The following is a 57,671-nucleotide window of genomic DNA, read 5'->3' as shown; positions in this document are numbered from 1 at the left end:
GCTCGTGGGCGAAATGGGATTGGGTGGCCTTGCTGGCGGCTTTGCAACTGCTGCTGGTGCTGGCCTGGTGGGGATTGCTGCCGCTGCGTATGTGGCAGCTGTAGGCCGTCAGGTCCAGCCAGCAATCAGCCGGCGCCACCAGCGTTGCGCCGGTGCGGCCCGGGTACCGTGTGCGGTGCGCTTGGCGCGATAGCTGGCCGCCGCCATTTGCAGGCCGATGCGGTCCATCGCGGCCATCGCTTCCGCTTCCTCTGGCGACAAGTCATGCAGCAAGGCTTGCGCCTGGGGATCGAGCAGGAAGGCGGCACGCAGGGCGTCGTCCGTGTACAGCCTTGCCAGATAGGTTTCCAGTGCGGGTGAACTCATGCGGCTCGCCCCGCGCGCAAGGCCGCGCGCGCCAGTTCCAGCTGGCCCAGCACATGCTCGAACGACGGGTAATTGCCGTCGCGTTCGACGATCACCTTCAACGGTTGCGGCGCATGGCGCGCCAGCACGGTCAATAAAGCAAAGACTTCGGGCGGCACGTCGTGCAGGTGGTCGTCCAGCAGCCGCTGGCCGCCGTCCGGCGCAGCGATCCAGTGGCCGCCGCTCAGGTGCACGGCGCCGACCCTGTCCAGCGGCAGGCGCAGCAGCAGTTCCTGCGGCGACTCGCCGGCATTGACGGCATTCGCATACAGGTTGTGCAGGTCGAGCAGCAGCGGCACTTGCGCGCCGTGGATAATCTGCGCCACCCACTCGGCTTCGTCCATGGTGCTGGCCGGCGGCTGGACCAGGGTGGCGATGTTTTCCATCAGCGGCGCGCTGCCGACGATGCGCGTGGCCAGCGCGATATTGGCGATGGCGCCGGCGGCGCTGTGCGGCGTGCGCGGCGGCGCCGCCAGGTGGCCGATCTCGATGCCGCCGGCGCGCACGAAACTCAGGTGCTCGGACCACGATTCCGCCTGCACCGCTTGCATCAGGCGCGCCATCGCATGCAGCCGGCGCGGCTCGGCGGGAATCGTCGACGCCAGTCCCATGCCGACGCCATGCAGGCTGACCGGTATTTGCCGCGCCAGGCTGCGCAAGGCGGCGATGCCGGCGCGCGAGGCGCCGTAATAATCGTCGGCGATCACTTCCAGCACGTCGATCCGCGCCAGGTTGGACAGGATGCCGGCAGCCAGTTCGGCGCGCCAGCCCAGGCCGACACGGTCGCGCGCGGTCTCCTGGCTAACTGCCACAGCCGCCGCCACCGCCGCATCCCCCACAGCCGCTGCCGCCGCCGTCACCACCGCCCGATGACGAGTCGCCCGAGTCGCCCGTGCTGCCGGACGAGGAGTCGCCACCGCCATTTTGCCGGGGCACCGGATACAGCTCGGCGACATACGCGTACACGGACAAGGGCAGGGCGCCGATGCCGAAGATGGCGGCCAGCAGGGCCATGTCGGCGCTGCTGTTGCCCGCCTGCAGGCGCGATGAGCGCATGTTCAGCCGGCCAAACAGCATGCGCAGGTCGGTCAGCAGCCGCTGCGCGCTCCAGCTGGTCGCCTGGGTGCGCAAGCCGCGCAGCATGAGGAGAAAAATCGCCAGCAGGACCGCCAGGAACAGCAGATTGTAGTGCTGGCGGCTGATGGCGATGACGGCCTTGACGCCGGCCACCGTCAACAGCAGCCAGTGCGCGGCCCGGGTGATGCGTGCGCGCCGGCGCAGCAGCGGCGGGCCGACCAGCAATTCCTGCTGCGTCAACGTCTCCTGGTAGGCGCGGCACGACGGCAGCATCTCGGCTTGCACGGCCAGTTCCTTGCTGTGTCCCTGGCGCCCCAGGTACAGCCGCAGCACGTCGCGTTCGATATCGTGGCTGGCAAAGCGCAGGCTGTCGGCGCTGGCCGTTTCCAGCAGCGGGCCGTCGGCGCGCAGCAAGCCCCGATCGACCAGCACGATGGCGGCGATTTTCACGGCTTCGAGGGCGCCACCGCGCAGGAACGCGATGCGGTAGGGATCATCTGCCAGCGACAGCTGGGCGTGCGGATTGCGCAATTCCATGCGGATCAGCAGCTCGCGCGCCAGGTAGTACACGAGCGCGCCGAAGATCAGGTAGGCCAGCAGGAAGGATGGCCCGCTCCAGTCAAAGGGATTGAAGCCGTTCACCGCATCTGCTCCGCGTGTTCGCGCAGGCGTTCGGTAATCGCCATCAGGCTTGTGAAGGCGGGCAGGGCCTGCCCCGGCGCCAGGCGTGCCGTTTCGCGCGCGGCCGACATGGCTTGCAGGGCGGCGTGCAGGGCCGGGTCGCCCAGCTGGTCGACAAACGCTTCGAGCGCCTGCTTGCCCGATTGTGCAGACTTGCCATCGAGTTGCGCCAGCGAGGCCGCCGCCGAACGCAGGGGGCCGGCCGCATCCGCGATGGCGCTGGCCAGCTGTTCTTCTGTCAGGCTCAACAGCATATACCGTTCGCGCATGCGCAGCTGCTGGTTCAGCAGCACTTGCCGCAGCCGGCGCAGCACGGCGTCGCGGCTCGTGTGCAGGCTGGCGAAAGGGTCAGCGCCATGCAGCACCCGGTGGCGCGCGATGATGTCGGCAAACTTGACGGCGAAAGCGTCGGCGGCCTGCGCCAATTCGTTTTCCTGCAAGAACATCACCTGCAAATCGATGGCGGCGTGTGCCAGGCGCAAGGGGCCGCGCAGCGCATCGGCTGCCTGTGGCGTAAAGCGCTTGAGCAGCAACAGCAGGTTGACGTCGGAGGTGGCGCGCAGCTGGCCATCGGCGGCCGAGCCAAACAGCACGGCGGCGGCCAGGTCGGCGCCGAAGGCCGTTTGCGCGGCGGCGACGAATATATCGAGGTGGCGTTGTATCTCTTCTGGCAGCGGTGGCGGCATGCGGCGTTCTTTCACGATGGGCTGGCGGGATGATCACAAGTTTGCAATATAGCAAACTTATGCCATCGCGCGCGCACCGCCCGCCCGATAGCGCTAAGCTGGCGCCGGCTCAGCTCAAGACGTTGAGCAAGCCATCGAGCCCCACGAAGTTCAGCGCCACGTCGGCCTGCGAGCGCACCACGGGCTTGGCGCGGAAGGCGACGGACAGGCCGGCGATGCCCATCATTTTCAAGTCGTTGGCGCCGTCGCCCATGACGATGGCTTCGGACGGGGAAATGCCCAGTTCCGCGCACACGCGCTCCACCGTGCGCTGCTTTTCTTCCGCGTCGACGATGCCGCCCAGGACTTTGCCCGTCAGCTTGCCGTCGATGATTTCCAGTGCGTTCGCATGCGTGTAGTCGAGGCCCAGGCGTTCCTTCAGGCGTTCGGTGAAGAAGGTAAAACCGCCCGACACCAGCAGGGTTTTCAGGCCGGCCTTTTGCACGGCCGCCAGCATGGCTTCCGCGCCCGGCGACAGTTTCAGACGCTCGTCATAGACGCGCTGCAGGGCCGACGCGTCGAGCCCTTCGAGCAGGGCCACGCGCTGCTTCAGGCTGGCGGCAAAATCGAGTTCGCCGCGCATGGCCGCTTCCGTGATGGCCGCCACTTGCGGTTTCAAGCCCTGCATGTCGGCGATTTCATCGATGCACTCGATGGTGATCAGGGTCGAATCCATGTCCATCGCCACGAGCTTGAATTCGCGCAGTTCGCGCTGGCCCATCATGTAGGTGGCGTCCAGCTGCGCCGCCTGCGCCGCCACTTCGATCGTGGGGCGCAGCGCGGGCGAGTAGGCGATCTGTTCGCAGCGCACGGCGTTCGGACCGAGGCGCGTGACGGACGTCGGCGCGGCCAGCGCGGCGATGCGCTCGAGGCGGGCGCTATCGCCGTCAAGGCCCTGCAGGATCAGATTCATGGTGATGGTCTTGGTAGTGGTCATGTGGCAGTCCTGCATTAATTATCGAAATGGTCTATACCGTCAATTGCTTGATGGTGGTCTTGATCTGCGTCACGCGCGCGGCCAGGTCCGGCATGGCGGCCGTGATTTTCAGCTTGTCCTGGCCATGCAGCTTGATATGGCGGTTTTTCTGGATCAGGTCGATGATGCGCATCGGGTCGATCGGCGGCTTGGCCATGAATTGCAGGGTGGCCGCCTCGCCATGCACGTCGATCTTGACGATGCCCACGGTTTTCGCGCCGATGCGCAGGCGGTGCGTCTCGACCAGGGCCTTGACGGCGTCGGGCAGCTTGCCGAAGCGGTCGATCAGCTCTTCCTGGATATCGTCGATCTTCTCTTGCGTGGCGCAGTTGGCCAGGCGCTTGTAGATCGACAGGCGCTCGTGCACGTCGCCGCAGAAGTCGGCCGGCAGCAGCGCCGGCACGTGCAGGTTGATCTCGGTGGTCGACGCCAGCGGCGCGGCCAGGTCCGGCTCCTTGCCCGCTTTCAGCGAACGCACGGCTTCGTTGAGCATGTCCGAATACAGCTGGAAGCCGATTTCCGTCATCTCGCCCGACTGGCTCTCGCCCAGCACCTCGCCGGCGCCGCGGATTTCCAGGTCGTGCATGGCCAGGTAAAAGCCGCTGCCCAGTTCTTCCATCTGCTGGATGGCGTCCAGGCGGCGCTGCGCCAGCTTCGACAGGCCCTGCACGTCGTGCACCAGCAGGTAGGCGTAGGCCTGGTGATGCGAGCGACCCACACGGCCGCGCAGCTGGTGCAGCTGCGCCAGGCCGAACTTGTCGGCACGGTGCATGATGATGGTGTTCGCCGTCGGCACGTCGATGCCCGTTTCAATGATCGTCGTGCACAGCAGGATGTTGAAACGCTGGGCGACGAAGTCGCGCATGACCTTTTCCAGGTCGCGCTCGTGCATCTGGCCGTGCGCCACGGCGATGCGCGCCTCGGGCAGCAGTTCCGTCAGCATGGCCAGGCGGTTCTGAATGGTTTCCACCTCGTTGTGCAGGAAATAGATCTGGCCGCCGCGTTTGAGCTCGCGCAGGCACGCTTCGCGGATGATGGCTTCGCCTTCGCTGCGCACGAACGTCTTGATGGCCAGGCGCTTTTGCGGCGCCGTGGCGATGATGGAAAAGTCGCGCAAGCCTTCCAAGGCCATGCCCAGGGTGCGCGGGATCGGCGTGGCCGTCAGGGTCAGCACGTCCACTTCCGCGCGCAGCGCTTTCAGCGCTTCCTTCTGGCGCACGCCAAATCGGTGTTCCTCGTCGATGATGACGAGGCCCAGACGCGTGAATTTCACGTCGTCCGACAGCAGTTTATGGGTGCCGATGACGATGTCGATGGTGCCGTCGGCCATGCCCTTGAACGCCTGCGTGATCTCCTTGCCGCTGCGGAAGCGCGACAGCTCGGCGATGCGCACGGGCCAGTCGGCGAAGCGGTCGGCGAAGGTTTGCGCATGCTGCTCGGCCAGCAGGGTGGTGGGCGCCAGGATGGCCACCTGCTTGCCGCCCATGACGGCGATAAAGGCTGCGCGCAGCGCCACTTCCGTCTTGCCGAAGCCGACGTCGCCACAGACGAGGCGGTCCATCGGTTTACCGGAAGTCATGTCCTTGATGACGTTGTGGATGGCCTCGGCCTGGTCCGGCGTTTCGTCGAAGCCGAAGCTGTCGGCGAAGCGCTGGTAGTCGTGCGACGAGAATTCGAACGAGTGGCCCTGGCGCAGCGCGCGGCGCGCATACAGGTTGAGCAGCTCGGCGGCCGTGTCGCGCACCTGGTCGGCCGCGCGCTTCTTCGCCTTTTCCCACTGGCCCGAACCGAGCGAATGCAGCGGCGCGTCTTCCGGCGACGCGCCCGAATAGCGTGAGATCACATGCAGCTGCGACACGGGCACGTACAGCTTGGTGTCCTTCGCGTATTCCAGATGCAGGAACTCCGTCTCGCCTTCGCCCAGGTCCATGCTGGTCAGGCCCATGTAGCGCCCGATGCCGTGGTTGATGTGCACGACGGGGTCGCCGATTTTCAGCTCCGACAGGTCGCGCACCATCGACTCGACCTGCGTCACGCCTTCCTGCTTCTTGCTGCCGACCCGGCGGCCGGAACCGGCGTACAGCTCCGTTTCGGTGATGAAGGCCAGATTGCCCTCGGGCGTAAACAGCTCGAAGCCCGCATGCAGCGGCGCCACGCCCAGCATCAGCTTGGCGTCGGATTGCAGGAAGCCGTCGCTGCCCTCCACCGGCGTCAGGTGCAGATCGTATTCGCTGAAGTACTGCTGCAAGGTTTCGCGGCGGCCGTTCGATTCGGCGCAGATCATCACGCGGCGTCCCGATTGCAGCAAATAGCTGCGCAGGTTGGCCAGCGGATCGTCGGCGCGGCGGTTGACGGCGATGTTCGGCACGGGCGCGGACAGTTCGGACGCCAGCGCATCGTTCGATTTGCTGATCGCCAGGCGCGCATACGGCTTGGCCAGGCCGAAGAACTGCTCGTCGGACAGGAACAGTGATTCGGGCGGCAAAATCGGCCGCTCGCGGTCCGCCTTCAGGAAGCGGTAGCGCGACTGCGTGTCGGTCCAGAAGCGCCCGATGGCAGCGTCGATCTCGCCCACCAGGGCGAGCGAGGCGTCGGGCGGCAGGTAGTCGAACAGGGTGGCCGTGTGCTCGAAGAACAGGGGCAGATAATATTCGATGCCGGCCGAGGCGATGCCGCTGCTGATGTCCTTGTAGACGACCGAGCGCGATGGATCGCCTTCGAACTGTTCGCGCCAGCGGTTGCGGAAGGTGGTGCGGGCCGCTTCGTCCATGGGAAATTCGCGGCCCGGCAGCAGCCGCACTTCATGCACGGGATACAGCGAGCGCTGGGTGTCGGCGTCGAAGGTGCGGATGGTTTCGATGGTGTCGCCGAACAAATCGAGGCGGTAGGGCAGGGCCGACCCCATGGGGAACAGGTCGAGCAGGCCGCCGCGCACCGAGTATTCGCCCGGTGACATCACTTGCGAGACATGGCTGTAGCCGGCCAGGGTCAGCTGCGACTTCAGGCGCGCTTCGTCGAGCTTTTCGCCCTTCTTGAAGAAGAAGGTGTAGGCGGCCAAAAAGGATGGCGGGGCCAGGCGCACGAGCGCCGTGGTGGCCGGCACGATCAGCACGTCGCACTGGCGTGTCTGGATTTCGTGCAAGGTGGCCAGGCGCTCGGAGACCAGGTCCTGGTGCGGCGAGAACGCGTCGTAGGGCAGGGTTTCCCAGTCCGGCAGCAGGTGGCAGCGCAGGTCCTTGCCGCCAAACCAGGGGATTTCATCGAGCAGGCGCTGGCCGTCGCTGGCCTGCGCCACCACCACGGCCAGCATCTGGCCCCGCGCTTTCAAGGCCAAGGCGGCCAGCGCCAGGGCATAGGCGTCGGATGAACCATACAGGGCGGGCAGCGCATAGCGGTTGCCGGGCTTGGGGAGGGCTTTTGTTAAGTCTAAGGACATGCAGGCGATGACACTAGTGGCAGAGGCAGTTGAGTGGAACAGCTGTGGTGCGCGCCGCGCCGCCAGTGACGGCGCTGACAGGCGAGATTATAGACCATCGCCCTTATCTCCGCGCTTGAGAAAACCGTCGCGAGCGGCAGTGATTTGTGGCTAAGAAGCGCAACCGTACGCTGGTACGGTGAGCATCGCAGGCCGCAAAGCACGACGCGCAGCAGGTTTTATCCCGCGCGGGCATTGGCGATGCCGAAGGGGACATGCACCATCGGTATGGTGCCGCCCGCCGATTTCAGGTGGCTCAGCTGGTCGTCGAAGAAGATATGTGGCTTGAACACGGCCAGTACGCGCGACTTGTCCATGCCGCCGAGGAAAAACGTCTCGTCGGCCGCCACGCCCCAGCTTTTCAGGGTCGTCACGACTCTCTCGTGCGAGGGCGCGTTGCGCGCCGTGATGATGGCGATGCGCAGGATCTTTTTATAGCCGGGGTCGCGCCGCTGGGCCCTTTCTTCCAGGCGCTGCATGGTGGCCAGCTTCTGGAACAGGCCGGCCAGCGGGCCGGGGCGGTGCGGCGTGCCCACGTTCAGGGTTTCATGGGCGTGGAATTCATCGACGTCGTTGTTGCGCTTGAAGACGGTTTCCGCTTCGTCGTCGGCGATCACGCCGTCGAAATCGAAGGCCACGCGCAGTTCCTCGTCGTTTTCATCGTCTTCCGTGCGCGACGGCAGCACCAGGCCGGCCGGATAGTCGCAGGCCAGCGCGCTGCGCACGTCGCCTTCATTTGCGCTGAGGAACAGCGAGGCGTTGAAGGCGGGCAGGTAGGGGTAGGGCGACTTGCCCGTCATGAAGGCGGCGCGCGAAATGTCCAGGCCGTAGTGGGCGATCGAGTGCATCACGCGCAAGCCCGTTTCAGGCGAATTGCGCGAAAACAGCACCACTTCCACGGGCGACTGGCGCGGATAGTGCTTGTTGATGTTCAGGAAACGGCGGATGAAGGGGAAGGCCACGCCGCGCGGCAGCACCGTGTCGATATGCGTTTCCTGGTATTTGCGGTATTCCTCGGGGCCGTTGTCCAGATAGACCTGGTGCGATTCGGCCAGGTCGAACAGGGCGCTGGAAGCGACCCCGATCACCAGTTTGTGTTCGATAGGATAAGCCATGATCTGCCTGTTGTTTGCTTGTTGCTCATCTTATACGACTATCAACTGCGCAGCCAATAGGGAGGCACGGGGATTTTTTGCACCAAAGCGGGGCGCCCTGTCAATTTTTTTGACCGCTGTGCAACACGCGCCACAGGAAAGAAATAAATCTTGTTTTGTATCAAGTATGTATCAGCCAGAACCATATTTTTCCTCTATGCTTCCACTTATCAAATCTCGCCAATTGTAACGAAGCGTACGCCCCATCCCCGCCACCTTTATACAAGTGTCAGCTGTTTTACTCGAACATGCCAGCCTCAACTTTGCCAGCAGTCGTCGTGACTTTATAAAGGATCTAGCCATGTTTAAGAATTTACTGATCAAATGGAAACTGGCGACGCTCGTTGCCGTGATGATGGCGGCCTTGCTGGTGGTGGGCATCAGCGGCTACGCGGGCATCGCCACCGTGGGCAATGCCGTCAATGAAATCGGCGTGGTGCGCCTGCCGTCGATCCAGGGCCTGATGATGATGAGCGAAGGCCAGACGGCCGTCGCCGCCGCCACCCTGACGGCCGCCATCTCTGAAAACAATTACCAGGCACAGGACAAGTTTGCGGAAGCGCTGCAGCTGCGCACCAAGGCGTGGAACAATATCGAGGCGGGCCGCAAGCTGTACGAGCCGCTGCCGCAAACCCCCGAGGAAGCCGTGCTGTGGCAGCGCTTCCAGGGCGAGTGGGCGGCCTGGAAGGGCGACGACGACAAGGTGCGGGCCATCTTGCGCCAGCTGGCCGATAACCGCGACGAGCCGCGGCAGAAAGAGTTGTTCGTGGCGTTCTACAAGCAGTACCAGGATTCGCGCGCGTTGTTCGGCAAGGCCGAAGGCACGCTCAACGAGATCATCAAGCTCAATAACGGCGTGGCCGACGCCAGCGTCAAGGACGGCAGCGCGGCCGTGGTCCGCTCGGAAAGCCTGATGGTCATCCTCGGCTTGCTGGCCTCCGCGCTGGGCATCGGCTGCGCCGCCTACATCACGCGCGCCATTACCCAGCCGATCAATTCGGCCGTGAAAGTGGCGCAAACGGTGGCTTCGGGCGACCTGACGAGCCGGATCGAAGTGCACACGACGGAAGAAACGGGCCAGCTGCTGCAGGCGCTCAAGGACATGAATTCCAGCCTGGTCAGCATCGTGGGCCAGGTGCGCAGCGGCACGGAAACCATCGCCACGGCCTCGTCGGAAATTGCCAGCGGCAACCTGGACCTGTCCTCGCGCACGGAAGAGCAGGCCAGCTCGCTGGAAGAGACGGCGTCGTCGATGGAAGAACTGACGTCGACCGTGCGCCAGAACGCGGACAACGCCCAGCAGGCGAACCAGCTGGCGCTGAGCGCCTCAGGCGTGGCGGTCAAGGGCGGCGCCGTGGTGGGCAAGGTGGTCGAAACCATGGACGCCATCAACGATTCGTCGCGCAAGATCGTCGACATCATTTCCGTCATCGACGGCATCGCCTTCCAGACGAATATCCTGGCGCTCAACGCCGCCGTGGAAGCGGCGCGCGCGGGCGAGCAGGGACGCGGCTTTGCCGTGGTGGCCACCGAGGTGCGCAATCTGGCCCAAAGGTCCGCTGGCGCAGCGAAGGAAATCAAGACGCTGATCGGCGACTCCGTCGTGGCCGTCGATACGGGCAGCAAACTGGTGGCCGAGGCGGGCAGCACGATGGCCGAAATCGTCGCCAGCGTGCAGCGCGTGACGGACATCATGGCGGAAATCAGCCTGGCCACGCAGGAGCAAAGCTCGGGCATCGACCAGATCAACCAGGCCATCGGCCAGATGGACCAGGTGACGCAGCAGAATGCTGCCCTGGTGGAAGAGGCGGCCGCCGCGGCCGAATCGCTGCAGGAGCAATCGGGCCAGCTGGCCCAGGTGGTCAGCGTCTTCAAGCTCGATGGCGCGCAGGCGCCTGCCGCACGTGCAAACGCGCAGGCAAAGCCGGCCGCGCCGCGTGCCGTGGCGGCCAGCGTAGCGCCGCAGCGTCCCGCATCACGTCCCGCGGCGGGCCGCCCGGCCTTGCGCGCCGTGCCGTCCCAGCGCCAGAACGCGCCGCGCGACGACGAGTGGGAAGTGTTCTGATGGCGTGAAGGCGCCAGCATGCGCTACCGGATGGCCGCCTTGCGCGGCCGTTTTTACATGTATGCGCCGGCGCGCACTGCGGTTCGAACTGCGGCTACTACTTACTAAAAAAACAGCGTTATTAAAATAGCTGTTTTGCCATCTAAGCAAATCTTTGCAAAACTTAACGCGACATTGCCTGTGAGATAACTCACACTGCCTGCCGTACCGCCCTTGTTCCCGCCTCGGCCACATCCCGGCTGACCCTTCCGCCTGCTGCGTCCGGCCATACCTGGCAGGCGGCAGCCATTGCCGTCAGCCTTGCATGCGAGCCCGGCGCGATGACCGATGCACCACACTGAAGGATGCGAATGAAGATGGCAAATATGAAAATCGGCACGCGCTTGCGCTGCGCCTTTGCATTGTTGACCTTGCTGCTGCTGGCGACCGCCGTGCTGGGCATGCTGCGCCTGTCGAGCCTGGAGCTGCGCATGCGCGACGTGATCGATGACAAATATCCGAAAACCGTGCTGGCCAACGACATCATCAAGAATGTCAACATCATCGCACGCTCCTCGCGCAACCTGCTGCTGATGACGGAGCCGCAGCAGCTGGCGCAGGAACGCGCCACCATCGCCAGGGCGGGTGGCGAAACGGAAAAGGGGCTGGCGCAGCTGGAACAGGTGGTGCTGTCGCCGCAGGGCCGCCAGCTGATGGCGGCCGTGACGCAGGCGCGCGCCGCGTTCAATGGCGGGCGCGACAAGGTGCTGGCCCTGCTGGACGAGGGCGCGCGCGACGAGGCGGCCAGTCTGCTGCTCGGTACCGTGCGCGACGAGCAGCTGCGCTACATGGCGGCGCTGGAAAGCCTGATCGCGCACCAGCATGGGCTGATGGAGGAGGCGGGCGCCCAGGTGCGCGCGGAACACGCCACGGCGCGCAACATGATGCTGGCGCTGAGCGCGCTGGCCGTGCTCTTCTCGCTCGTCACGGCCTGGCTGGTCACGCGCAGCATCGTCGATCCGCTGCGCCATGCCTTGAGCGTGGCGCAGACCGTGGCCGCCGGCGACCTGACGTCGACCTTCGGCCGCCACGGCGGCGATGAAACGGGCAAGCTGCTCGACGCGCTGTGCATCATGAACGGCAACCTGCTCGACATCGTGCAGCAGGTGCGCAGCGGCACCGACACCATCGCGACGGCCTCGTCGCAGATCGCGGCCGGCAATATCGACCTGTCCTCGCGCACCGAGGAGCAGGCCAGCTCGCTCGAACAGACGGCATCGGCCATGGAGGAACTGAGCTCGACCGTGCAGCAGAACGCGGACAATGCCCGCCATGCCAGCGTGCTGGCCGTCGAGGCGGCGAACATCGCCGGCGCCGGCGGGCAAGCCGTGGGCCAGGTGATCCATACGATGGACGCCATCAGCGCGTCGTCGGCGCAGATTGCCGACATCATCGGCGTGATCGACATGCTGGCTTTCCAGACGAATATCCTGGCCCTGAACGCGGCCGTGGAAGCGGCGCGCGCGGGCGAGCAGGGGCGCGGCTTTGCCGTCGTGGCAACGGAAGTTCGCAACCTGGCGCAGCGCAGCGCGGCGGCGGCGCGCGATATCCGCGCCCTGATCGCCAACTCGACGCAGCAGGTGGACGCGGGCGCGGCGTTGGTGGCGCAGGCGGGCGCCACGATGCGGGACGTGGTGGCGGCCGTGGGACGCGTGAGCCAGATGGTGGCCGACATCACGGCCGCCAGTGCCGAGCAAAGCACGGGCATCGGCCAGGTCAGCCAGGCGGTCGTGCAGATGGACGAAGTGACGCAGCAGAATGCGGCCCTGGTGGAGGAAGCGGCGGCCGCTTCGCAATCGCTGGAAGGCGAAGCGGCCAGGCTGCTGCAGGTGGTCAGCGTGTTTCGCCTGCGCCAGGGGCCGGCGGTTCTGGCGGGCCGCACTGCGCCGGCCTTGCCTCGCCTGCTGGCCTAGTGGCGCGCCTGGCAAGGTTCTGGCACGGCGCGCTGGCGCGGCTGTGCCGGGCGCCGGCGCGCAGCCGGGAGTTGCAGGGGCGCCTGGACAGGGCCATCGCCAACGGCGAATTCTGCTTTCACTACCAGGGCAAGTTCGATACGGCGCAATTGCGCCTGGTCGGCCTGGAAGCGCTGCTGCGCTGGAACCATCCGCGCCACGGCCTGGTCTACCCGAACGAATTCATCGGCCTGGCCGAGCGGACGAACGCCATCGCCGCGCTGGGCAACTGGGGCATCGACGCGGCCTGCCGCCAACTGGCGCAGTGGCGCGCGGCGGGCTTGCCCGTGGTGCCGGTCGCCGTGAACGTGTCGGCGCGCCAGCTGTGCCAGCCGCACCTGCCCGACTTCGTGCTGGGCTGCTTGCGGCGCCACGCCATTCCGCCCGGCCTGCTGGAGCTGGAAGTGACGGAAAGCTGCTGCATCGACGACATGGCGCAGGCGACGCAGGGATTGCGCCGGCTGCGCGCGCTGGGCCTGTCCATTTCGCTCGACGACTATGGCACCGGCCATTCGGGCCTCAGTCATGTCAGGATGCTGCCCATTGACACCATCAAGATCGACCGCTCCTTCATCCATGAGCTGGGCAGCGGTGGCAGTGGTGGCCGCGACGCCGTCATCGTCGCCTCGACCCTGGCGCTGGCGCGGGGCCTGGGCTTGCAGGCACTGGCCGAGGGCGTGGAAAACGGCGGGCAGTTGGCGCAGCTGCGGCGGCTCGGCTGCCCGCAGGTACAGGGGTTTTATCTGCACCGTCCGGCACCCGCGGCCGAGGTGGCCGCGCTGCTGGCCGCGGGCGCGCCGGCCGGCCTGGTACGGCATGGCGCGCATGCTCAGTAAAATAGGTCCTCTGCAAGCCGCATGCGTTAACACCTACTCCCCCTCGCAAGAATGATAAACAGTCCCGCCCCGGCCTATGTCTTCGGCCCGTTTCGCCTTTTGCCGCTAGAGCGCGTGCTGTTCGAAGGCGAACGCGCGCTACGCCTGGGCAGCAGGGCCATGGACTTGCTGCTGGCCCTGCTCGAGCGCGCCGGCGACATCGTCGACAAGCATGAACTGGTGGCCATTGTCTGGCCCAATGCCGTCGTCGACGACGCGACCTTGCGCGTGCACCTGGCGGCGCTGCGCAAGGCGCTTGGCGACGGCCGCGACGGCCAGCGCTACATCACCACCGTTCCCGGGCGCGGCTACGGTTTCCTCGCGCCGTTGGCGCACACGGGCAGGCCGGCACCCGGTGCGGCCGGCGCCGAACCCCGGCACAACCTGCCCGTCATGCTGACGCGCATGCTGGGCCGCGCCGAGGTGCTGCAGACGATGGCCAACCAGCTGCTGCAATTGCGCCTGCTGTGCATTGCCGGCCCGGGCGGAATCGGCAAGACCACGCTGGCCGTCGGCCTGGCCACGCGCGTGCTGCGCCGCTATGCCGACGGCGTGTGTTTCGTCGATCTGTCGCCGCTGGAGGAGGGCCGCCTGGTGCCGCTGGCGCTGGCCACGGCGCTCGGGGTGGCCGTGGCGGCCGGCGACGCCATGCCGGTCCTGCTGGCCTACCTGCGCCCGCGCCACATGCTGATCGTGCTCGATAACTGCGAGCACGTGATCGGCGCGGCCGCCACGCTGGCCGACGCCTTGCTCAAGGGCGCGCCGCTGCTGCACGTGCTGGCCACCAGCCGCGAGCCGCTGCGTCTCACCAGCGAGCAGTTGCAGCGCCTGCCCGCGCTGGAATTGCCGCCGGCCGATGCCGTGCCCGATGCGGCGGCGGCCCGCCATTTCGCCGCGGTGCAGCTGTTTTGCGAACGCTGCGCGGCCGTCGACGATGCTTTCGTGCTGGCCGACGCCGACGTGCCCGTGGTGGTGGACATTTGCCGGCGGCTCGATGGCATCCCGCTGGCGCTGGAACTGGCGGCCGGGCGCATCGGCCACTTCGGCTTGCACGAATTGCGCCGCCAGCTCGACGACCGCTTTCGTTTGCTCACGCGCGGCGCGCGCAACATGCCCTTGCGCCACCAGACCCTGCGCGCCACCCTGGACTGGAGCTACGGCCTGCTCGACGCGCAAGAGCGCCAGGTGCTGCAGGCGCTGAGCGTGTTCAGGAGCCGCTTCCGCCTCGAGTCGGCCAGCGCCGTGGCCGGATGCGACGTGTTCGATACGCTGGCCGACCTGGCGGCCAAGTCCCTCGTCAGCATCGAGTTTTGCCACCAGCACGTGTATTACCGGCTGCTCGACACCACGCGCGCCTATGCCAGCGCGCAGCTGTCGGCGGGCGGGGACGCGGGCGCCGTGCTGCTGCGTCATGCGCGCCATTGCCTGGGCCTGGCCGGGCGCATCGCCGCCGACTGGAAGAGCATGCCGCCGGCCCGCTGGAGCGCGCGCTACGGCCGCCACGTCGACGACCTGCGCGCCGCCATCGACTGGGCCTTCGGCGAGGAGGGCGACGTGGCGTTGGGCGTGGCGCTGACCCTGGCCGCGCAAACCCTGTTTTACCAGCTGTCGCTGATGGACGAGTACCGCGTGCGCGTCGGGCGCGCGCTCGCGCGCATGGCCGCGCATGCGCTGGACGACCCGGACAGCGAGATGCGGCTGCATGCCTCGCAGGCGCACCTGCTGCTGCATACGCAGGGCATCACCGGTACCATGCTGCGCTCGTTCCAGCGCGGCTATGCGCTGGCCATGCGCACGGACGATGGCAGCCGGCGCTTCGAGGCGATTTGCGGCATGTGGATTTGCAGCCTGAAGCTGGCCGATTTCCAGCGCGCCGACAGTTACGTCACCGAGCTTGCCGTCCTGTGCGACGCGCGCGGCGACACGCCGATGCGGCTGGTGCTGGCGCGCATGCGCTCCGTGGGCGAGTATCTGCAGGGACGCTATGCGCAATCGGCGGCGCTGGCGCGCATGGTGCTCGCGCATCCCGAGGGCGCAGGCCAGCTTGGCTTCAATAATGTCTTGCTGGCCGATCAGCAGGTGTGCCTGCGCGGCACGCTGGCGCGCTGCCTGTGGATGCAGGGCCGCCCCGACGACGCCCTGGCCCTGGTGCGCGAGGCGGTGGCCGTGGGGCTCGAGCACAATGGCGTCACGCTGTGCGTGGCGCTGGCCATCAATGCCATTCCCGTTGCCCTGTGGTGCGGGCAGCGGGAGCTGGCCGATGCGTGGACTTGCCTGTTGTGCGAGCATGCGGCCCGCTATGGCTTGCTGTACTGGAGCGCCTGGGGCGCCGCTTACCAGCGCCTGCTCGATGGAGGCGAGGCGCTGACGCCATTCCCCTGGCCTGCGGTGCGCAACTGGCCGATACAGGTCGACTTGATGGCCACCCTGCACGACGCGGCCGCCGATAGCCAGGCGCTGCGGCGCGCTCGCACGGGCCAGGCGCCGTGGAGCGCGCCGGAAGTGCTGCGCCGTGACGCGCACCAGCGCTGGCGCGCGCTGGCGCAAGGCGATGCGGCCGGGCTGGAAGCGGTGCGGGTGCAGCTGGAAGAAGCGCTGCGGCTGGCCAGGGAGCAGCAGGCGCCGGGCTGGGAACTGCGCTGCGCCACCAGCCTGGCGGCCGTGCTGCAGGCGCAAGGCCGCGGCGCGACCGCGCACGCCGTGCTGGCCCCCGTCCATGCCGGTTATCGGCAGGGGTGCGGCACGGCGGACGTGATGGCGGCGGCTGCCTTGCTGGCGCAGCTGGCTTGAGCGCTATTCGTAGGCGCCCAGCCGGCGCTGTTCGTCCGGCGTGAAACTGGCGTCGCGCAGTTGCCGCAGGGCCGCCGCATCCTGCGCGCCGCCGGGCAGGCTGGCCTTCTGCGCTCGATACGCGATGATGCGCTGCTGCCACTGCGATTCTTCGCGGTCCAGTTCCGCCAGACGCGCGGCCGCCGCCGGCGTGAAGGTGCTGGCGCGCAGGCGGTAGACTTCATTGTCGCCGCCGCCCTGTGCCCGCAAGGCCTTGACGGAGGCGTCCAGCTGCGCCACCTGCAGCGGCGCGTCGCGCGCGGCGCGCAGGGTGGGCGGCATTTTTTGATCGAGCGCCGTCAGTTGCGCCTGGCGCTGCGCTTCATCGAGCGACGTGTCGCCGAGGATGGTCATGCGCGCCACGGCGTCGTCGTCATACGCGTCGCTGGCGCCGAACAGGCCCGCGCTTTCCTCGGCTGTAAAGTAATTGCCGCGCAAGGCGCGCATGGCATGCAGGCGCGCGCGCGCCGCCAGAGCCGCATCGGCTTGCGCCGGCAAGGCCTGTTCCGCGCCGAGCAATGCCTGCTTGTAGGCCAGGTAGGCGCCCAGCAAACGCTTCGCTTCGCGGGCGGGGACGGGCGCCAGGCGCCGGTCCAGCTCCGCCTCGATCTGGCTGCGGATGGCGGCCAGCGGCTTTTCGCCGAGGCCCGCCAGGTAGTAGTCGAACAGATGGCCCAGTTCCGCGTCGACCACCAGCTTGTCGCCGGCGGCCACCGTGACGTTGCCGTCTGGCCGCGTGCCTTCCATCGAGCGCACGAACGCGAACAGGTCCGGTTCCGCCCTTTCCGGCGGCAGGGCGGGCGGCTCGCCGGGGCGCAACGCCAGGTACAGGGCCAAAGCCGCCAGGCTGCCGCCGATGATCCATTTTGCGTGCATGCGCTACTCCTTACAGTCCCAGGCCTTGCAGGCGGTTGGCCTGCTGGCGGAAGACGGTGACGGGGTTCGTTTCGAACAGGTTGACGATGCCGACGAACTGGTTGACTTCATCGAGGTGGTTCATGGCGTAGTCGTCGCGGATCACCTTGCCCAGGTGGCTGGAACAGCTGCTCACCAGGCCATCGTTCTTGACGCCGCCGAAGGCCAGGCTGATGGCCGCCAGCAGCGGGTCGCCCACGTCGAGCACATTCGTGTACGGTTGCGCGCCGCTCCACGAGAAATAATACACGCCTTGCACCTGATAGGCGCCTTCGCCGCAGGCCGAGGTAGGCACGCCTTGCGGGTGGCGGCTGTTGAAGGCGAGCGAGCCGGCCGTGGACAGCGATGCCAGCGAGGCGCCCGCGTTTTGCGGCAAGCCCTTGTTGCCCGACAAAATGCCGATCAGCGAGGCCAGCGCATTGCCCAGCGCATTGCTGGTATTGGGAATGGCGCCGCTGAGGATGTCGGCCACCTTGGAGCCCTTGTTGACGCCGGCCACGCTGGTGACGGACGCCACCAGGTCGGGGCGTACGGAAGCGACGTAGCGGGCCGTGGGGCCGCCATGGCTATGGCCGATCAAATTGACCTTGGCCGCCCCCGTGGCGGCGAGGATTTGCCGCACCTGCGACAGCAGCTGCTCGCCGCGCACTTCCGTGCTGTTGGCGGCCGACACGGTGGTCACGTACACTTGCGCGCCGCCGCTGCGCAAGGCGTCGGGGACGCCGTAAAAATACTCGACGGGACCGAGCTTGTCGAAGCCGAACAGGCCGTGCACGAGCACGATCGGGTACTTCGTTTGCGTGTAGCCGGCGGCGCTGGCGCTGCCGGGCAGGATGGCGATGCTGAGGAGCAGGGTGGATAGCAGTTGCCAAAAGCGAGTCTTCATTTTGTCTCCGTTATTTGAATCGTATGGAAATGTCGATGCTGTAGCGATGTGCCGTGCGCGCCTTCACATTCTATCGATGCATTAAATATAGCGAGCGCTCGGTTTTTTGAATGTAGCACCGCTGGATGTAAATTGCATTTGAATTGCATGATGCAGCGCAATAACTGTGGGAATTTGGCGTTGCTTATGCGCCCATTGCATAGTTGAAAAGTAAAATAGTTGTTTTCCTGAGCTATAATCGGCCCCGCATCAGCCGTCCCGCCGTCTTGCAGTGCCTTGCCCAGGCATTGCATGGATATCGCTCTTACACCGTTATTTGGGAATGCACTTGTCGACCCATTTTAATTTTGAACAGTTTCAGCAGATGACGCCTTTAAATGGCGAAAACATCTGGGAATATATTCTTGACCGCCACGCGGAACGTATCGGCGTCAAGCGCCGCAAGCCGGCGCTGGAAAATCTGGAACGCATCTTCGTCGCCACCTTCCGCCTGGCCAATGACGTGGGCTTCCGCGCCATGAGCTTGCGCGACCTGTGCCGCGAGACGGGTCTGTCGATGGGCGGCCTGTATGGTTACATCACCAGCAAGGATCAACTGGCCGAAATGATCGAGGACGTGGTGCGCCACGCCACGCAAGCCTTGCCGCTGCTGTTCGCCGACGTGAAGTCGCCGCTGGACCGCCTGGAGGCGATGATACGCTCGTCGATCTACCTGTCCGAAGTGCTGCAGCCGTGGTTTTATTTCGTCTTCATGGATTCGCGCGTGCTGCAGGTGGAGCAGCGCAGCATGGCGAAGAATTCGGAACTGTACGTGCAGACCCTGATCGCCGCCACCATCGCCGAAATCGAACCGAAGCCGCAGGGCGACGCCACCTTGCTGGCCGCGCACTGCCTGGCCCTGTTCCAGGACTGGTACGTGAAGCGCTGGAAGTACCGCGCCGCGAAGGTCAATGTCGACGATTTCGCCGACAGCGTCGTCAGCACGGTGCGCGGGTACCTGAGCATGACCGGTAGGTCGGATTAGCGAAGCGTAATCCGACAAGAGCCGATTGCGGCTTGTCGGGTTACGCCGTTCCGGCTAACCCGACCTGCGGGTTCCTCAGTTCGTGGTTTCCACCGGCACCGTCTCCGGCACGGCCGCCGGATCCGTCGGCGTCTCCACGTCCATATCCAGCGTCTTGACACCATTCATGTCGATGAATTCGTCGTACAGCCACTCGCCGTCGACCTGGCTCAGGCCAGCCGGCACGGCGCGCGTGATTTGCGGGCGCGTCGACAGGGCCGTGCGCATGTAGTCGATCCAGATCGGCATGGCCAGGGTGGCGCCGAATTCGCGTCCGCCCAGCGATTTCGGTTCGTCATAGCCCATCCACGCCACGGCCACGATGCCGCCGCTGTAGCCGGCGAACCAGCCGTCGACGGCGTCGCTGGTGGTGCCCGTCTTGCCGGCGATGTCAGTCCGGCCCAGTTTTTTCGTCGCCGCCGCGCCCGTGCCGGTGCGCGCCACTTCGCGCAGCATGCTGTCCATCACGAAGGCGTTGCGCGGGTCCAGCGCCAGGGTCTTGTCGTCGTTCGGCGCGGGCGGCTTGGTCTGCATCAGGATGGCGCCCTTGGCGTCGACGATGCGGTCGATCAGATACGGTTCCACCTGGTGGCCGCCATTGGCGAACAGGGCGTAGGCGCCCGCCATCTGCACGGGCGTGACGGAACCCGTGCCCAGCGCCATGGTCAGGTTGTTCGGCTGGCGGGCCGGGTCGAAGCCGAATTTCTCGAGGAAGTCGTGCGTGTACGACACGCCCAGCGCGCGCAGGATGCGCACGGAGGCCACGTTCTTCGATTGCGCCAGCGCATAGCGCATGGTGATGGGGCCGTCGAACTTGAAATCGTCATTCTGCGGCGCCCACACCTTGCCGCCCGCCTGCATTTCCAACGGCACGTCGTTGATCAGGGTGGCCGGCGAAAAGCCTTTTTCCAGCGCCGCCGAATACACGAATGGTTTCATGGCCGAACCGGGCTGGCGCCAGGCCTGCGTCACGTGGTTGAATTTTTGCAGGTTGTAGTCGAAGCCGCCCACCATGGCGTGGTAGGCGCCCGTGTCCGCGTCGAGCGACACAAAGGCGGCGGCCACCAGCGGCACTTGCGTGATGGCCCAGTTGTCCTTGCCATCCCTGGTGATGCGGATCACGGCGCCCGGGCGCAGCTTGATGCCGGCGCTCGCCTTGGCGGACAAGGCCGGGGCGGCAAAGCGCAAGCCTTCGCCCGTGATGGCCTTGGCCTCGCCGTCGCCCGTATCGGCCACCACCTTGCCGCTGGCCACTTCCGTGACAACGGCGGCGATCAGGCCGTCGCTGTCCGGGCGTTTTTGCAGCGCCGCGTCGATGGCGTCGTCGCGCTGTTCCGGGTCGGCTGGCATGTCGATGAAGGTTTCCGGGCCGCGGTAGCCGTGGCGCTGGTCGTAGGCGATGACGTTGCGGCGCGTCGAGGCGTAGGCCGCGTCCTGGTCCGCTTTCAGGATCGTCGTGTAGACGCTGATGCCCTTGGTATAGCTGTCTTCCTTGAACTGCGCGTAGACGGCCTGGCGCGCCAGTTCGGCCACGTATTCGGCGTGGGTGTCGAAACCCTGCTTGCCGCGGCTGTTGATATGCAGCGGCTGGTCCAGCGCTTGCCGGTACTGGCCTTCGCTGATGTAATCGAGTTCGCGCATGCGTTTCAGGACCAGCCGCTGGCGCGCGTGCGCCTTTTTCGGATTGCTGATCGGGTTGTGGCGCGAGGGGTTTTGCGGCAGGCCGGCCAGCATGGCCATTTCCGCGATCGACAGTTCATTGAGCGGTTTGCCGAAGTAGGTCTGCGCCGCGCTGCCGAAGCCGAACGAGCGCTGGCCCAGGTACATCTGGTTCATGTACAGCTCGAGAATCTGCTCTTTCGACAGGGCCGCCTCGATTTTCAGGGCCAGCATGATTTCATTGAGCTTGCGCGAAGCGACTTTTTCGCGCGTCAGGAAGAAATTGCGCGCCACCTGCATGGTGATGGTGGAGCCGCCGCCGTGGCCGAAGCCGTGGCGCAGGTTCGACAGCACGGCGCCGCCGGCGCGCACGAAGTCAATGCCGTGGTGCTCGTAGAAGCGGCTGTCCTCGATGGCCAGCAAGGCCTTCTTCATCATTTCCGGCACTTGCGCAATCGGCACGAAGTCGCGGTGCTCCTCGCCGAATTCGCCGATCAGCACATTGTCGGCCGTGTACACGCGCAGCGGTATCTTCGGCTGGTAGTCGGTGATGACGTCCAGCTCGGGCAGGCGGGGGCGCACGTACATAAACAGATAGGCGGCCAGCAGCACAGCGGCGGCCAGCGCGGCGCAGCCGGCGATGATGAAGCCGCGCACGGTGGCGCGGCGGGAAGGCCAGGGAAATCCGGTTCGTTTGGCAGTCAAGGCAGTCTCGCGTGAGCGTGCAGGGCACGGTGGCAGCGATTATAGACCAATGCGGCGGCGCTTCCTGTGCGGGCGGGGCGGCGTCATGGACCTCAAAAAACCTTTTCATCGAAACGCGGCTGTGCGATAGTCTCGGCTTCAAGCAAATAGCCCGGGCATCGATCCGGGCTGTTTATTTTAAAAGATTAAGGATTGATTTATGGCAAAAGATGCAATGCCGAGCGCCGTGAAGCCGTATATTCCGGCCGATGCGAAACTGCCCGAGATGACCTTCCGCGCGCTATTCATGGGCGTCATCCTGGGGATGGTCTTTGGCGCCTCCTCGCTGTACCTGGTGCTGAAAGTGGGCCTGACCGTCAGCGCCTCGATTCCCGTCGCCGTGATCGCCATCACCCTGTTCGGCCTGGCCAAGAAGGTGGGCGGCAAGGATTCGTCGATTCTGGAAAACAGCATCACGCAAACGGCCGGTTCGGCCGGCGAATCGCTGGCCTTCGGCCTGGGCGTGACCATGCCCGCCATCCTGATCCTCGGCTTCGACCTGGAAATCTCGCGCGTCATGCTGGTCGGCATACTTGGCGGCCTGCTGGGCATCCTGATGATGATCCCGATGCGCCGCACGATGATCGTCGACCAGCACAAGGAACTCAAATTCCCCGAAGGCACGGCGTGCGCCGAAGTGCTGAAGGCGGCCGCCACGGAAGAATCGCGCATCGCCGCCGGCGAAAGCATCGAGAAGGATTCGGCTGCCGCGCTGGACGCCAAGCGCCGCGCCAAGATCATCTTCGGCGGTTTTGCCGTCGGCTTGCTGTACAAGGTATTCAATATCTCGTTCAAGGGCTGGAAGGATACGCCGGGCGTGGAATTTGCCGCACCGCTCAAGGGCGGCTCCATCGGCGCCGAGATTTCGCCTGAATTGCTGGGCGTGGGCTACATCATCGGCCCGCGCATCGCCGCCACCATGGCGGCCGGCGGCGTGCTGTCCTACCTGCTGCTGATCCCGATGATCAAGTTCTTCGGCGACAGCCTGACCACCGTGCTCTCGCCGGGCACCAAGTTGATCAGCGAAATGGGCGCGGACGACGTGCGCAGCGCCTACGTGCTGTACATCGGCGCGGGCGCCGTGGCCGCCGGCGGCCTGATTTCGCTGGTGCGCGCCATGCCCATGATCTGGCGCAGCTTGTCGGCCGGCCTGAAAGGCATCGGCAAGGGCGTCAAGAGCAATTCCACCCTGCGCACCGACCAGGATATCCCCCTGAAATGGGTCGTCATCGGCTGCCTGTCCATCATCGCCGTGATCACCTTCGCCACGCCGCTGCACATGAACTTCCTCGGCGCGCTGCTGATTCTCGTCTTCGGCTTCCTGTTCGCCACCGTGTCGTCGCGCCTGACGGGCGAAATCGGCTCGTCGTCGAATCCGATCTCCGGCATGGCCGTGGCCACCTTGCTGTTTACCTGCCTGATCTTCCTGATCATGGGCTGGACGGGCGGGCGTTACTATGTGACGGCCCTGTCGGTGGGCGCCATCGTCTGCATCGCCGCCAGCAACGCGGGCACCACGTCGCAGGATTTGAAGACCGGCTATCTGGTGGGCGCCACGCCGCGCCTGCAGCAGTACGCGATTTTGGCCGGCGCCTTGTCGTCGGCCCTGATCCTCGGTCCGATTCTGCTGAAACTGAACGAAGCGAGCACCGTCTACGTGCCGGCCGCGCAAGTGGCGCCTGGCCTGACGGTCGATGCGTCGAAGCTGACGGTGACGGGCGAGCTGCATGGCCCGCAAGCCGATACCGACCACAACACGTATAAAGTCTGGCAAAAGACCGATACCGTGGGCGGCCCGGCCGGCAAGTATTTCGTCAAGGAAGACGGCCAGCTGGCTTACCTGGTCGACCCGGGCATCAATGGCCATTACAGCAAGCGTCCGGACGGTTCGGAAGTGAAGAAATACGATGCGCCCAAGGCCGTGCTGATGTCCTACATCATCAAGGGCATCCTCGACCAGCAACTGCCGTGGACCCTGGTGCTGTTCGGCGTGATGATCGCCGTGGTGCTGGAAATGGCCGGCATTCCATCCTTGGCGTTTTCCGTGGGCGTGTACCTGCCGCTGTCATCGACCTTGCCGATCTTCGTCGGCGGCCTGGTGCGCTGGCTGGCGGATCGTCGCAACAACAAGCTGGAACACAATGCGAAGCTGAACGAGGAAGAGCGCCAGCTGGCGGGCGACCGCAGCTCGGGCGTGCTGCTGGCGTCCGGCTACATCGCCGGCGGCGCGCTGGCCGGCATCATCATCGCGATCACGGCCGGCGTGCTCACGCACTTCGACCAGATGATGGCCGACTGGGCCGAGCACGGCAACCCGTTCTACGCAGGCCTGCACTCGGACGCGCTGTCGCTGCTGCCGTATGCCGTTATCATCGTGCTGCTGTATATCGTGGCAAGAGAGAAGAAGACGGATCGCCCGCAGGCTTGATGTCCTCGCTGATCCAATGAGAGCCGCCCGGTGTCATGACGAACCGGGCGGCTTTTTCATGCGCGCCCGATGGGCCGCGCCGCCAGCTGCGCCGCGCTCGCGTAGATCGTCACGTTGTCGGACGCGAGCCGCCCCAGGTGCGCATAAAACGCCTGCGCCGGTATGCACCACGACGCCGCGTCGCCCACTTGGCCGTTGACGCGCAGGCCGGCAGTGTCGAATTCCCGGTGAAAGTAGTCGCGCAAGTCGCCGCGGCCGGGATGGTCGATGCGGCGCTGGGCGACTGCCTGGTCGAAAGGGCGCACGGGCACCTCCCAGCGCCGGCCGGCGTGGTCCAGGCAGGCCAGCAGCTTGGTATCGTCTTCCCACACGGGCACGGGAAAGGCGCCGCCCATGGCGTCTTCCAACGCGTGATAGAACGTCACCGGTCCCATGGAAATGCCGAGCCCCAGCACCTTTGCGTGCTCGCAGCCGATGAAGCGCTGCCAGGGCGAATCCATGCCGAAGATCGAGGGCGCGCGTTGGTGCGCCTCGGTGAGATGGATGGCGTGGCGGCCCCACGCGGATACGGAGTGGGTGGGGTGGATGCTGCGCCGGACGCCGGCGCTGGCCAGGAAGGCTTCGGGCAGGCGCCCCATGTGCGTGCCATGGCGGCGCGGGTCGAACACATAGTCGGGCATGGCGCAGGTGGCTCGCACCGTGCCGCCGGGCAGATAATAGGTGGGCAGCAGCAGGGTGCCCTGCGGCCCGACGGCGTCCTGCAGCGCGCCGATCACGGCCGGCGCGCCGCCTTCCACGTAGCCGAGGCTTTTCAGCGATGAATGGACGAATAGCGTATCGCCTGGCGCGATGCCCAGCCGCGCCAGACCCGCGGTCAAGGCGGCGCGCGTCACATGGGGCCGGCTCTGGCGCACGTGACTGGCGCTGGCGGCGCGGCGCCACGCTTCCAGCGCAGCCCGGGCGGCGCGTTTGGCCTGGTCAAGCATCGCCAATTTCCAGTTCCAGCAGGTTGGCGTCGATGCAGAACTTGGCCGCCCAGTTCAGGTAAGCCCAGGTGCCGTAGTCGCCATCGACGGGAAACGAGCCCTTGACGCCGCCGCGCGCGTGCGCGGGACCGTCGATGCTGACTGCGCGCCGCACGAAGCTATTCAGACGGCGCCCCGCATCGAGGTAGCGCCGCTCGCCCGTGAGCTGGTACAGCAGGAACAAGCAATGCGCGTTTTGCGCGGAACCCGTGAGGCAGGCGTAACTGGCCCCCGGCTGGAAGTCCGGACCGAGGCGGCCGGCCAGGTAGCCATCGGCCGCCACGGCTTTCGCGACGCTCGTTCCGGTGCGCGCGGCGGCGTCCAGCAGGTCGGTGCGCGCCGAAAAGCGGTGCGCTTCGAGCAGGCCGCGCAAGGCGTAGCCGATGGTATGGGTCAGCGGCAGCAGCGGGTTGTCCAGGCAGTTCGAAGCGAACCAGCCGTTGGGGCGCTGCTTGGTGAGCGCCCAGTCGACCTGGCGCAGGCCGGCATCGCCATAGCCGTGGCCCGGCGCGACGCGATCCGCTTCGAACAGGCCCCAGGCCACGTGCGTTTCATAGGCCTTGTCGCCGGCGCTGGCGAACGGCGTCGGATGGCGGCGCCAGCAGCCGTCGGCATCCTGGCTGTCGCGCAGCCAGCTTGCCGCGCGGTGCATGGCGTCTTCGTAGGGCGCGCCATAGGCTGCCACGCCGGCGGCCAGGCCCAGCAGAATCTGCCCCGTGTTGAAGGTGACGGGCACGCGTGGCGTGGAATCGATTTTCCCGCCCTGGAAACCGCCTTCCGGGAACTGGATGGCCACGCACCAATCGAGCATGCGCCGCGCCCGCCCGTGCAGCGCTTCATCTTTACCATGCGCGCCCGTGCGCCTCGCCACGGTGATCACGGTGGGAATGATGTAGCCGGTGGTCTCCGGGTAGGAGCTCGACCAGCCCGTTTGCAGGCTGTAGTCGCGCGCGACGCCGCCGTCGTTTGAACTGGAATGGTCCTGCGCCGCGCACAGCCAGGCCGTGCAGGCCTGGACGATGGCGGCCGGCCCGGGGTCAACGGCGGGCAGGCCGAGGCGGTCGGACAGCCGTTCCATGCGTGCCGCCGGCGATAGCCTGGCTGGCAGAGTGAAAGTGTTCCTGATGGTACCGAGCAGTGTGCGCATGGCAGTGTTGGCGATGTTGTTGGCCCAGCCTACTGTAGCGCCGGCGGCCGTCACGGCTATTGACTTGCCGCAAGGATCAGCTATCGCCGGAATTGACGCATAATGGCCACTTCACCGTTGTCGACGAGGCCCGCCATGAACAGCGTCACGCTTGCATACACAGTCGTCACCAATCCCGACTCCTTTGTCGGCTTCAAGTATTACGTCAAGGCGGGGCAGGCATTCGATGCCGATGATTTTGCCTATTCCTACAAGCTGAAACGCTCGGACCTGGACCCCGACAGCGTGCTGGCCACCCGCGAGGCGGCGGCCAATCTGCAGCCGGGCGAGTGGCTGAGCGTGTCGCATTCGGTTGCGGCGTAGCCGGCAGTTCTAGGCTGGTGCAAACCAGACGCGCAATTCATCCTCGGCCCTCTGCGCCGTTGCCTGCGTCAAGGTCAGCACGATGATTTTTTCCCGCGCCGGGCGGTGGCCATCGCCGACGGCCAGTTCGATGGCTTGCTCGAAGCTCGCGTAGCCGTGGCCGAATTCATGCGGGCATTGCTGCACGATGCGCGCCGCCTTGCCGGCGTTGCGGTCCGCCAGGTGGATGATGGGATTACCGTCATAAAACGGCTGGCCATTGGCAAACGCGGTGCGCAGATACGGCGTGCACTGGCCGTCGAGGAAAGCCAGGCGTGCCTGCCAGCAGGCCTCGGCCGCCGCATACACGGCATGGTCATCGAGAAAATCGGCAAACAGGACGTCGTTTATCATGTTTTTTTCGGCTAGATGCCGAACACTTTCAAGATCGCGTCAGTGAATCCCTCGAACCAGCTGCCCACCTTGCCCGGCTGCTTGCCGTGGCGCGGGGTTTCTTCGTACAGGTAGACGCCGTTGCCGCCGTCGAAGCGGTCGTTGAGCAGCGCCTGCTGGCCGCGCAGGTAGGGGATGAAGGTTTCGCTGCGCATCGTCGAATACAGCACGTCGGTACTGAAACCCAGGGTGGCGGACTGGCTGATGGAGCGTCCCAGGCCGGCCCGCTCGAGGCGCACGCCGCGGCAGCCGCGCACGATCAGGGTGACGGGGCCGCGAAAGACGATGAAGCGCAGCTGCAGGGTGAGCCAGGCATGCAGGCTGCCCAGGCGCCAGTGACTCGATATCGCCAGCGGCTGGCCTGCCTCGCAGACCAATCCCACGAGGCCACGCGGCTGGAACACGAGGGCGCCGCCGGCCGGCAGGTGGACGACGGCCACTTCCAGCAGCGGGTCGTCGCTGGCCGATATCGTCACGGATGCAGGCTCGCCGCTTTCCAGCCGGGTCAGCGCCACCATGTCGGCGGCCAGGCTGGTGAACGGGAAGCGCCAGTCCAGCAGCCATTGCGTGCGTTTGCAGCTGCTGACGGGCGACGATTGCAGGTATTCGGGATGGATCAGCATCCGCTGGCCAGGCTGCAATTGAAGCGCCTGCGAGACGGCGGAAATGCGCGATTCGCCATGCGGCGGCAGGGGCAGTGTGCTGCCTGCCAGCTGCAGTTCGCGCGCGATCGACAACGGCGGCAAACGGGCGGCGACGGGCGCCAGCACGAAGTAGAAGAAGGCCTTGATGGCGGCGGGGAGCAAAATAGCCGACAGCACCAGCAGGGCGGCCGTGGGCGCGACGTCCAGCACGGGCGCGCGCCAGCGGGCGATCCAGTTGCGCGCCAGCTGGCTTTCGCCGGCCGCGATGGCCTGTTGCACGGGCGCCAGGGCGCCGGCCAAGGCCGTGCTGTCAATGGCAAATGGCGCCGGACGGGAAGCGTCGCCGGTGCGGGCGTGCTGCGCTACCCAGGCCTGATACGCTTGCAGGTTGATGTCGCGCAGACGCTGACCCTGCGCTTCGAGCTGCGACAGCTGCGCGTAGGCATCGCTGCCGGGCAGGCGGGCCGCCAGCGGGTGCTGCGCTTCCAGTTGCCGGCGCTGGCGCAGGTTGTGTTGCAACGCGGCATACGCGCGCACATGTTCCGCGTGCAGGCGCGCCAGGGTCTGGCGCGCATCTTCGCCTTGGATCGCCGCTTGCAGGGCGGTCAGATAGCGGGCTTCCTGCGCCAGCACTTCGATTTCCACGCGGCGCGTGGCTTCTTCCTGCGCGTGCAGGGCCAGGGTGGTCGTGTCGGGGAGGGGGAGGCTAAACAGTGACGGCTGCTGCCGCGCGCGCAAGGTCGTCAATTGCGCCTGCACTTCCTTCAAGCGGGTGGCGATGGCCGCTTGCGAGGCCTTTTGCAAGGCGTTGACCCGCGCCGTGGCGGCAGCGGCCAGGCCGGCGCCATGGCCGTCCGCCATGCTGGATGCTGTTTTGAGCGCGGCCACGGCCTCGCTGCCGGCGCTGTAGGCGCGCCATTCGGCCAGCAGCATGCGTCCGGCCAGCAGGATGACGATGAACAGGGCGAACTGCAGCGCGTGGCGCAACAGGAAGCGCAGCAGGGACGTCAGCAGCTGGCGCAAGGAGATGCCGGCTTAGGCGGCCGCGCTATCGGCGTCGGCACAGCATTTCTTGTACTTCTTGCCGCTGCCGCAGTGGCACGGGTCGTTGCGGCCCGTTTTCGGCAGTTCGCGCAGCACGGTGGCGCCGGGCTGGCTTTGTTTCAGGTGGCGCTGGCGCGCCCAGGCCGCATTGATGGCGATGACGGCGGGAATCACGCCATCCATGGCCGCTTCGGCCGCATCGTCATCGAGTTCGCTGGCGCTGGCCAGGTGCTGGAACGGCGCCAGGTAATCAGGATGGCTGACGGCCAGGGCCGCCCACTGGGGCTTGTCCAGGCTCGTGCCCAGGATGAAACCGGCGCACCAGGCGGGCACGCTCCATTCGGGGCCGCAGACGTAGATGGGCTCGAAGCTGTCCGGGTCTTTCGCCAGCCATTCGACCATGTAGGCATGGTGGCGCTGCGCCAGGCTGGCCGCGCGTACGCTGGCCTCGTCCTGGGCCGGCAAGGCGCTGCCGGCCGCCTTGTCCCATACCCAGGGCAGCCATTGTTCGGCCGCGATCTGCTTCGGGCTCAGGGCGACGGCCGTGAGGAAACCTTCCAGCATCGACACGTCCATGGCGCGGCTTTCCAGCGCAGGCGCGGCCAGCAGGGTGTCGAGTTCGGCGTATTCGTCGTCGGAGAGGGGCATGGTGGTGGAGATGCTGGACATAATATTCTTTGGTGACGTGGGTGGATGGCCGGTGGCCCTGGCCGTATTGTACCGCCCGGCAAGGAGGAAACCGGCGCTGGAATGAAAAACGGCGGCCCGCAGGCCGCCGTTGTCAGCTAAGGCAGAAACTTACTTCACGCCGTGCATCAGTTTGTTGATCAGCGGTGCGATCAGGAACAGGATCACGCCGGCGCCCAGCAGGGACCAGAAGCCGAAGGTGTAGCCGGACAGGGCCGACTGCACCGACATGCCGCTCTCGCCGCTGACGTAGCTGGCGAAGATGCCCGACAGGTTGTTGCCGATACCGGTCGACAGGAACCAGCCACCCATGCCCATGCCGACCAGGCGTACCGGGGCCAGCTTGGTGACCATCGACAGGCCGATAGGTGACAGGCACAGCTCGCCGATCGATTGCAGCACGTAGACGGTGGTCAGGGTCCAGAACGGGATCTTGTTGTCGGCGCCAACCAGGCTCGACAGAGCGAAGATCAGCAAACCGAAGGCCAAGGCATTGCCCAGCAAGCCCAGGCCGAATTTGCGCGGGATCGAAGGATTGACGTTGTGGCGCGCCAGGAAGACCCAGACGGCGGCGATGATCGGCGCGAAGACGATGATGGCGACCGAATTGACGGTCTGGAAGTAGGCGGTCGGGAAGATCCAGAAGCCCAGGTCGCGGTTGACGATCTTGTCGGCCAGGAAGGTGAACGAGCTGCCTGCCTGTTCGAAGAACATCCAGAACAGGATGTTGAAGACGAAGATCAGCAGCATGGCGATGACGCGGTCGCGCGCCACCTTGCCGTTGCGGATGCCTTCGAACATCAGCATCACGGCCAGGCCGACGAACAGCACGGTTAGGACGATTTGCAGCTTTTCAGCGCCGACCGTCAAGAGGAAGTACATCAGCGGGATCACGCACAGGGAGCCGACGGCCACCCAGACGACGCGCATCGGGTTGCCGGAACCGGCTTCCGGCGCACCGATGCCCTTCAGGGCGCGGCGGCCGATGAAGAACCATACCAGGCTGATCAGCATGCCGAAACCGGAGGCCATGAAGACCATCTTGTACGAAGGCATGGCGCTGGTGCCGAAGATCGACTCGGCCAGCCACTGGGTGAAGACGGGCGCGACCATGGCGCCCATGTTGATGCCCATGTAGAAGATCGTGAAGCCGCTGTCGCGGCGCGGATCGGCGGTCGTGTACAGCTTGCCGACCATGGTCGAGATGTTCGGCTTGAACATGCCGTTACCGACGATCATGGTGGCCAGGCCCAGGTTGAAGATGTCCTGGTTCGGTACCGAGATGCAGAATAGGCCGGCGGCCATGAAGACGGCGCCCAGCAGGATGGAGCGCTGGTAACCGATGACGCGGTCGGCGATGTAGCCGCCGAACAGGGCGCCGGCGTACACCAGCGCGAGGAAGGAACCGTAGGTAAGGTTGGCCGCTGCCTGTCCCGAAGCGTCACCAGCGTGGAACTGGGCAACGATGTACAGTACCAGCGCCCAGCGAACTCCGTAGAACGCGAAGCGTTCCCAGAATTCAGTCATGAACAACATCCACAATGGGCTTGGATGGCCCATAATCTGCTTGAACTCGGGAATAACGGCTTCCTTGTTGGGCGTAGTCGCACCGCTCATGCGGTTCCTCCTGAAAAATTATTATAGTCGATCGATAAAACAAACTTATGGAAGCCTGCGGGCGGCGGGGACTCTCATGAAGAACCTCACGCACGGGAATTCCAATAGGCTGGCATTCTAATCTACAAATTGCGCTGAGCGAAGGTTTCGATTCGCATTAGCAAGAATGACTGTTTCATATTGGTCAAACCGGTTTGCATGCAAGGATGGGCCCGGCGATTTTGCGGCGGCACAGCACAACTTGCCTGACTTGTCGTATATTAAGGCTGCAAGACCTTCGAGCATCGATTTTTAAAGGATTTTTCGCATTATGGAACACGACGTTATCGATACTCTGGTTTCACCGGAAGGCCGCCTGGACGTGCTCTCCAAGACTGAAGTCAACAAACTGCTCGATACCAGCCAGGGCGGCCTCTACAACACCTTCCGCCGCTGCGCGCTGGCGGTCTTGAACTGCGGCAGCACCATCGACGATGGCCGCGCCCTGCTGGAGCGCTACCAGTCGTTTGAAATCTCCATCATCCAGCGCGAGCGCGGCATCAAGCTCGACATCAAGGGCGCGCCGGCCATCGCCTTTGTTGACGGCAAGATGATCAAGGGCATCCACGAGCACCTGTTTGCCGTGCTGCGCGACATCATCTTCGTCAGCGATGAAGTGACGGGCAATCCGAAATTCGACTTGCACAGCACGGAAGGCGTGACGGACGCCGTCTTCCACATCCTGCGCAACGCCAACGTGCTGCAAACCCAGCTCAACCCGAACCTGGTCGTGTGCTGGGGCGGCCACTCGATCAACCGCGCCGAATACAATTATTCGAAGGAAGTGGGCTACCAGCTGGGCTTGCGCGGCCTCGACATCTGCACCGGCTGCGGCCCGGGCGCCATGAAGGGCCCCATGAAGGGCGCCACCATCGGCCACGCCAAGCAGCGTTTGCACAATGGCCGCTACCTGGGCATCACGGAGCCGGGCATCATCGCGGCCGAGTCGCCGAACCCCATCGTCAATGACCTCGTCATCATGCCGGACATCGAAAAGCGCCTGGAAGCGTTCGTGCGCGCGGGCCACGGCATCGTCGTCTTCCCCGGCGGCGCGGGCACGGCCGAAGAGATTCTGTACATCCTCGGCATCCTGCTGCACCCGGATAACGCCGAAATTCCCTTCCCGCTGATTTTCACGGGTCCGGAAACGTCGCGCGAATACTTCGTGCAGATCAACCAGTTCATCCACGACACCCTGGGCCCGGAAGCGCAGCAGCGCTACAAGATCATCATCGACGACCCGGAACTGGTGGCGCGCGAGATGCTCGAAGGCATACGCCAGGTGCGCGAATTCCGCAAGGCGCACAGCGACGCGTATTACTTCAATTGGTTGTTGAAGATCGATCACGAGTTCCAGAAGCCGTTCCAGCCCACGCATGAAAACATGCGCAACCTGAGCCTGCACAAGAACCAGCCCACGCACTTGCTGGCAGCCCAGCTGCGCCGCGCGTTTTCGGGCGTGGTGGCGGGCAACGTCAAGGACGACGGCATCCGCTCGATCGAAAAGCACGGCAACTTCGAGATCCATGGCGACAAATCCATCATGGGCCCCATGGATGCGCTGCTCGCTTCCTTCGTGGCGCAGCACCGCATGAAACTGGCGGGCACGGCGTACGTGCCTTGCTATACAGTCATCCAGTAACTTTTCAGCCGCCGCCCGCCGCCTGCATCTGCCGGGGGCGGGCGGCGCTTTTCCACTGATGCTCCCATGCTGTTCCTTCGCCGCCACAGGCAATCAAATCGCTTGCATCATCGATTCTTGGGTGCTATCTTTGGAACCGGTTCCAAAATAAAAATATGCAGGTCAACAGGTAGTGGAGAGCAAGCTTGGATTCAGTACGCAGCATTAAAAAGACAGCCGTCGGCGAACCGGCCCGGCCCGTGACCATCGCCCAGGTGGCGCGCGAGGCGGGCGTGTCGAAGACGAGCGTGTCGCGCTTTCTCGGCGGCGAACTCGACGCCCTGTCCGAGAACATCCGCCAGCAGATCACCAGCACCATCGCGCGCCTCGGCTACCAGCCGAACCAGATGGCGCGCGGTCTCAAGCGGGGCCGCACGCGCCTGATCGGCATGGTCGTGGCCGACATGCTCAATCCCTACACCGTGGCCGTGCTGCAAGGCGTGGAAGCGGCTTGCCAGCAGCATGGCTATACCTTGATTTTGTGTAATACCGGCAATGATGAACAGCGCGAACGGCAGTCGCTGGCCGCGCTGCGCTCGTACAGCGTGGAAGGGCTTATCGTCAACACGCAGGGACGCAACATCGAGTCGTCCGACTTGCAGCAGGCGGAAATGCCCATCGTGCTGGTCGACCGCCGCATCGAGGGCGCCGATTTCGACCTGGTGGGCCTGGACAATGTGCAGGCGGGCCGCCTGGCCACGGCGCATCTGATCGAACAGGGTTTCGACGCCATCGCCTTCGTCGCACCGCCCTTGACGGGCGTCAGTTCGCGCCTGATGCGCGCCGACGGTTTCCAGGCCGTGATGGCCGAGCATCCGGGCTGCGTGGGCGAAGTGCTGGCCGTGGACCTGGACGACCGGCCTTCCATCGACGCGCAGGTGCGGCAATGCCTGGCGCAGTGGGGCGGCCGCCGCGTGGCGCTGCTGGCCTCGAACGGCATGGTGGCGCTGGAACTGGCGCTGATGCTGCAGCGCCTCGCATTGCGCATGCCGCAGGACGTGGGCTTGCTGGGCTTTGACGAATTGCCGTGGTCGCCGCTGGCGGGCCTGAGCACGATCGAGCAGCAGACGTACGAGATCGGTTTTTCGGCGATGACGTGCATGCTGTCGCGTTTGCAGGGCGAGCAATGCCCGCCGCGCGAAGTGCTGTTGCCAGGCAAGCTGATCGTGCGCAACTCCACCCGGGGCGGCGACTGACGGGGAAGAGGGCCTTGCCCTTTTTTTTGGGAAGGTTATGGAACCGGTTTCATGGATTGTATTCACACTGGAAAGGGGCGTGGATAGTCAAGCGAAGTAATGGTGGAAAACGGCAAGAGACGAGGTAAATCGTCCATTTGACAATATTCCCGGAAGTGCCTCGACGAGGCCGGTACCGGGATCACAGGAGACTGAAGCATGAAGATGACGACACTGTTTTACGCGAAAATCGTGGCCTGCGCACTGGCAGCAACGTGCGCCCTGGGCGCAGCCGCCGACGCCGGCGCCCAGACGCTTGGCGACTTGATCAAGAAAGGCAAGCTGACCATCGGCGTCGTCAGCGGCACGCCGCCGTTCGGCAGCATCGACGCCAAGGGCGTGCCCGTCGGCTATGACGTCGACGTCGCCAACCTGATCGGCAAATACCTGAACCTGCCCGTGGAAGTGGTGCCCCTGACGGCGCCATCGCGCGTGCCGTCGCTGGAATCGGGCAAGGTCGACTTCCTCGTGGCCACCCTGGCGCCCACGCCGGAACGGGCCAAGACCCTGATGTTCACCATGCCCTACAGCGCGTTTGAACTGGCCATCGTCGCGCCCGTCGGCGGCAAATTCAAGGCCCTGGCCGACCTGAAGGGCAAGAAGGTGGGCGTGACGCGCGGCACCACGAATGACACGGCGCTGAGCCGCATGGCGCCGGCCGGCACCAGCATCGTGCGTTTCGAGGATGACGCCACCGTGACCCAGGCCTTGCTCAGCAAGCAGGTCGACGCCGTCTCGATCCCCAGCACGATGGCGCTCGACATCATCAAGACGCGCGGCGCGGGCAAGATCGAGGTCCGCTTCTCCTACTCGCTGCAACCGAACTCGATGGCCGTGCGCCGCGGCGACTTCGAACTGCACCAGTGGCTCAACAACTTCATCTACTACGTCAAGCTGAACGGCGAACTCGATGCCATCGCGCGCAAGTGGAGCGGCGCGCCGCTGCCGGCGCTGCCAACCTTCTGATACCGCAACCCGCACAGCGATAGTGCTCGTCCGCACGGCGCGCCGCCATGGTGGCGCAGCCGGGGATGCGCACGTAGAAAGGAGTTGAGTATGCCGTATGAATTTCATTTCGAACTTGTCATGCAGTCGCTGGACCGCCTGTTGTGGGGCGCGGCGCTGACGATACGCCTGAGCGCCCTGTCGATGGTGCTGGGGCTGGCGGTGGGCGTGTGCGCCGCCGTCATCCTGAAGAACGGTCCCGCCTATGCCCGCGCCATGGTGCGCGCCTATGTCGAGATCATCCGCAGCACGCCGTTCCTGGTGCAGCTGTTCATCATCTACTTCGGCTTGCCGTCGCTGGGCCTGCAGCTCGACGCGAACGGCGCCGCGCTCGTCGCCATGACGGTCAACCTGGGCGCTTATGCGGCCGAGATCGTGCGCGCCGGCATCGGCACCGTGCATCCGTCGCAGCTCGAGGCGGCCCAAGCCCTGGGCATGACGCGCTGGCAGATGATGCGCCACGTGGTGCTGCTGCCGGCGCTGGAAAAAGTCTATCCCGCGCTGGCCAGCCAGTTCACCTTGATGATGCTTGCCTCGAGCGTCGTATCGGCCATTTCCGCCGAAGAGCTGACTGCCGCCGCCCACCTGCTCGACTCGGAAACCTTCCGCAGCTTCGAGATCTACATCGTCGTGATGGTGCTGTACATCCTGCTGGCCCTGCTGTTCCGCTTCAGCTTCTGGGTGCTGGGCCAGATCGTCTTCAAACGCCGCCGCCGTCTGGGCGCGGCGCGCATGGGAGCATGACATGATCAGTGATTTTTCCTGGGATAACCTGCAATTCCTGCTCGAGGCCACGCGCTGGACCATCGGCCTGTCGCTGATCGTCTTCGTCACGGGCGGCATCGCCGGCTTCGCGGTGGCGCTGCTGCGCACGGCGCGCAGTCCGTTCCTGCGCTGCATCAGCGCCCTGTACATCCAGCTGGTCCAGGGCACGCCCGTGCTGATCGTGCTGTTCCTCACCTATTACGGCCTGGCCCTGTTCGGCTACAAGCTGTCGCCGGTCATCGCGGCCGGCGCGGCGATGACGATCTTCGCCAGCGCCTACCTGGGCGAGATCTGGCGCGGCTGCATCGAAGGCGTGCAGCGGCAGCAGTGGGAAGCATCGGCCGCGCTGGCGCTGAACCGCTACCAGCAGCTGCGCTACGTCATCCTGCCGCAGGCGCTGCGCCATTCGCTGCCGCCGACGGTGGGCTTCATGGTGCAGATCATCAAGAACACTTCGATCACCTCGATCATCGGCGTGGTGGAACTGACGCGGGCAGGGCAACTGGTCAGCAATGCGACCTTCCTGCCGTTCATCGTCTTCCCCATCGTCGCCCTGATCTACTTCGCGATGTGCTATCCGCTGTCGCGCTACAGCCATTCACTGGAAAGGAAATTCCATGCCCATCGTTGAAATCGACAATATCAGCAAGAGCTTCGGCGCCAATCACGTGCTCAAGGGCGTGTCGTTCGCCGTTGAGCGTGGCCAGGTGATCGCCGTGATCGGCCGCAGCGGCTCCGGCAAGAGCACCATGCTGCGCTGTATCAACGGCCTGGAAACCATCGACAGCGGCAGCATCGTCGTGGCCGGCCACACGCTGACGGCGCGCCAGGAACACCTGCTCGACTTGCGCAAGGACGTCGGCATGGTCTTCCAGAGCTACAACCTGTTTCCCCACCTGACCGTGGAAGAAAACGTCATGCTGGCGCCGCGCATCGTCAAGAAGGTGCCCGACGCGCAGGGCCGCGCCACGGCGCTGCGCGTGCTCAAGCAGGTGGGCCTGGACCACAAGCGCGAGTCCTATCCCGAGCAGCTGTCGGGCGGCCAGCAGCAGCGCGTGGCCATCGCCCGGTCGCTGGCGATGGAGCCGCAAGTGATGCTGTTCGATGAAGTGACGTCGGCGCTCGACCCGGAACTGACGCAGGAAGTGCTGAAGGTGATGGAAGAGCTGGCGCAGGCGGGCATGACGATGCTGCTGGTGACGCACGAGATGGAGTTCGCGCGGCGCATGGCCGACGTCACCGTCTTCATGCACCAGGGCTTGGTGTGGGAAAGCGGGCCGTCGGAAGCCTTTTTCAGCAACCCGCAAACGCCCGAAGCGCGCCAGTTCGTCGGCGCGGGAGCGATCAAGTGAGCCCCGTCCTGGTGGCGGCGTCGGCCTACGGCGCAAGCAGGGTGAGGCAGCTGGGGCAAAGCCATTTCATCGACGTGGTGGCCGATGCGGGTGGCGCCGGCATCGAGATCCGCCGCGAACTGTTTACTTCCGACGTGCCGGACCTGGCGCGCATGGGCGCGGCCGTGGCCGCGCGCGGCCTGTACTGCGTGTATTCCACGCCCATCGAATTGTGGGACGCGCACGGGCAGCTGCAGCAAGAACTGCTGCGGCAAATGCTGGACGAGGCGGCGCGCCTGGGGGCGCGCTACCTGAAGGTGTCGCTGGGCCATTACCCGCCCGTGCCGGACTTGCCGGCCTTGAAGGCGCAGCTGGAGGCCGCACCCGTGGCGCTGCTGGTGGAAAACGACCAGACGGCCCACGGCGGCAAACTGGCGACGATGGCGCGCTTCCTGGCGGCGGCGCGCGACATCGGGCTGCCCGTGGGGCTGACCTTCGACATCGGCAACTGGCGCTGGGTGGGCGAGGACGCGCAGCAGGCGGCGCGCCTGCTGGCGCCGTACGTGCGCTATGTGCATTGCAAGGCGGTTCTCGATGACGGGGGCCGGCTGTCCGCCTGCGCCGTCTCCGACGCCGATCCCGCCTGGCGCGCCGTCTTTGCGCACTTTGCGCCGGGCGTGCAGCGGGCCATCGAATTCCCGCTCGAAGGCGTTGACCTGGTGGCCGAAACGGGCCGCTACATTCAGATACTGGAGGCCGCATGATGAAGCTCGACGTTGTTACCTATGGCGAGGCGATGGCGATGTTCGTTGCCGAGCAAACGGGCGACTTGGCCGCCGTGGCGCACTTTACGCGCCGCCTGGCCGGCGCCGAGACGAATGTCGCCATCGGCCTGGCGCGCCTGGGCTTGAAAGTCGGCTGGCTGAGCCGCGTGGGCGACGACTCGTTCGGCCGCTTCATCCGCGCCAGCGTGCAGGCCGAGGGCGTCGATTGCAGCCGGGTCGTCGCCGTCGCCGGCCAGTCCAGCGGCTTCCTGCTCAAGGAAAAGGCCGAGAACGGCGCCGACCCGCTGGTCGAATACTTCCGCAAGGGTTCCGCCGCCAGCCGGCTGGCGCCCGAGCACTTCGACCCCGCCTATTTCCTGTCCGCGCGCCATTTGCACGCCACGGGCGTGGCCGCGGCGCTGTCCGGGACCAGCCTGGCGTTCGCCGGCCAGGCGCTCGATTTCATGCGTGCCAACGGCCGCACCGTGTCGTTCGATCCGAACCTGCGGCCCTCGCTGTGGCCGTCACAGGCCGTCATGGTCGAACAGATAAACCGCCTGGCCGCCAAGGCGGACTGGGTGCTGCCTGGCCTGGGGGAGGGGAAAATCCTCACCGGCCACGACCTGCCGCACGACGTCGCCGGCTTTTATCTGCAGCAGGGCGCGCGCCTGGTGGTCATCAAGCTGGGCGCCGAGGGCGCCTATTACCGCACGGCCGATGGCGACAGCGGCATGGTGGCGGGCGAGCGCGTGGCCAAGGTGGTCGACACGGTGGGCGCCGGCGATGGCTTCGCGGCCGGCCTGGTCAGCGCCTTGCTGGAAGGCTTGCCGCTGGCGCAGGCGGTAGGGCGCGGCAACCGGGTCGGCGCCTTCGCCATCCAGGTGGCAGGAGACATGGAAGGCTTGCCCACCCGCGCCCAGCTCGACGCGCTGGACCCATCTTGAACCGAACAGGGGAAATACTCGTGAAAAAACATGTGGTTGTCTATAAAAAGCTGGCCGAGCCGCTGCTGGCGCGCCTGCGCGCCGAATGCGAGGTGACGTACTTCGAAGCGATCGACGCGGGCAACCGCGCCGCGTTCGCCGCCGCCATCCGCGGCGCGCACGGTCTGCTGGGTGCCAGCGTGCGCCTGGACCGCGAATTGCTGGACCCGGCCCTGGACCTGCGCATCATCTCCACCATTTCCGTGGGCGTCGACCAGTTCGACGTCGACTACCTGCGCGAACGGGGCATCTTGCTGGCCAATACGCCGGACGTGCTGACGGAAACGACGGCCGACACCATCTTCGCGTTGATACTCGCCAGCGCGCGGAGAGTCGTCGAACTGGCCGAATTCGTCAAGGCCGGACGCTGGACGCGCAGCGTGGGCGAGAGCCAGTACGGCGTCAACGTGCACGGCAAGACCATCGGCATGCTGGGCATGGGCCGCATCGGCCGCGCCGTCGCCCGCCGCGCGGCACTCGGTTTCGGCATGCAGGTGCTGTACGTGAACGGCGAAGCGGTGCCCGAGGTGGAAGCGGCGCTGGGCGCGCGCCAGGTGGCGCTCGACGAGCTGCTGGCGGGCTCCGATTTCGTCTGCGTGGTGCTGCCGCTGACGGCGCAGACGGAACGCATGATGGGTCGGCGCGAATTCGCGCTGATGCGCCCCGGCGCCATCTTCATCAACGGTTCGCGCGGGCGCATCGTCGACGAGGCGGCGCTGATCGAAGCGCTGCGGCAGGGCGTCATCTACGGCGCCGGTCTCGACGTGTTCGAGCGCGAACCGCTGGCGCCGGACAATCCGCTGCCGCACATGGCCAACGTGGTGGCGCTGCCGCACATCGGCTCGGCCACGCACGAAACGCGCTACGCCATGGCGCAGCAGGCCGTGGACAACCTGCTGGCCGGCCTGCGCGGCGAGCGTCCGCGCCACCTGGTCGGCTAAGAGCAGCATCCATAAAAACAGACAGGGAAAGAAATGAAGAACAAGGTAGCAAGGGCAATGATCATCGGCGCAGGCGCCTGCGGCGGCCTGTGTAGCGCGCAGTCGAGCGTGGCCATGTACGGCATCGCGGACCTGGGCGTGGTGTCCGAGAACGGCGGCCCCGGCGGCAGGGTTCTCAAGCTGACGAGCGGCATCGCCAACGGTTCGCGGCTCGGTTTCAAGGGCAGTGAAGACCTGGGCGGCGGCACGACGGCGATATTCACAATGGACGCGGGCATCCTGGCCGACACGGGCGCTTCGGCCCAGGGCGGCCTGCTGTTCGGACGCCAGGCCTTCGTCGGCCTCGCCGGCGCGGCGGGCACGCTGCGCCTGGGCCGCCAGTACACCTTCATCGACAGCAGCCTGGGGGCGCTGGACCCGTTTTACCTGGGTTTTGCGGGCAGGATGAGCAACGTTTTCACGGCCGGCTACATCAGCCGGGTTGACAACAGCATCACCTACAGCTCGCCCGTGCGCGGCGGCCTTTCCGGCGAACTGGCGTACGGCTTCGGCGAAGTGCCGGGCGACGCGTCGGCCAGACGCTACATGGGCGCGGCGGCCACCTATGCCAGCGGGCCGCTGTATGTGCGCATGGCGCACCAGGACGCCAATACGCTATCAAGCGCGCTGGTGACGGGCAGGGCAAGGAACACGGTACTGGGCGCCACCTGGGACTTCGGCGTCGTCAAGGCGCATGGCGCCGTTGCCGTCAGCAAGAGCACGGCGGGCGCCGCCACGACGGTCGACAGCGCGGACCTGATGCTGGGCGCCACCGTGCCTGTCGGGCCGCACCGTGTCCTGTTCTCGTACGTGCGGCGCGACGACCGGCGCGCCGCCAACGGCGACGCTACGCAGATCGGCATCGGCTACACCTACGCGCTGTCGAAGCGCAGCACCTTGTACGCGGCCTACGCGCACATCGACAACCGCAATGGCGCCGCTTATTTGGTGGGCAACGCCACCGACAACGGCACCGGCAACCAGGCCTGGAACCTTGGCCTGCGCCACACTTTTTAAGGGGGAAATCGAATGAAGAAAATCGGATGGATACTGGTCGGTGCCAGCACCGTGGCGCGCGAATGGATGGTCGATGCGATCGGCCAGCAGGGCGACGCCGAAGTGCTGGCCGTGGTCAGCCGCGATGCCGCACGCGGCGCCGCCTTTGCCGGGCAGTTCGGCATCGCCGCCAGCTACACGGACCTCGATGCGGCGCTCGCGCATCCGGGCGCGGACGCCGTATATATCAGCACCACCAACGAGCTGCACATGGCGCAGACCTTGCAGGCGGCGCGCGCCGGCAAGCACGTGCTGTGCGAGAAGCCGCTGGCGCTGAACCTTGACGACGCCCGCCGCATGGTCGATGGCTGCGCCGAGGCGGGCGTGGTGCTGGGGATTAACCACCACCTGCGCAACGCGGCCAGCCACGGCAAGGTGCGCGAACTGATACGCGCCGGCGAGATCGGCCAGCCCCTGTATGGCCGCGTGCTGCACGCGAACAACCTGCCGCAGCACCTGCGCGGCTGGCGCCTCGATGCGCCGGAGTCGGGCGGCGTCACGCTCGACATGTTCGTGCACGATGTCGATACCCTGCGCTTCCTGCTGGACTCGGAGCCGCGCCACGTCACGGCCTGCGCCACCAGCGGCGGCATGACGGTGGCCGGGCTGGAAGAGGGGCTGATGGCCGTCATCGAGTTCGACAACGGCGCCCTGGTGCAGGTGCACGATGCGTTCAACGCGCCATATTCGCTGTCCGGCGTGGAAATCATCGGCACCAAGGGCACCATCTTCGCCACCGGCGTGATGACGCAGCGCCCCGTCGGCACCATCAGCCTGACGCGCGACGGCGGCAAGGTCGACATCCCCGTCGAGCATGAAAACCTGTACGTGCGCTCGGTGCGCGCCTTCCAGCGCGCCATGCGCGGCGAAGGGCAGCCGGCCGCCACGGGCGACGACGGCATGCGCGCGCTGGCCACGGCGCTGGCGGCGCAGCAGGCCAGCCGCAGCCACCAGCGCGTGACCCTGGCCGGCTGACGACCGCCCGCACAAATAAAAAAGCCGCCTGATCGCAAAATCAGGCGGCTTTTTATTGGCTTGCGTCCGTGATTATTCTTCGCGGCGCAGGTGAGGGAACAGCAGGACGTCGCGGATGTTCGGCGAATCCGTGATGATCATCATCAGGCGGTCGATGCCGATGCCGCAGCCGCCGGCTGGCGGCATGCCGTATTCCAGCGCGCGGATGTAGTCGGCGTCGTAGAACATCGCCTCTTCATCGCCGGCGTCCTTGGCGGCCACTTGCGCCAGGAAGCGGGCCGACTGGTCTTCCGCATCGTTCAACTCGGAGAAACCGTTGGCGATTTCGCGGCCCACCATGAACAGCTCGAAGCGTTCGGTGATGCCGGCCACCGTGTCGGAAGCGCGCGCCAGTGGCGACACTTCGACCGGGTAGTCGATGATGTAGGTCGGTTCCCACAGCTGCGCTTCAGCCGTTTCTTCGAACAGCGCCAGTTGCAGCGCGCCCAGGCCGGCCGTGGCGAACGGCTTGACGCCGAATTTCTTCAGCTCTTCCTTGATGAAGTCCGCATCGTTCAGCTGCTCCGGCGTGTAGCCCGGTGCGTATTTGTTGATCGCTTCGACGATGGTCAGGCGGTGGAACGGTTTTGCCAGGTCCAGTTCGCGGCCGCCGTAGGTCAGGGTGGCGGTGCCGTGCGCGTCGATGGCGGCCTGGCGGATGACGGCTTCCGTGAAGTCCATCAGCCATTTGTAGTCGGTGTAGGCCGCGTAGAATTCCATCATCGTGAATTCCGGGTTGTGACGGATCGACACGCCTTCGTTGCGGAAGTTGCGGTTGATCTCGAACACGCGGTCGAAGCCGCCTACCACCAGGCGCTTCAGGTACAGCTCGGGCGCGATACGCAGGAACATCTGCATGTCCAGCGCATTGTGGTGCGTGATGAACGGTTTTGCTGCCGCACCACCCGGGATCGTGTGCAGCATCGGCGTTTCCACTTCCATGAACTCGTTCTTTTCCATGAAGCGGCGGATCGACGAGATGGCGGCGGTGCGGGCCTTGAAGGTGCGGCGCGTCTCTTCGTTCATTATCAGGTCGACGTAGCGCTGGCGGTACTTCGTTTCCTGGTCGGCCAGGCCGTGGAATTTGTCCGGCAGCGGGCGCAGCGATTTGGTGATCAGACGCAGTTGCGTGACCTTGATGGTCAGTTCGTCCGTCTTGGTCTTGAACAGGGTGCCTTGCACGCCCAGGATATCGCCCAGGTCATAGTGGTGCAGGGCGGCCATGGCCGCTTCGCCGGTGATGTCCAGGGTGGCGTAGATCTGGATGCGGCCGTCGGCCTTCGGGCCGGAAGCGTCCTGCAGGGTGGCGAAAGCGGCTTTCTTGCCCGCTTCGCGCTTGAGCATCATGCGGCCGGCCAGCACCACGTGTACGGGGTTTTCTTCCAGTTCTTCACGCGTCTTGCTGCCGTATTGCGCGTGCAGGTCGGCCGCCTTGTGCTCGGGGCGGAAGTCGTTCGGGAAGGCGACGCCTTGTTCGCGCAGTGCTGCCAGCTTGACGCGGCGCTCGGCGATGATCTTGTTTTCATCGGGTGCGGCGGCTTGTTCTTGGATATCCGTAGTCATGGTGTTCTTCGTTGGTGATTATTGATGATGTGGCGCCAGCGCAGGCGCCACGCTGGCAAACAGTGCGTCGACGTCGAGCGTGGAGAAATTCGGCACGATGGCAATGACGTTGTCGAAGGCGGCAAACGCTTCGGCCGGCAGGGTGGTGGTGAGCACCACGGCGCGCATGCCGGCACGGCGCGCCGCTTCCACGCCCAGGGGCGCGTCTTCAAAGACGATGCAGTTGTGCGGCAGCGCGCCAGCCAGCTGTGCGCCTTTCAGGAAAACGTCCGGGTGCGGCTTGCCCCGTTCCACGTCCGAGGCGCCGACGATGGCGTCGAAACGCTGGCGCAGGTCCAGGCCGTCGAGCGTGAAATCGATGTTTTCCGTCGGTGCCGCCGAACCGACCACCAGCGCGACCTTGTTGCGGCGCGCGCTGGCCGTCAAAGCGTCGAAACCGGCGACCGTGGCCAGGTGCGGGCCATACAGTTCGCGGTAGACGATTTCCTTTTCAGCGAGCAGGGTGACGTGGTCGGCATCCTCGCCCAGGTACTTGGCGATGATTTCGCGGCCATGGCGTTCTGCCGTGTCGCGGAAAAAAGCGTCCGCGTCCAGCGCATGGCCGTGGCGTTCAAAGAACGCCAGCCACGATGTCGTGTGGAAGGCCATGTTGTCGACGATCGTGCCATCCATGTCGAACAGGAAGGCGCGCTGCGCTGGAGCGGATGCATTCATCCTTATACGCCTTGCTTGAGCGAGGCGGAGATGAAGTCGTCGATGTCGCCATCGAGCACGCCCTTGGTATTGCCCGTCTCGAAACCGGTGCGCAAGTCCTTGATGCGGGACTGGTCCAGCACGTAGGAGCGGATCTGGTGACCCCAGCCCACGTCCGTCTTCGAGTCTTCCAGCTTTTGCTGCTCGCTCATGCGCTTGCGCAGCTCATGCTCGTACAGCTTCGCTTTCAGCATTTCCATCGCTTCGGCGCGGTTGCGGTGCTGCGAACGGTCGTTCTGGCACTGCACCACGATGCCGGTCGGCGCGTGGGTCATGCGGACGGCGGAGTCGGTTTTATTGATGTGCTGACCACCGGCACCCGACGCGCGGTAGGTATCGACCCGGATATCGGCCGGGTTGACGTCGATCTCGATCGAATCGTCGACTTCCGGATACACGAACAGCGACGTAAACGAGGTATGGCGGCCGTTGGCCGAGTCGAACGGCGACTTGCGCACCAGGCGGTGCACGCCCGTTTCCGTGCGCAGGAAGCCGTAGGCGTGATCGCCCTCGACCTTCAGGGTGGCCGTCTTGATGCCGGCTACCTCGCCGTCTGACTGCTCGAGGATTTCGACTTTAAAACCCTTGCGTTCGCAATAGCGCAGGTACTGGCGCAACAGCATCGAAGCCCAGTCCTGGGCTTCCGTACCGCCGGCGCCGGCCTGGATGTCGATGAAGCAGTTGTTCGGGTCCATCGGATTGTTGAACATCCGGCGGAATTCCATGCTTTCGATGACCTTGCGGATTTCCTGCACGTCCTGCTCGATCGCTTCGAGCGTCTCGTCGTCGCCTTCTTCGCGGGCCATGTCGAACAGGTCGCGGGTGTCGCGCAGGTCGGCATCGGCCTTGGCCAGGGTGAAGACGATGGCTTCCAGCGCCTTCTTCTCTTTACCGAGGTCCTGGGCGCGCTTGGGATCGTTCCAGACGGTGGGGTCTTCCAGCTCTTCGTTGACTTGCTCTAGTTTCTCCGACTTGACAGTGAAGTCAAAGATACCTCCGAAGTTCGGCTTCGCGGACCGTCAGGTCGTTGAGCAGGGCGGAGATGATATTGATGCGTTCGGCTTCCATAATGTTCTGGTCTTCTATGGTGAAATCAAACCCTGAATTATACGCGAGCGCGGCGCGTTTCTGATGCCGGCGGCGCCGAATCGGTGGCGACGGGGGCAATAAAATGACGATTTTGCTGTATTTGCGACAATATTTATGCCTTGATAGGGGCTGGCGTGCTGCGTATGATGCTGGCGATATTGTCTTTCCACAGGAATACATCATGAGCCAACTTCCCCGTCTCGCCCTGTTGCCGCTGCTGCTGGCCGGCTGCGGCACCTTGCCATCCGCCGCCACCGGACCGGTCCAGCTTTCGGCCGCACCGGCCGGCAGCAGCGCCACCCTGGCCCTGCTCGAGACGACGGACTTGCATGCGAATGTGCTCAGTTATGATTACTACAAGCTGCAGGCGGAGCCGTCGATCGGCCTGGAACGCACGGCGGCCCTGATCGCCCAGGCACGTGCGCAATTCCCGAACAATCTGCTGCTCGACAACGGCGACACCATCCAGGGCACGGCGCTGGCCGATTACCAGGCCCTCGTGAAACCGCTGGCCTGCGACCAGACCCTGGCCATCTACAAGGCCATGAATGTGCTGAAAGTGGACGGCGGCGGCATCGGCAACCATGAATTCAACTACGGCCTGGCGTTTTTGAGCCAGGTGACGGGCAACCGCTTCGACGTCGACAGCGTCGACGCCGGCAAGCCGCGCTGCGCCGGCCCCGCCTTCCCGCAAGTGCTGGCCAACGTCTACAGCGTCAGGACGGGCAAGCCCCTGTTTGCGCCATACCACATCATCAACAAGCAGATCACGGCAACCGGCCCCGATGGCAAGCCCGTGACGAGCAGCGTGAAGGTCGGCATCATCAGCTTCGCGCCGCCCACCATCATGGCCTGGGACAAGCGCTGGCTGGAAGGGCGCGTCTACACGCAGGGCGTGCGCGAGACGGCGGAAAAATTCATCCCCGAGATGCGCGCCAAGGGCGCCGAACTGGTGGTGGCCATCTCGCACGGCGGCCTCGATGACAGCCCGTATTCGCCAACGATGGAAAACGGTAATTACTACCTGTCGCAAGTGCCGGGCGTGGACGCCATGCTGATCGGCCACTCGCACCAGCTGTTCCCGAACGCGGCCAGCACGGTGCCGCAGTTTAATTTGCCCGGCGTCGACAAGGTCAGGGGATTGGTCAATGGCGTGCCGACCGTGATGGCCAATTTGTGGGGCAAGCACCTGGGCGTGATCGGCTTGCACCTGCGCCACGACGGCAAGCAGTGGGTCGTCGACAAGAGCGCCACGACGGTGGAAGCGCGCGGCATCCAGAACGCGGACAAGAGTTACGTCCAGCCCGATCCTGCCATCGCCAAACTGGTGGCCGAGGAGCACGCGGCGACGATTGCCTACGTGCAGACGCCGGTCGGCGCCACGGATTTCCGCATGTCGACGTATTTCGCCGACGTGGGCGACGTGAGCGCCATCGAAGTGGTGAACCAGGCGCAAGCGGGCTATCTGGCTGCCTACGTCAAAGCGAACCTGCCGCAGTTCGCGCACCTGCCCGTGCTGTCGATGTCGTCGCCGTTCAAGAGCGGCTCGGCCGGCGTGTCCGACTACACGGACGTCAAGGCGGGCAATGTGGCGCTGAATAATGCGGCCGACCTGTATCTGTATCCGAACGCGCTGTACGGCGTGAAGATGAATGGCGCGGAGCTGAAAGCCTGGCTGGAACAGTCGGCGCGGCGCTTCAACACCATCGACCCGAACAAGCTGGAAGCGCAGGAACTGGTCAACACGGCCCACCCGAGCTACAACTTCGATACGATCACCAGCGCCGACGTGCGCTACCAGATCGACGTCACGCAACAGCCCGGTCAGCGCATCAAGGCGCTCACGTACAAGGGCAAGCCGGTGGACGCCAGCCAGGAGTTTTTGATCGCAACCAATAACTACCGCGCCAGCGGCGGCGGCAATTTCCCGGGTCTCGACGGCAGCAAGACGGTGGTGGCCTCGCCCGACAACAACCGCGAACTGCTGATCGCCTACGTCACGCAAGAGAAAAACCTGACGCGCGCGAAAAACGGCTCGGCACGCAGCTGGCGCTTCGCCAAGGCCGTCACCAAAGGCCCCGTGGTCTTCCACTCGGCGCCGAACGTGATCGACCTGGCCAAGGCGGCCGGCATTGACAACGTGACGCAGCTGAAGCTTGATGATGGCGCGGGCAAGGGCTTTGCGCTGTATCAAGTGGACCTGTCGAAGTGAAGGCATGGTTGTTTGCCATCGCCCTGGCCGTATCGCCGCTGGCATCGGCGGTGCCGGACCTCACGGCCCGGGCCAAGGTCTTGATGCGCGCGGGAGCAGCGACCCAGCCGCAGGCGCGCGTCCTGTTCGAACAGGCGGCGGGGCAGGGCAGCGGTCCCGCCGCGTATTACCTGGGCTTGATGCTCAAGAACGGCATGGGCGGGCCGCAGGACGGCGCCGCCGCGCTGCGCTGGCTGGAACTGGCCGCGCAACGCGGCGTGGCGCCAGCCATGTTCATCGTGGCGAACATGCTGCTCGATAGCGACGAAGCCCGGGCGCGTTACTGGCTCGACGCCGCCTGCGACCTGGAATACCCGGAAGCGCTGCAGCAGAAATCCGTGGCCCTGGCCGAAGGGCAGATGGGCTATGCGCATAGCGAGGAGCAGTCGTTCCTGTACCTGAAGATGGCGACGCATGCGATGGGGCACCGTCCGTCCGAACCCTGAGTTACGCCGGCGCGTCCTTCTTCGGCTTGGCCCGCAAGCTGGCCGCCGCCTCGCCGATGGCGAACGGGTCGCGCGACAGGATGGCCGCGCCCAGGTCGACCAGTTTGGCCGCCGCACCGATGGCCGCTTTCACGTCGGCGATGCGCTTGAGCTGCTGCTTGCCCTTGGCGATGGCGCCCTCGATATCGCCGCGCGCCTGTTCCGCGCCTTCGGCCGTCAGGTAGATGCCGTACGCGCGAAACAGGGACACCATCTGGTCCAGGTGGTTTTCATATTGTTCCAGCAGCGCGCGCTCGTCCGGCGCCAGCGTCTCGCGTTCGCGGATGCGCAATTCCAGCACCAGGCTCGACGCCTGCGCCAGGCTGTCGGCGATGGCGTAGCTTTGGTCTTTCGTCAGTTCGGTCAGTTGGGCCATGGGATACTCCTGTGTGCGCGCCGCTTACCAGCGGGCGGGGGCATAGAAAACAGCCTGTTTTTGCAGCGTGTCGACCTGGCGTGAAAACTGCGCCAGCTGTTGTTCCAGTGCGGGCGCCTGCAGGCGGTCGAGATTGGCGCGCAGCGCGGCCACGCTCGCCTGCAGCGCGTCGACGGCGGCGACGTACGCGGCGACGATCTTTTCCCTTTCCTGCAATTGCCGGCCTTCCAGGTGCAGTCGCGTGCGGATGTAGTTGGCGGCCAGCGGTTCGCGCGGCGCGGCCTTGTCGACGGCGCCGCGCAGCAGGTCCAGGTCGCGCAATTCATCCTGCAAGCCGGCGCGGTAGCTGCGCTGCGCATACTCCTTGAGCGCATTGCTGACGATGTCGACGGCTTCCTGCTCGTCGAGCAATTCGCGCAAGGCCGATTTCTGCAGGCGCTGCGTGGCCAGGCGGCTCAGGTGTTCGCTCAGTTTTATCACCTTGTCCAGCTTGCCCGCATCGAGCAGGGGCGCGCCGCCACCCGGCTGCGCCAGGCCGCCCAGCGCATCGCCGAGTCCTGCAAACTCTTCCTTGTAGACGGGTAGCTTGTCATCGGCCAGCGCCGCCAGGGTGCGGGCATAGCGCAGCAGGAGGTCGTTCAGGCTGGCGATCGACGCTGTGGCCTGCTCGATGGCGGCGCAATCGGCCCGCGCCGCCTGTTCGCTCGCTTGCGCATCGAAACGCTCGGCCAGGATCAGGCGCTTGCGCATGGCCTTGTCCATGCAGCTGTGGACGCCGCCCGCCAGCATGGGCTCGAAGTGGACCGACATCTTTTGCGTCTGTTCTGCGAAGGTGCGCACGGGCGCCAGGTTGCTGGCGCAGCCGCCCAGCAGCAGGCTGGCGGTGGCGCAAAGAAGCAGGGTGGAAACGGATGAATTCTGTGGGCGCTGCATATGGCCTCCATGCGGTAGCAGTAGCTGATGGGTCCGGCGCGCACGCGCTGGCATGGCCGACGTTAGCATGCTAAGGAGTAGCAGTATTGCGCCAGATCAGCGGCCAGATGAATCGCCGAGCTCGCCTTTCTGCCTGTCGCGTTTTGCCACAGGACTGTTGCCCGATGGTGCAAGGTGCTCCAATTTGCGCCATATTTTCCTTACAAAAAACTGACAGCGGGCCGGCAATCTGGTCTTTTTCGCATGTTGCGACGCGTCATATGTAGTTGTTGCTGGGGCATGTTTACTCACCTACAATGATTTATCGATGGGGCGGTTATCCAGCGTACGACTATAAAAATAAGTGGCATGAAAAACGTTGTATCAGAGGAGATGACAATGAATTTGAAACAGAAATTGCTCGTGGCAAGTTTGGTTTTGGGTTTCTCGCAGGCGGCCGTCGCAGCCGACCCCATCAAGATCGGCGTGTCCGGTCCGTTCACGGGCGGTTCCGCGCCGATGGGCGTGTCGATGCGCGACGGCGTCAAGCTGGCCGTCGCTGAAATCAATGCCAAGGGTGGCGTGCTGGGCCGTTCCCTGCTGCTGATCGAGCGCGACGACGAAGCGAAGAACGAACGCGGCGTGCAGATCGCCCAGGAGCTGATCAACAAGGAAAAGGTCGCCGCCACCGTCGGCTACATCAACACGGGCGTGGCCCTGGCCTCGCAGCGCTTCTACCAGGAAGCAAAAATTCCCGTCATGAACAATGTGGCGACGGGCTCCATCGTCACCAAGCAATTCGCCGACCAGCCGGAAAACTACATCTTCCGCAATGCGGCCAATGACACCATCCAGTCCGGCATGATCGTGCACGAGGCCATCGAGAACCGCAAGTTCAAGAAAGTGGCGATCCTGGCCGACTCCACCAACTATGGCCAGCTGGGCCGTGAAGACCTGGAAAAGGCGCTCGACAAGAAGGGCATCAAGCCCGTCGTCGTGGAAAAATACAACATCAAGGACGTCGACATGACGGCCCAGCTGCTGAAAGCCAAGCAGGCGGGCGCGGAAGTCGTGCTGACCTACGGCATCGGCCCGGAACTGGCGCAGATCGCCAACGGCATGGAAAAACTGGGCTGGAAAGTGCCGCTGATCGGCAGCTGGACCCTGGCCATGGGTAACTTCATCGACAACGCGGGCAAGAACGGCAATGGCACGCGCATGCCGCAAACCTTCATCCAGGACGCCAGCACGCCGAAGCGCAAGGCCTTCATCGACGCCTACGTGGCCGCCTACAAGCCATCGGGCGGACGCATGCCGTCGGCCGTTTCGGCCGCGCAAGGCTACGATTCCATCTACCTGCTGGCCGCGGCCATCACGCAGGCAGGCGGCACGGACGGCCCGAAAGTGCGCGCCGCGCTGGAAAACCTGAACGAGAAGGTGGAAGGCGCCGTCACCACCTACAACAAGCCGTTCAGCAAAACCAACCATGAGGCGATCACGGCCGACCTGACGGTCTTCGGTGAGGTCAAGGACGGCAAAGTCGTCCTCGCGAAATAAGCCTGGCAGACATTCGCCGCGCAGTGGCCAGCCTTGAGGAATCAGGACTGGCCATTTTTTCATCGTTCGTCTTCCGGGGAATACCATGGAAATCTTCCTGCAGCTCGTCTTCAGCGGCATCGCGCTGGGCATGATCTATGCCGTCATCGCCTTCGGCTACCAGCTGACCTTTGCCACTTCCGGCACCCTCAATTTCGGCCAGGGCGAATCCCTGATGCTGGGCGCGCTCGTGGGCCTTTCCCTGGTGGGCACCATCCACGGCGGCCCGTACATGAGTTATCTGTTGATGATCCCCATCGTCATCGTCTTCGGCGCCTTGCAGGGCGTGTTCGTCGAATGGATAGGCGTGCGGCCCGCCATCAAGATCAAGTCCGAATTCGGCTGGATCATGTCGACCATCGCGCTGGCGATCATTTTCAAGAATGTGGCGGAAAACATCTGGGGCAAGGATGACCTGATGTTCCCGTCGCCGCTGTCGGCCGCGCCGTTCCAGGTGTTTGGCGCCAACGTGCAGCAGATGCAGGTGGCCGTCATCGTCGGCGCGCTGGCCATCATGCTGGCCGTCGAAGTGTTCAACCGCAAATCGATCTATGGCAAGGCCGTCGTGGCGACGGCCAACGACCGCGACGCGGCCGGCCTGATGGGCATCAACACGGGCATGGTCATCACGTTTTCCTACGCGCTGTCGTCGGCCACGGCCGCCTTTGCGGGCGTGCTGGTGGCGCCGCTGACACTGACGGGAGCGACCATGGGCGCCTCGCTGGGCTTGAAGGCGTTTGCCGTGGCCATCATCGGCGGCCTGACGTCGGGCGTGGGCGCCATCGTCGGCGGGCTGATCCTGGGCATCGCCGAGACGACCACCGGCTACTACATTTCCACCGGCTACAAGGAAGTGCCAGGCCTGCTGCTCCTGCTGCTGGTGCTGGCCGTCAAGCCGTCCGGCCTGTTCGGCAAAGCCGCGATCAAGAAAGTCTGAGGACCACATGAACAAGAAAATCACCATGCTGGCGCTGAGCGCGGCGGGACTGGCCGCGCTCGCGCTGTTCCCCATCGTCATCCCGAACCCGTATTACATCCACCTGGCCGAGACCATCCTGATCTACGCCATCCTGCTGTTCGGCCTCGATATCGTCGTCGGCTACACGGGGCAGGTGTCGCTGGGCCACGCGGGCCTGTTCGGCATCGGCTCGTACGTCACGGGCGTGCTGGTGTTCAAGCTGGGCGTGTCGTTCTGGCTGGCCATCCCCGCCAGCATCCTGGGCGCGGCCGTGTTTGGCGCCATCCTGGCCTTGCCGGCCTTGCGCGTGACGGGCCCCTACCTGGCCATGGTGACCCTGGCCTTCGGCACCATCGTGCAAATCCTGATCAATGAAATGAGCTTCCTGACGGAAGGGCCGATGGGCATCAAGATCCACAAGCCCGTCCTGTTCGGCCACAAACTGACGGAAGTGGAGTACTACTACATGGTCGCCGCGCTGCTGGTGATCTCGCTGGTGGTGGTGCACCGCATCCTGAAGTCGAACCTGGGCCGCGCGTTCGAAGCCTTGCGCGACAGCCCCATCGCCTCGGACTGCATGGGCGTGTCCGTGTACCGCTACAAGGTGTACGCCTTCGTCATCAGCGCCGGTTTCGCGGGCCTGGCCGGCAGCCTGTACGCGTATTCGGAAGAATACATCTCGCCCAACACCTACAATTTCGAGCTGACGATCTTGTTCCTGCTGGCCGTCATCATGGGCGGGCGCAAGACCCGTTCGGGCGCGCTGATCGGCGCCCTGATCGTCGTCATGCTGCCCAGCCTCTTGTCGGACATCGAATTGTTCCGCAAGATCGCCGTGACCGCCGCCGTGCTGGGCGTGATCGGCTCGGCCTTCATGCTGGCGAAAAAGCGCTCCACCGTGCGCGGCGTGCTCGTGCCCCTGGTAGCCACCATCGGCCTGGCCGCGTTTTCCTACAAGCTGGAAAACATGGTCGACTGGCGTTTGACCATCTTCGGACTGATGACCTTGTTCGTCGTGTACTACCTGCAGGATGGCATCGTGGGCTTCTTGATGAGCTTTATCGGCAAGGGCCGGCGCCACGTGCAAGCCGTCGCTTCGCATGGCGTGGCGCCGTTCGACCATGCACAGGGCGGCCAGCAGGGCGCGACCCTGCTGCGCGTGGACCAGGCCCTGATGCAGTTCGGCGGCCTGAAGGCGCTGAACCAGGTGGACCTGAACGTCACGCAAGGTTCCGTGCACGGCTTGATCGGGCCGAACGGTTCGGGCAAGAGCACGATGATGAACGTGCTCACGGGGATCTACAAGCCGACGGCGGGCAAGGTGGAATTTGCCGGCGCCGTGATTTCGGGCCGCACGCCGTCCGAGATCGCATTGGGCGGCGTGGCGCGCACCTTCCAGAACGTGCAGCTGTTCGGCGAGATGACGGCCACCGAGAACGTGCTGGTGGGCCTGCACAACACTTTCAAGTCGAACGTGCTGGACGTGATGCTGCATACGCCGCGCTACAGGCGCGAAGAGAAGGCCGCGCGCGAGCGGGCCGCCAGCATCCTCGAATTCGTCGGCCTGGCCGACCTGGCCAATGAAGAGGCGCGCAATCTGCCGTATGGCAAGCAGCGGCTGCTGGAAATCGGCCGCGCACTGGGCCTCAATCCGCGTTTGCTGCTGCTCGACGAGCCGGCCGCTGGCTTGACGGCGCCCGACATCAAGGAGCTGATGGCCATCATCCGCAAGATCCGCGAGCACGGCATCACCATCATCCTGATCGAGCACCACATGGACGTGGTGATGGCCTTGTCGGACGTGGTGACGGTGCTGGACTTCGGCCAGAAGATCGCCGAAGGCGCACCCGCGCTTGTCCAGAGCGACCCGAAAGTGATCGAAGCCTACCTGGGCGGCAGCGCCGAAACCCTGAGCCCTGCGGCGCACTGAGAGGAAGACCATGCTGAGCATTCAAAATCTGCACGCCGCCTACGGCAAAGTCGAAGTCCTGCACGGCATTTCGCTCGACGTCCCGAAGGGCAAGCTGGTGACCCTGATCGGCTCGAACGGCGCCGGCAAGACCACCACCATGCGCGCCATTTCCGGCATGCTCAAACCGAAATCCGGCACCGTCACCCTGGGCGGCAAGGATGTCACGGGCCTCGATTCGCACAAGATCGCGCGCGCCGGCCTGGCCCATTCGCCGGAAGGGCGGCGCGTGTTCGCCTCGATGTCGGTGACGGACAACCTGCTGCTGGGCGCCTTCCCCCGCTTTACACGGGCGCGCCCGAAAGGCGACATCAAGCGCGACCTGGACAAGGCACTGGAACTGTTCCCCCGCCTGAAGGAGCGGCGCGACCAGCTGGCCGGCACCTTGTCCGGCGGCGAGCAGCAAATGCTGGCCATGGCCCGCGCCGTGATGCTGAACCCCGAAGTGATCCTGCTGGACGAACCGTCGATGGGCCTGGCGCCGATTTTGGTGGAAGAAGTCTTCCGCATCATCACGCGATTGAAGGCCGAAGGCGTGACCATGCTGCTGGTCGAACAATTCGCCGCCGCCGCCCTGAACGTGGCCGATTACGGCTACGTGCTGGAAAACGGCAGCATCTCCGTGCACGGCCCGGCGGAAAGCCTGAAAACCGATCCGAAGGTGATCGCGGCGTATCTGGGGGGAGGGCATTGATGATGGCCTGACAATGCGCTTGCTGCGCATTGTCAAATCCTCTACACTGCGCGCTTCCCTACCCGCAGTGTAGAAAAGGCATCATGCGCAGCGCCAGCCCGTATTCCCTGTTTTTATCCCCACTTTTTTTCCTGCTTTTGCCCGCCGCTGCCAGCGCCGACGATGCGCCGCTGCAGAAAGTTGAAATTTCGGCCGCCAGCGGCACGCAGCAGCGGCGCGATGATACGGCTGCGAAGATCATCGTCAGCCGCGACGACCTGGCACTATATGGCGACAGCAGCCTGGCCGCGACGCTGAAACGCCAGCCCGGTGTCTCCGTCGTTGGCAGTGAGGTGCGCATGCGGGGCCTGGGGGCCGGCTACACGCAAATGCTGATCAATGGCGACCCCGCGCCGCCAGATTTTTCCATCGAGTCGATCGCCCCGGACATGATCGAGCGCATAGAGATTTTACGCAGCGTGACGGCCGAATACAGCATGCAAGCCGTCGCAGGCAGCATCAACGTGGTCTTGCGCAAGGGCGCCAGCGGCGTGGAGCGCGAATGGAAGCTGGGCGCGGGCCGGCAGGATGGCCGCTGGCAGCCTGCCTTATCGCTGCGCATGGCGGACAAGTTGCCTGGTTTCGCCTACTCGCTGACGGGCGCCCTGGAGCGCACTGCCGATGACGTGGCGGGATGGACGACCGAGACGATGGCCGATCCCGCCGGCATGCTGCTGGCGCTGCGGGACACACGCACGCGCAATGCTTCATCCGTCAAGAAGGCCAGCCTGACGCCGCGCCTGCACTGGGCCCTGGACAATGGCGACTCCATCATCTGGCAAAGCCTGCTGGACTGGTACCGCACGGAGTTTGACGGCGTGGCCCGCGAAACGGTATGGGCGGGGGCGACCAGCAGCTATCCGCGCAATGGCGCCACCTCGCAAGCGAGCGTCTTTTCGGCGCGCAGCGACGTGAGCTGGGCGCACTCGCTGGGGGCTGCGGGCAAGCTGACGGTTAAACTGGGCATTAACCATAGCCGACGCGATACGGATTACGTTTTCCATGGCGAGGCGGCCGGTGGCGCGCCCCTGCTGCTGCGCGGCGTGGTGTCCGCCGCCATCGACGACAGCGTCAACAGCAGCGGCAAATACCTGGGCAGGCTGGGTGGCGGCCACGCCCTGAGTCTGGGGTGGGACGGCAGCCTGATACGCCGCAGCGAGTCGCGCCGCCAGCGCGATACGTATTTTTCCGGTGGCGCGCCGTATGCGCTCGATGAAAACTATACGGCCGACGTGCGGCGCCTGGCCCTGTATGCTCAGGATGAATGGGATGTGACGCCGCGCCTGCAAATGTATGCGGGCGGGCGCTGGGAGGGCTTGCAGACGGAGACCGAGGGCCGTACTCTGAGCGAGGTGCACACGCGCGCCAGTGTCTGGAGTCCCGTGGCGCAGCTGCTGTGGAAGCTGCCGGAGCAGGAGCGCGACCAGTTGCGGCTGGCGCTGGCGCGCACCTACAAGGCGCCCACCACGCGTAACCTGGTGCCGCGCCGCTACACGATCAATAACGGCAACAGCGCCAACAATCCCGATTTCCAGGGCAATCCCGACCTGCGCCCGGAATTGGCGTGGGGGCTGGACGCGGCTTGGGAGAGCTATTTCGGCAAGAGCGGCGTAGCCAGCCTGTCGGCGTTCACGCGGCGCATCAGCGACGTCACCGTGCAGCGCCTGTTTCAGCACGATGGCATCTGGATCGCAAGCCCGTTCAACAATGGCACGGCCACGGTGCGCGGCATCGAGATGGATGTGAAATTCCCCGTGCGGACCTGGTGGGCGCAGGCGCCCGATATCGACGTGCGCGCCAACGCGGGGCGCAACTGGTCGAGCGTCGCCGCCGTACCGGGTCCCGGCAACCGGCTGGCCAGTCAGGTGCCGGCCACGCTCAACCTGGGACTCGATTACCGGCTCTCGCCGAGGGTGAGCATGGGCGGCAATCTGAACGTGCAGACGGGCGGGCTGGCGCGGCTCGATGCGCACGCCAGCAGCCATGCGGGCGTGCGGCGTACGCTCGACGCATATGCGCTGTGGCAGCCGGACGTGAAAACGCGCGTGCGCCTGTCGGCGGCCAACCTGCTGCACCAGCAGCAGGTACAAGGGCAATCCTATGTGGATGAAATGGGTCGCAGCGACAGCGCGACGACCTTGGACAGCAGCGTTGCGCTGCGCCTGATGCTAGAGCGCAGCCTGTAGGCATCAGTGTTTCGTCGGCTTTTCCTGCTGCACCAGAATGAACGGGCTGACGACGACGGCCCATAGCGAGCTATCGGCGGCCTGCCAGTCCAGCGCCTGCTGGTCGGAGACTTTGGCTACTTTGCCGTCGACCATCCATTGCGTGATGGTGGCCTTGTCGTCGTGCGAGATGCGCACGGCCACTTCGACGAGGTCCAGTTCATTGGCGACCCAGACGACATTGCCTTGGGCGAAGTGCTTTTCCAGCTCGCTCCAGGCCAGGCGGGCCGTTTCGCTGTTTACTTTGAGGCGCAGTTCGGTGTCTTTTTCAGGATTGGTTTGCATGTGAGATCAGGTTGCGGTGAGTCGGGTGTCGATGCGCGCGGTTTATTTGCCCGGGAGGGCTTCCACGCGCGGCGTCGGCGTACCCTGCCATGTTAACCGATAGGCGACGCCTTTGCGAACATTGCCCACGAGGGCAGGGCGGAAGCAGGCCAGGTTGGTGCCGCCCGCCAGCCGGGTGCTGGGGAAGATGATGCCCATGGAACCGGCCTCGAGCAGGATGGCGGCCAGGTCTTGCGAGGCGATGTAGCTGGCCGGGTCCAGGCAGGCCGTATAGCGCTCCTGGCCGCGCAAGTCGTGGAAGCTGGCGGAGAAATCGGCCAGCAGCGATTGGTAGCTGACGCTGTCGTCGAAATAGTCGATTTCCTGGTATTCCACTGTCTTGTGGAAAATGATCTCGGCCAGCGCCGTTTTCATGTCGAAGGCGCAATACCAGGCGCCCCGTTCGCCATCGTTGAAACGCGCCCCTTCCGGCCGGGCATAGGTGTACGCGGCGTTGATGATGCGAAAGTGCGGCACGCCAAAAACCAGCTCGTCCACGCCAATTCCTGGTGCGCCGCCGTACTCCGCCACCAGGCGGGCGTTGGTGGCGTTATCGAGCTCGAACAGCTCGCGCAGGTGATCGTCATCCTCGGCCAAGGGCGCCAGCACGGAGTCTTCCATGTCGGCGAAGCGCGACGGGATCAGGCGGCAGGTGTCGATCTGGCGCAGCGCGGTCA

The 57,671-nt window shown here is 65.1% G+C and carries 49 protein-coding genes (2 of these 49 running past the window's edge); 26 read left to right on the top strand and 23 right to left on the bottom strand.

Annotated elements, in window-relative coordinates:
- A protein-coding gene (locus BLU39_RS03090; protein ID WP_175539191.1) for a serine hydrolase domain-containing protein crosses the window boundary here: on the top strand, positions 1–104 show its final stretch. It extends 1,765 nt beyond the left edge of the window; 104 of the gene's 1,869 nt are visible here — the last part of the coding sequence; the start codon falls outside the window, past its left edge; its stop codon occupies positions 102–104.
- 4 nt (positions 105–108) lie between these two features.
- Here BLU39_RS03090 and BLU39_RS03085 read toward each other — a convergent pair whose 3' ends face one another.
- The 7 genes from BLU39_RS03085 to BLU39_RS03060 all read right to left on the bottom strand — a co-directional run bounded on the left by BLU39_RS03085 (position 109) and on the right by BLU39_RS03060 (position 8,454).
- Entirely contained in the window at positions 109–366 is a 258-nt protein-coding gene (locus BLU39_RS03085) for a hypothetical protein (protein WP_092709505.1), read from the bottom strand.
- The gene (locus BLU39_RS03080) at positions 363–1,217 is read right to left on the bottom strand and encodes an MbnB/TglH/ChrH family RiPP precursor modification enzyme (RefSeq protein ID WP_175539190.1); all 855 of its coding nucleotides are present in this window, start codon (positions 1,215–1,217) and stop codon (positions 363–365) included. Before BLU39_RS03080 ends, BLU39_RS03085 begins: the two co-directional genes overlap by 4 nt.
- Entirely contained in the window at positions 1,207–2,124 is a 918-nt protein-coding gene (locus BLU39_RS03075) for a TIGR04222 domain-containing membrane protein (protein ID WP_175539189.1), read from the bottom strand. The genes BLU39_RS03080 and BLU39_RS03075 overlap by 11 nt, the downstream gene beginning before the upstream one ends.
- Positions 2,121–2,849, bottom strand: coding sequence for a nucleotidyltransferase domain-containing protein (locus BLU39_RS28500; protein ID WP_175539188.1), 729 nt, complete (start codon positions 2,847–2,849; stop codon positions 2,121–2,123). Before BLU39_RS28500 ends, BLU39_RS03075 begins: the two co-directional genes overlap by 4 nt.
- 109 nt (positions 2,850–2,958) lie before the next feature.
- The gene (gene serB, locus BLU39_RS03070) at positions 2,959–3,801 is read right to left on the bottom strand and encodes a phosphoserine phosphatase SerB (RefSeq protein WP_092709912.1); all 843 of its coding nucleotides are present in this window, start codon (positions 3,799–3,801) and stop codon (positions 2,959–2,961) included.
- A gap of 55 nt (positions 3,802–3,856) precedes the next feature.
- The gene (gene mfd, locus BLU39_RS03065) at positions 3,857–7,300 is read right to left on the bottom strand and encodes a transcription-repair coupling factor (protein WP_092709499.1); all 3,444 of its coding nucleotides are present in this window, start codon (positions 7,298–7,300) and stop codon (positions 3,857–3,859) included.
- A 218-nt stretch (positions 7,301–7,518) separates the two neighbouring features.
- Positions 7,519–8,454 (bottom strand): 5'-nucleotidase, encoded by a 936-nt coding sequence (locus BLU39_RS03060; protein ID WP_092709496.1) that lies wholly within the window; start codon positions 8,452–8,454, stop codon positions 7,519–7,521.
- 340 nt (positions 8,455–8,794) lie between these two features.
- Between BLU39_RS03060 and BLU39_RS03055 the strand changes: the two genes are divergently transcribed.
- The 4 genes from BLU39_RS03055 (at position 8,795) to BLU39_RS03040 (ending at position 16,214) form a co-directional block, all read left to right on the top strand.
- On the top strand, positions 8,795–10,558 hold the full coding sequence (locus tag BLU39_RS03055) for a methyl-accepting chemotaxis protein (RefSeq protein WP_092709493.1): 1,764 nt from the start codon (positions 8,795–8,797) through the stop codon (positions 10,556–10,558).
- A gap of 356 nt (positions 10,559–10,914) precedes the next feature.
- A complete protein-coding gene (locus BLU39_RS29140) occupies positions 10,915–12,510 on the top strand; it encodes a methyl-accepting chemotaxis protein (protein WP_302848387.1) in 1,596 nt (531 codons plus the stop codon).
- A complete protein-coding gene (locus BLU39_RS03045; RefSeq protein ID WP_092709485.1) occupies positions 12,510–13,385 on the top strand; it encodes a putative bifunctional diguanylate cyclase/phosphodiesterase in 876 nt (291 codons plus the stop codon). Before BLU39_RS29140 ends, BLU39_RS03045 begins: the two co-directional genes overlap by 1 nt.
- Positions 13,386–13,436: 51 nt before the next feature.
- Complete coding sequence (locus BLU39_RS03040) at positions 13,437–16,214, top strand: ATP-binding protein (protein WP_092709482.1); 2,778 nt, start codon at positions 13,437–13,439, stop codon at positions 16,212–16,214.
- A gap of 3 nt (positions 16,215–16,217) precedes the next feature.
- Here the strand turns inward: BLU39_RS03040 and BLU39_RS03035 are convergent, their stop codons facing one another.
- Positions 16,218–17,129, bottom strand: coding sequence for a lipase secretion chaperone (locus BLU39_RS03035; protein ID WP_092709479.1), 912 nt, complete (start codon positions 17,127–17,129; stop codon positions 16,218–16,220).
- A gap of 10 nt (positions 17,130–17,139) precedes the next feature.
- On the bottom strand, positions 17,140–18,054 hold the full coding sequence (locus tag BLU39_RS03030) for a lipase family alpha/beta hydrolase (RefSeq protein WP_092709475.1): 915 nt from the start codon (positions 18,052–18,054) through the stop codon (positions 17,140–17,142).
- A gap of 364 nt (positions 18,055–18,418) precedes the next feature.
- Between BLU39_RS03030 and BLU39_RS03025 the strand changes: the two genes are divergently transcribed.
- On the top strand, positions 18,419–19,078 hold the full coding sequence (locus BLU39_RS03025) for a TetR/AcrR family transcriptional regulator (RefSeq protein WP_232731107.1): 660 nt from the start codon (positions 18,419–18,421) through the stop codon (positions 19,076–19,078).
- A 75-nt stretch (positions 19,079–19,153) separates the two neighbouring features.
- Here the strand turns inward: BLU39_RS03025 and BLU39_RS03020 are convergent, their stop codons facing one another.
- Complete coding sequence (locus tag BLU39_RS03020) at positions 19,154–21,481, bottom strand: penicillin-binding protein 1A (RefSeq protein WP_254788868.1); 2,328 nt, start codon at positions 21,479–21,481, stop codon at positions 19,154–19,156.
- 199 nt (positions 21,482–21,680) lie between these two features.
- Here BLU39_RS03020 and BLU39_RS03015 point away from each other — a divergent pair, with 199 nt between their 5' ends.
- Positions 21,681–23,948, top strand: a complete 2,268-nt coding sequence (locus BLU39_RS03015) for an OPT family oligopeptide transporter (protein ID WP_232731105.1) — start codon at positions 21,681–21,683, stop codon at positions 23,946–23,948.
- 56 nt (positions 23,949–24,004) lie between these two features.
- Here BLU39_RS03015 and BLU39_RS03010 read toward each other — a convergent pair whose 3' ends face one another.
- Complete coding sequence (locus BLU39_RS03010; protein ID WP_092709462.1) at positions 24,005–24,934, bottom strand: AAC(3) family N-acetyltransferase; 930 nt, start codon at positions 24,932–24,934, stop codon at positions 24,005–24,007.
- Positions 24,927–26,051 (bottom strand): prenyltransferase/squalene oxidase repeat-containing protein, encoded by a 1,125-nt coding sequence (locus BLU39_RS03005; RefSeq protein ID WP_092709459.1) that lies wholly within the window; start codon positions 26,049–26,051, stop codon positions 24,927–24,929. The genes BLU39_RS03010 and BLU39_RS03005 overlap by 8 nt, the downstream gene beginning before the upstream one ends.
- A 204-nt stretch (positions 26,052–26,255) precedes the next feature.
- Between BLU39_RS03005 and BLU39_RS03000 the strand changes: the two genes are divergently transcribed.
- Positions 26,256–26,483, top strand: coding sequence for a hypothetical protein (locus BLU39_RS03000; RefSeq protein ID WP_092709456.1), 228 nt, complete (start codon positions 26,256–26,258; stop codon positions 26,481–26,483).
- A gap of 9 nt (positions 26,484–26,492) precedes the next feature.
- On the opposite strand, the gene BLU39_RS02995 is transcribed toward BLU39_RS03000, so the two are convergent.
- The 4 genes from BLU39_RS02995 to BLU39_RS02980 form a co-directional block, all read right to left on the bottom strand.
- On the bottom strand, positions 26,493–26,876 hold the full coding sequence (locus BLU39_RS02995) for a hypothetical protein (protein ID WP_092709453.1): 384 nt from the start codon (positions 26,874–26,876) through the stop codon (positions 26,493–26,495).
- Between the two features lie 11 nt (positions 26,877–26,887).
- Positions 26,888–28,582: a hypothetical protein gene (locus BLU39_RS02990; protein ID WP_092709450.1), complete on the bottom strand. Its 1,695-nt coding sequence runs from the start codon at positions 28,580–28,582 to the stop codon at positions 26,888–26,890.
- A 12-nt stretch (positions 28,583–28,594) separates the two neighbouring features.
- The gene (locus tag BLU39_RS02985) at positions 28,595–29,272 is read right to left on the bottom strand and encodes a UPF0149 family protein (RefSeq protein WP_254788867.1); all 678 of its coding nucleotides are present in this window, start codon (positions 29,270–29,272) and stop codon (positions 28,595–28,597) included.
- A gap of 129 nt (positions 29,273–29,401) precedes the next feature.
- Positions 29,402–30,907, bottom strand: coding sequence for a peptide MFS transporter (locus BLU39_RS02980; protein ID WP_046683006.1), 1,506 nt, complete (start codon positions 30,905–30,907; stop codon positions 29,402–29,404).
- A 310-nt stretch (positions 30,908–31,217) separates the two neighbouring features.
- Between BLU39_RS02980 and ppnN the strand changes: the two genes are divergently transcribed.
- The 11 genes from ppnN (at position 31,218) to BLU39_RS02925 (ending at position 41,721) form a co-directional block, all read left to right on the top strand.
- Positions 31,218–32,588, top strand: a complete 1,371-nt coding sequence (gene ppnN / locus BLU39_RS02975; protein ID WP_092709447.1) for a nucleotide 5'-monophosphate nucleosidase PpnN — start codon at positions 31,218–31,220, stop codon at positions 32,586–32,588.
- 185 nt (positions 32,589–32,773) lie between these two features.
- A complete protein-coding gene (locus BLU39_RS02970; protein WP_092709444.1) occupies positions 32,774–33,823 on the top strand; it encodes a LacI family DNA-binding transcriptional regulator in 1,050 nt (349 codons plus the stop codon).
- Between the two features lie 198 nt (positions 33,824–34,021).
- Complete coding sequence (locus BLU39_RS02965; RefSeq protein ID WP_092709441.1) at positions 34,022–34,828, top strand: transporter substrate-binding domain-containing protein; 807 nt, start codon at positions 34,022–34,024, stop codon at positions 34,826–34,828.
- A gap of 90 nt (positions 34,829–34,918) precedes the next feature.
- Complete coding sequence (locus tag BLU39_RS02960) at positions 34,919–35,611, top strand: amino acid ABC transporter permease (protein ID WP_092709438.1); 693 nt, start codon at positions 34,919–34,921, stop codon at positions 35,609–35,611.
- Position 35,612: 1 nt separating this feature from the next.
- Positions 35,613–36,263 carry an amino acid ABC transporter permease gene (locus BLU39_RS02955; protein ID WP_092709435.1) on the top strand — a complete coding sequence of 217 codons (651 nt, stop codon included), beginning with the start codon at positions 35,613–35,615 and terminating at the stop codon, positions 36,261–36,263.
- Positions 36,250–36,984 (top strand): amino acid ABC transporter ATP-binding protein, encoded by a 735-nt coding sequence (locus BLU39_RS02950; protein ID WP_070304995.1) that lies wholly within the window; start codon positions 36,250–36,252, stop codon positions 36,982–36,984. The genes BLU39_RS02955 and BLU39_RS02950 overlap by 14 nt, the downstream gene beginning before the upstream one ends.
- Positions 36,981–37,727 carry a sugar phosphate isomerase/epimerase family protein gene (locus BLU39_RS02945; RefSeq protein WP_092709432.1) on the top strand — a complete coding sequence of 249 codons (747 nt, stop codon included), beginning with the start codon at positions 36,981–36,983 and terminating at the stop codon, positions 37,725–37,727. The genes BLU39_RS02950 and BLU39_RS02945 overlap by 4 nt, the downstream gene beginning before the upstream one ends.
- On the top strand, positions 37,724–38,671 hold the full coding sequence (locus BLU39_RS02940) for a sugar kinase (RefSeq protein WP_092709428.1): 948 nt from the start codon (positions 37,724–37,726) through the stop codon (positions 38,669–38,671). Before BLU39_RS02945 ends, BLU39_RS02940 begins: the two co-directional genes overlap by 4 nt.
- A 20-nt stretch (positions 38,672–38,691) precedes the next feature.
- Positions 38,692–39,651, top strand: coding sequence for a 2-hydroxyacid dehydrogenase (locus tag BLU39_RS02935; RefSeq protein ID WP_092709425.1), 960 nt, complete (start codon positions 38,692–38,694; stop codon positions 39,649–39,651).
- Positions 39,652–39,708: 57 nt separating this feature from the next.
- A complete protein-coding gene (locus BLU39_RS02930) occupies positions 39,709–40,707 on the top strand; it encodes a porin (RefSeq protein WP_254788866.1) in 999 nt (332 codons plus the stop codon).
- A gap of 12 nt (positions 40,708–40,719) precedes the next feature.
- On the top strand, positions 40,720–41,721 hold the full coding sequence (locus tag BLU39_RS02925; protein WP_092709419.1) for a Gfo/Idh/MocA family protein: 1,002 nt from the start codon (positions 40,720–40,722) through the stop codon (positions 41,719–41,721).
- Positions 41,722–41,793: 72 nt separating this feature from the next.
- Here BLU39_RS02925 and lysS read toward each other — a convergent pair whose 3' ends face one another.
- From lysS to prfB, 3 genes are all read right to left on the bottom strand, one after another.
- On the bottom strand, positions 41,794–43,323 hold the full coding sequence (gene lysS, locus BLU39_RS02920; RefSeq protein WP_092709416.1) for a lysine--tRNA ligase: 1,530 nt from the start codon (positions 43,321–43,323) through the stop codon (positions 41,794–41,796).
- An 18-nt stretch (positions 43,324–43,341) separates the two neighbouring features.
- A complete protein-coding gene (locus BLU39_RS02915; protein ID WP_092709413.1) occupies positions 43,342–44,037 on the bottom strand; it encodes an HAD family hydrolase in 696 nt (231 codons plus the stop codon).
- A gap of 2 nt (positions 44,038–44,039) precedes the next feature.
- Positions 44,040–45,144 (bottom strand): peptide chain release factor 2 gene (prfB, locus tag BLU39_RS02910; RefSeq protein ID WP_139143151.1). Its coding sequence is split into 2 segments (ribosomal slippage): positions 44,040–45,062 and positions 45,064–45,144, totalling 1,104 coding nucleotides; the frame shifts between segments, so codons are not numbered across the junction.
- A gap of 202 nt (positions 45,145–45,346) precedes the next feature.
- On the opposite strand from prfB, the gene BLU39_RS02905 reads away from it, so the two are divergent.
- Both BLU39_RS02905 and BLU39_RS02900 read left to right on the top strand, forming a co-directional pair.
- Complete coding sequence (locus BLU39_RS02905) at positions 45,347–47,377, top strand: bifunctional 2',3'-cyclic-nucleotide 2'-phosphodiesterase/3'-nucleotidase (protein ID WP_092709409.1); 2,031 nt, start codon at positions 45,347–45,349, stop codon at positions 47,375–47,377.
- On the top strand, positions 47,374–47,862 hold the full coding sequence (locus BLU39_RS02900; RefSeq protein ID WP_139178135.1) for a tetratricopeptide repeat protein: 489 nt from the start codon (positions 47,374–47,376) through the stop codon (positions 47,860–47,862). The genes BLU39_RS02905 and BLU39_RS02900 overlap by 4 nt, the downstream gene beginning before the upstream one ends.
- A gap of 1 nt (position 47,863) precedes the next feature.
- Here BLU39_RS02900 and BLU39_RS02895 read toward each other — a convergent pair whose 3' ends face one another.
- Together BLU39_RS02895 and BLU39_RS02890 are read right to left on the bottom strand one after the other, a co-directional pair.
- Positions 47,864–48,277: a hypothetical protein gene (locus BLU39_RS02895; protein WP_092709403.1), complete on the bottom strand. Its 414-nt coding sequence runs from the start codon at positions 48,275–48,277 to the stop codon at positions 47,864–47,866.
- 24 nt (positions 48,278–48,301) lie between these two features.
- Positions 48,302–49,210, bottom strand: a complete 909-nt coding sequence (locus BLU39_RS02890; protein WP_092709401.1) for a hypothetical protein — start codon at positions 49,208–49,210, stop codon at positions 48,302–48,304.
- A 378-nt stretch (positions 49,211–49,588) separates the two neighbouring features.
- Here BLU39_RS02890 and BLU39_RS02885 point away from each other — a divergent pair, with 378 nt between their 5' ends.
- From BLU39_RS02885 to BLU39_RS02865, 5 genes are all read left to right on the top strand, one after another.
- Positions 49,589–50,746, top strand: a complete 1,158-nt coding sequence (locus tag BLU39_RS02885) for an ABC transporter substrate-binding protein (RefSeq protein ID WP_046682990.1) — start codon at positions 49,589–49,591, stop codon at positions 50,744–50,746.
- Between the two features lie 85 nt (positions 50,747–50,831).
- Positions 50,832–51,722, top strand: a complete 891-nt coding sequence (locus BLU39_RS02880) for a branched-chain amino acid ABC transporter permease (RefSeq protein WP_010398938.1) — start codon at positions 50,832–50,834, stop codon at positions 51,720–51,722.
- A gap of 7 nt (positions 51,723–51,729) precedes the next feature.
- Positions 51,730–53,673: a branched-chain amino acid ABC transporter ATP-binding protein/permease gene (locus tag BLU39_RS02875; protein WP_092709398.1), complete on the top strand. Its 1,944-nt coding sequence runs from the start codon at positions 51,730–51,732 to the stop codon at positions 53,671–53,673.
- A gap of 10 nt (positions 53,674–53,683) precedes the next feature.
- The gene (locus BLU39_RS02870; protein ID WP_092709395.1) at positions 53,684–54,406 is read left to right on the top strand and encodes an ABC transporter ATP-binding protein; all 723 of its coding nucleotides are present in this window, start codon (positions 53,684–53,686) and stop codon (positions 54,404–54,406) included.
- Between the two features lie 83 nt (positions 54,407–54,489).
- Positions 54,490–56,631, top strand: coding sequence for a TonB-dependent receptor plug domain-containing protein (locus BLU39_RS02865; protein ID WP_092709392.1), 2,142 nt, complete (start codon positions 54,490–54,492; stop codon positions 56,629–56,631).
- Positions 56,632–56,634: 3 nt separating this feature from the next.
- Here BLU39_RS02865 and BLU39_RS02860 read toward each other — a convergent pair whose 3' ends face one another.
- Together BLU39_RS02860 and BLU39_RS02855 are read right to left on the bottom strand one after the other, a co-directional pair.
- On the bottom strand, positions 56,635–56,955 hold the full coding sequence (locus BLU39_RS02860) for a DUF2288 domain-containing protein (protein ID WP_092709389.1): 321 nt from the start codon (positions 56,953–56,955) through the stop codon (positions 56,635–56,637).
- 42 nt (positions 56,956–56,997) lie between these two features.
- Positions 56,998–57,671 carry the 3' portion of an RES family NAD+ phosphorylase gene (locus BLU39_RS02855; protein ID WP_092709386.1) on the bottom strand. The gene runs 40 nt beyond the window's last position, so only the last 674 of its 714 coding nucleotides appear in the window; its start codon lies beyond the right edge, outside the window; it ends in the stop codon at positions 56,998–57,000.

Origin of the sequence: Janthinobacterium sp. OK676 (assembly GCF_900103595.1) — a bacterium.
Lineage (GTDB): Bacteria > Pseudomonadota > Gammaproteobacteria > Burkholderiales > Burkholderiaceae_D > Janthinobacterium.
The sequence above is the reverse complement of the archived record's forward strand: the minus strand, read 5'-3'. Positions and strand labels throughout refer to the sequence as shown.

What these genes read in the sequence shown, in the direction of transcription:
- BLU39_RS03085 (WP_092709505.1), bottom strand. Translation starts at nt 366, where the DNA reads ATGAGTTCACCCGCACTGGAAACCTATCTGGCAAGGCTGTACACGGAC.
- BLU39_RS28500 (WP_175539188.1), bottom strand. Translation starts at nt 2,849, where the DNA reads ATGCCGCCACCGCTGCCAGAAGAGATACAACGCCACCTCGATATATTC.
- serB (WP_092709912.1), bottom strand. Translation starts at nt 3,801, where the DNA reads ATGAATCTGATCCTGCAGGGCCTTGACGGCGATAGCGCCCGCCTCGAG.
- mfd (WP_092709499.1), bottom strand. Translation starts at nt 7,300, where the DNA reads ATGTCCTTAGACTTAACAAAAGCCCTCCCCAAGCCCGGCAACCGCTAT.
- BLU39_RS03060 (WP_092709496.1), bottom strand. Translation starts at nt 8,454, where the DNA reads ATGGCTTATCCTATCGAACACAAACTGGTGATCGGGGTCGCTTCCAGC.
- BLU39_RS03055 (WP_092709493.1), top strand. Translation starts at nt 8,795, where the DNA reads ATGTTTAAGAATTTACTGATCAAATGGAAACTGGCGACGCTCGTTGCC.
- BLU39_RS29140 (WP_302848387.1), top strand. Translation starts at nt 10,915, where the DNA reads ATGGCAAATATGAAAATCGGCACGCGCTTGCGCTGCGCCTTTGCATTG.
- BLU39_RS03040 (WP_092709482.1), top strand. Translation starts at nt 13,437, where the DNA reads ATGATAAACAGTCCCGCCCCGGCCTATGTCTTCGGCCCGTTTCGCCTT.
- BLU39_RS03035 (WP_092709479.1), bottom strand. Translation starts at nt 17,129, where the DNA reads ATGCACGCAAAATGGATCATCGGCGGCAGCCTGGCGGCTTTGGCCCTG.
- BLU39_RS03030 (WP_092709475.1), bottom strand. Translation starts at nt 18,054, where the DNA reads ATGAAGACTCGCTTTTGGCAACTGCTATCCACCCTGCTCCTCAGCATC.
- BLU39_RS03025 (WP_232731107.1), top strand. Translation starts at nt 18,419, where the DNA reads ATGACGCCTTTAAATGGCGAAAACATCTGGGAATATATTCTTGACCGC.
- BLU39_RS03015 (WP_232731105.1), top strand. Translation starts at nt 21,681, where the DNA reads ATGGCAAAAGATGCAATGCCGAGCGCCGTGAAGCCGTATATTCCGGCC.
- BLU39_RS03010 (WP_092709462.1), bottom strand. Translation starts at nt 24,934, where the DNA reads ATGCTTGACCAGGCCAAACGCGCCGCCCGGGCTGCGCTGGAAGCGTGG.
- BLU39_RS03005 (WP_092709459.1), bottom strand. Translation starts at nt 26,051, where the DNA reads ATGGAACGGCTGTCCGACCGCCTCGGCCTGCCCGCCGTTGACCCCGGG.
- BLU39_RS03000 (WP_092709456.1), top strand. Translation starts at nt 26,256, where the DNA reads ATGAACAGCGTCACGCTTGCATACACAGTCGTCACCAATCCCGACTCC.
- BLU39_RS02995 (WP_092709453.1), bottom strand. Translation starts at nt 26,876, where the DNA reads ATGATAAACGACGTCCTGTTTGCCGATTTTCTCGATGACCATGCCGTG.
- BLU39_RS02985 (WP_254788867.1), bottom strand. Translation starts at nt 29,272, where the DNA reads ATGTCCAGCATCTCCACCACCATGCCCCTCTCCGACGACGAATACGCC.
- BLU39_RS02980 (WP_046683006.1), bottom strand. Translation starts at nt 30,907, where the DNA reads ATGAGCGGTGCGACTACGCCCAACAAGGAAGCCGTTATTCCCGAGTTC.
- ppnN (WP_092709447.1), top strand. Translation starts at nt 31,218, where the DNA reads ATGGAACACGACGTTATCGATACTCTGGTTTCACCGGAAGGCCGCCTG.
- BLU39_RS02965 (WP_092709441.1), top strand. Translation starts at nt 34,022, where the DNA reads ATGAAGATGACGACACTGTTTTACGCGAAAATCGTGGCCTGCGCACTG.
- BLU39_RS02960 (WP_092709438.1), top strand. Translation starts at nt 34,919, where the DNA reads ATGCCGTATGAATTTCATTTCGAACTTGTCATGCAGTCGCTGGACCGC.
- BLU39_RS02955 (WP_092709435.1), top strand. Translation starts at nt 35,613, where the DNA reads ATGATCAGTGATTTTTCCTGGGATAACCTGCAATTCCTGCTCGAGGCC.
- BLU39_RS02950 (WP_070304995.1), top strand. Translation starts at nt 36,250, where the DNA reads ATGCCCATCGTTGAAATCGACAATATCAGCAAGAGCTTCGGCGCCAAT.
- BLU39_RS02940 (WP_092709428.1), top strand. Translation starts at nt 37,724, where the DNA reads ATGATGAAGCTCGACGTTGTTACCTATGGCGAGGCGATGGCGATGTTC.
- BLU39_RS02930 (WP_254788866.1), top strand. Translation starts at nt 39,709, where the DNA reads ATGATCATCGGCGCAGGCGCCTGCGGCGGCCTGTGTAGCGCGCAGTCG.
- BLU39_RS02925 (WP_092709419.1), top strand. Translation starts at nt 40,720, where the DNA reads ATGAAGAAAATCGGATGGATACTGGTCGGTGCCAGCACCGTGGCGCGC.
- lysS (WP_092709416.1), bottom strand. Translation starts at nt 43,323, where the DNA reads ATGACTACGGATATCCAAGAACAAGCCGCCGCACCCGATGAAAACAAG.
- BLU39_RS02915 (WP_092709413.1), bottom strand. Translation starts at nt 44,037, where the DNA reads ATGAATGCATCCGCTCCAGCGCAGCGCGCCTTCCTGTTCGACATGGAT.
- BLU39_RS02905 (WP_092709409.1), top strand. Translation starts at nt 45,347, where the DNA reads ATGAGCCAACTTCCCCGTCTCGCCCTGTTGCCGCTGCTGCTGGCCGGC.
- BLU39_RS02895 (WP_092709403.1), bottom strand. Translation starts at nt 48,277, where the DNA reads ATGGCCCAACTGACCGAACTGACGAAAGACCAAAGCTACGCCATCGCC.
- BLU39_RS02890 (WP_092709401.1), bottom strand. Translation starts at nt 49,210, where the DNA reads ATGCAGCGCCCACAGAATTCATCCGTTTCCACCCTGCTTCTTTGCGCC.
- BLU39_RS02885 (WP_046682990.1), top strand. Translation starts at nt 49,589, where the DNA reads ATGAATTTGAAACAGAAATTGCTCGTGGCAAGTTTGGTTTTGGGTTTC.
- BLU39_RS02880 (WP_010398938.1), top strand. Translation starts at nt 50,832, where the DNA reads ATGGAAATCTTCCTGCAGCTCGTCTTCAGCGGCATCGCGCTGGGCATG.
- BLU39_RS02875 (WP_092709398.1), top strand. Translation starts at nt 51,730, where the DNA reads ATGAACAAGAAAATCACCATGCTGGCGCTGAGCGCGGCGGGACTGGCC.
- BLU39_RS02870 (WP_092709395.1), top strand. Translation starts at nt 53,684, where the DNA reads ATGCTGAGCATTCAAAATCTGCACGCCGCCTACGGCAAAGTCGAAGTC.
- BLU39_RS02865 (WP_092709392.1), top strand. Translation starts at nt 54,490, where the DNA reads ATGCGCAGCGCCAGCCCGTATTCCCTGTTTTTATCCCCACTTTTTTTC.
- BLU39_RS02860 (WP_092709389.1), bottom strand. Translation starts at nt 56,955, where the DNA reads ATGCAAACCAATCCTGAAAAAGACACCGAACTGCGCCTCAAAGTAAAC.